The 57671-nt window shown below is 72.2% G+C and carries 49 protein-coding genes (1 of these 49 cut by a window edge); 33 read left to right on the plus strand and 16 right to left on the minus strand.

Translation table 11 applies throughout. The features are described 5' to 3' along the window. Positions 1-43: 43 nt before the first annotated feature. Positions 44-796: an eCIS core domain-containing protein gene (locus BLW76_RS25180; RefSeq protein WP_091311548.1), complete on the plus strand. Its 753-nt coding sequence runs from the start codon at positions 44-46 to the stop codon at positions 794-796. Positions 797-888: 92 nt separating this feature from the next. On the opposite strand, the gene BLW76_RS25185 is transcribed toward BLW76_RS25180, so the two are convergent. Beyond that, the gene (locus tag BLW76_RS25185; protein WP_244170297.1) at positions 889-4332 is read right to left on the minus strand and encodes a phage tail protein; all 3444 of its coding nucleotides are present in this window, start codon (positions 4330-4332) and stop codon (positions 889-891) included. 191 nt (positions 4333-4523) lie between these two features. Here BLW76_RS25185 and BLW76_RS25190 point away from each other — a divergent pair, with 191 nt between their 5' ends. The 15 genes from BLW76_RS25190 to BLW76_RS25260 all read left to right on the plus strand — a co-directional run bounded on the left by BLW76_RS25190 (position 4524) and on the right by BLW76_RS25260 (position 22893). Further along, positions 4524-6077, plus strand: coding sequence for a phage tail sheath family protein (locus BLW76_RS25190; protein WP_091311553.1), 1554 nt, complete (start codon positions 4524-4526; stop codon positions 6075-6077). Positions 6078-6092: 15 nt separating this feature from the next. Continuing rightward, a complete protein-coding gene (locus BLW76_RS25195) occupies positions 6093-6536 on the plus strand; it encodes a phage tail protein (protein ID WP_091311556.1) in 444 nt (147 codons plus the stop codon). 4 nt (positions 6537-6540) lie between these two features. Next, positions 6541-6981 (plus strand): hypothetical protein, encoded by a 441-nt coding sequence (locus tag BLW76_RS25200; protein WP_091311558.1) that lies wholly within the window; start codon positions 6541-6543, stop codon positions 6979-6981. Next, positions 6978-7136: a DUF6760 family protein gene (locus BLW76_RS25205; RefSeq protein ID WP_003098516.1), complete on the plus strand. Its 159-nt coding sequence runs from the start codon at positions 6978-6980 to the stop codon at positions 7134-7136. Before BLW76_RS25200 ends, BLW76_RS25205 begins: the two co-directional genes overlap by 4 nt. Positions 7137-7221: 85 nt before the next feature. Beyond that, complete coding sequence (locus BLW76_RS25210; protein ID WP_244170298.1) at positions 7222-10077, plus strand: hypothetical protein; 2856 nt, start codon at positions 7222-7224, stop codon at positions 10075-10077. A gap of 14 nt (positions 10078-10091) precedes the next feature. Continuing rightward, the gene (locus BLW76_RS25215) at positions 10092-10538 is read left to right on the plus strand and encodes a phage tail protein (protein ID WP_091311562.1); all 447 of its coding nucleotides are present in this window, start codon (positions 10092-10094) and stop codon (positions 10536-10538) included. Between the two features lie 2 nt (positions 10539-10540). Further along, positions 10541-11308 carry a CIS tube protein gene (locus BLW76_RS25220; RefSeq protein ID WP_091311564.1) on the plus strand — a complete coding sequence of 256 codons (768 nt, stop codon included), beginning with the start codon at positions 10541-10543 and terminating at the stop codon, positions 11306-11308. Then, on the plus strand, positions 11301-13124 hold the full coding sequence (locus BLW76_RS25225) for a VgrG-related protein (protein WP_091311567.1): 1824 nt from the start codon (positions 11301-11303) through the stop codon (positions 13122-13124). Before BLW76_RS25220 ends, BLW76_RS25225 begins: the two co-directional genes overlap by 8 nt. Before the next feature lie 13 nt (positions 13125-13137). Next, positions 13138-13419, plus strand: a complete 282-nt coding sequence (locus BLW76_RS25230) for a PAAR domain-containing protein (protein ID WP_091311569.1) — start codon at positions 13138-13140, stop codon at positions 13417-13419. Between the two features lies 1 nt (position 13420). Then, entirely contained in the window at positions 13421-13831 is a 411-nt protein-coding gene (locus BLW76_RS25235; RefSeq protein ID WP_091311571.1) for a GPW/gp25 family protein, read from the plus strand. Then, positions 13831-15792, plus strand: coding sequence for a putative baseplate assembly protein (locus BLW76_RS25240; protein ID WP_091311573.1), 1962 nt, complete (start codon positions 13831-13833; stop codon positions 15790-15792). The genes BLW76_RS25235 and BLW76_RS25240 overlap by 1 nt, the downstream gene beginning before the upstream one ends. Before the next feature lie 106 nt (positions 15793-15898). After that, positions 15899-16438, plus strand: a complete 540-nt coding sequence (locus BLW76_RS25245; RefSeq protein ID WP_091311575.1) for a phage tail protein — start codon at positions 15899-15901, stop codon at positions 16436-16438. A gap of 3 nt (positions 16439-16441) precedes the next feature. Continuing rightward, the gene (locus BLW76_RS25250; RefSeq protein WP_091311577.1) at positions 16442-17422 is read left to right on the plus strand and encodes a zinc ribbon domain-containing protein; all 981 of its coding nucleotides are present in this window, start codon (positions 16442-16444) and stop codon (positions 17420-17422) included. Between the two features lie 28 nt (positions 17423-17450). Further along, a complete protein-coding gene (locus tag BLW76_RS25255) occupies positions 17451-21464 on the plus strand; it encodes a VWA domain-containing protein (RefSeq protein ID WP_091311579.1) in 4014 nt (1337 codons plus the stop codon). 100 nt (positions 21465-21564) lie between these two features. Next, positions 21565-22893: a COG1470 family protein gene (locus BLW76_RS25260; RefSeq protein WP_091311581.1), complete on the plus strand. Its 1329-nt coding sequence runs from the start codon at positions 21565-21567 to the stop codon at positions 22891-22893. 7 nt (positions 22894-22900) lie between these two features. Here the strand turns inward: BLW76_RS25260 and BLW76_RS25265 are convergent, their stop codons facing one another. The 4 genes from BLW76_RS25265 to BLW76_RS25280 all read right to left on the minus strand — a co-directional run bounded on the left by BLW76_RS25265 (position 22901) and on the right by BLW76_RS25280 (position 26095). After that, entirely contained in the window at positions 22901-23527 is a 627-nt protein-coding gene (locus BLW76_RS25265) for a response regulator transcription factor (protein WP_091311583.1), read from the minus strand. Positions 23528-23632: 105 nt separating this feature from the next. Further along, complete coding sequence (locus tag BLW76_RS25270) at positions 23633-24283, minus strand: response regulator (RefSeq protein WP_091311585.1); 651 nt, start codon at positions 24281-24283, stop codon at positions 23633-23635. Positions 24284-24287: 4 nt separating this feature from the next. Further along, positions 24288-24965: a sensor histidine kinase gene (locus tag BLW76_RS25275; RefSeq protein WP_091311587.1), complete on the minus strand. Its 678-nt coding sequence runs from the start codon at positions 24963-24965 to the stop codon at positions 24288-24290. A 386-nt stretch (positions 24966-25351) separates the two neighbouring features. After that, a complete protein-coding gene (locus BLW76_RS25280; protein ID WP_091311589.1) occupies positions 25352-26095 on the minus strand; it encodes an alpha/beta fold hydrolase in 744 nt (247 codons plus the stop codon). A gap of 75 nt (positions 26096-26170) precedes the next feature. Between BLW76_RS25280 and BLW76_RS25285 the strand changes: the two genes are divergently transcribed. Further along, positions 26171-26593 carry a MarR family winged helix-turn-helix transcriptional regulator gene (locus BLW76_RS25285; protein WP_091311591.1) on the plus strand — a complete coding sequence of 141 codons (423 nt, stop codon included), beginning with the start codon at positions 26171-26173 and terminating at the stop codon, positions 26591-26593. 39 nt (positions 26594-26632) lie between these two features. Further along, positions 26633-27418 (plus strand): hypothetical protein, encoded by a 786-nt coding sequence (locus tag BLW76_RS25290; protein WP_091311593.1) that lies wholly within the window; start codon positions 26633-26635, stop codon positions 27416-27418. Positions 27419-27530: 112 nt separating this feature from the next. Here BLW76_RS25290 and BLW76_RS25295 read toward each other — a convergent pair whose 3' ends face one another. Beyond that, on the minus strand, positions 27531-28358 hold the full coding sequence (locus BLW76_RS25295) for an SAM-dependent methyltransferase (protein WP_091311595.1): 828 nt from the start codon (positions 28356-28358) through the stop codon (positions 27531-27533). Between the two features lie 160 nt (positions 28359-28518). On the opposite strand from BLW76_RS25295, the gene BLW76_RS25300 reads away from it, so the two are divergent. From BLW76_RS25300 to BLW76_RS25315, 4 genes are all read left to right on the plus strand, one after another. Continuing rightward, positions 28519-29850, plus strand: coding sequence for a cytochrome P450 (locus BLW76_RS25300; protein ID WP_091311598.1), 1332 nt, complete (start codon positions 28519-28521; stop codon positions 29848-29850). Between the two features lie 74 nt (positions 29851-29924). Further along, positions 29925-30956 carry an alpha/beta hydrolase gene (locus BLW76_RS25305; protein ID WP_208613373.1) on the plus strand — a complete coding sequence of 344 codons (1032 nt, stop codon included), beginning with the start codon at positions 29925-29927 and terminating at the stop codon, positions 30954-30956. A gap of 78 nt (positions 30957-31034) precedes the next feature. Continuing rightward, the gene (locus BLW76_RS50495; protein ID WP_167384726.1) at positions 31035-35126 is read left to right on the plus strand and encodes an nSTAND1 domain-containing NTPase; all 4092 of its coding nucleotides are present in this window, start codon (positions 31035-31037) and stop codon (positions 35124-35126) included. 89 nt (positions 35127-35215) lie between these two features. Then, positions 35216-37474 carry a glycoside hydrolase family 3 N-terminal domain-containing protein gene (locus BLW76_RS25315; RefSeq protein ID WP_244170299.1) on the plus strand — a complete coding sequence of 753 codons (2259 nt, stop codon included), beginning with the start codon at positions 35216-35218 and terminating at the stop codon, positions 37472-37474. Here the strand turns inward: BLW76_RS25315 and BLW76_RS25320 are convergent. Continuing rightward, positions 37467-38444 (minus strand): AraC-like ligand-binding domain-containing protein, encoded by a 978-nt coding sequence (locus BLW76_RS25320; protein WP_167384727.1) that lies wholly within the window; start codon positions 38442-38444, stop codon positions 37467-37469. The two genes, BLW76_RS25315 and BLW76_RS25320, sit on opposite strands and share 8 nt — an antisense overlap. Before the next feature lie 126 nt (positions 38445-38570). On the opposite strand from BLW76_RS25320, the gene BLW76_RS25325 reads away from it, so the two are divergent. Then, positions 38571-39524, plus strand: a complete 954-nt coding sequence (locus BLW76_RS25325) for a VOC family protein (RefSeq protein WP_091311606.1) — start codon at positions 38571-38573, stop codon at positions 39522-39524. Between the two features lie 4 nt (positions 39525-39528). Next, positions 39529-40140, plus strand: coding sequence for an alpha/beta hydrolase (locus BLW76_RS25330; protein ID WP_091311609.1), 612 nt, complete (start codon positions 39529-39531; stop codon positions 40138-40140). Positions 40141-40235: 95 nt separating this feature from the next. On the opposite strand, the gene fabG is transcribed toward BLW76_RS25330, so the two are convergent. The 4 genes from fabG to BLW76_RS25350 are packed head-to-tail and all read right to left on the minus strand — an operon-like array spanning position 40236 to position 43446. Then, positions 40236-40940 carry a 3-oxoacyl-ACP reductase FabG gene (gene fabG / locus BLW76_RS25335; RefSeq protein WP_091311611.1) on the minus strand — a complete coding sequence of 235 codons (705 nt, stop codon included), beginning with the start codon at positions 40938-40940 and terminating at the stop codon, positions 40236-40238. Between the two features lie 13 nt (positions 40941-40953). Then, a complete protein-coding gene (locus tag BLW76_RS25340; RefSeq protein ID WP_208613374.1) occupies positions 40954-42177 on the minus strand; it encodes a beta-ketoacyl-[acyl-carrier-protein] synthase family protein in 1224 nt (407 codons plus the stop codon). Next, positions 42174-42416 (minus strand): phosphopantetheine-binding protein, encoded by a 243-nt coding sequence (locus BLW76_RS25345; protein WP_091311613.1) that lies wholly within the window; start codon positions 42414-42416, stop codon positions 42174-42176. The genes BLW76_RS25340 and BLW76_RS25345 overlap by 4 nt, the downstream gene beginning before the upstream one ends. Before the next feature lie 28 nt (positions 42417-42444). Further along, positions 42445-43446: a beta-ketoacyl-ACP synthase III gene (locus tag BLW76_RS25350; protein ID WP_091311615.1), complete on the minus strand. Its 1002-nt coding sequence runs from the start codon at positions 43444-43446 to the stop codon at positions 42445-42447. 221 nt (positions 43447-43667) lie between these two features. Between BLW76_RS25350 and BLW76_RS25355 the strand changes: the two genes are divergently transcribed. The 6 genes from BLW76_RS25355 to BLW76_RS25380 all read left to right on the plus strand — a co-directional run bounded on the left by BLW76_RS25355 (position 43668) and on the right by BLW76_RS25380 (position 48622). Next, positions 43668-44684 carry a ScbA/BarX family gamma-butyrolactone biosynthesis protein gene (locus tag BLW76_RS25355; RefSeq protein ID WP_208613375.1) on the plus strand — a complete coding sequence of 339 codons (1017 nt, stop codon included), beginning with the start codon at positions 43668-43670 and terminating at the stop codon, positions 44682-44684. Beyond that, on the plus strand, positions 44681-45388 hold the full coding sequence (locus tag BLW76_RS25360; protein ID WP_091311617.1) for an HAD family hydrolase: 708 nt from the start codon (positions 44681-44683) through the stop codon (positions 45386-45388). Before BLW76_RS25355 ends, BLW76_RS25360 begins: the two co-directional genes overlap by 4 nt. Before the next feature lie 19 nt (positions 45389-45407). Further along, on the plus strand, positions 45408-46133 hold the full coding sequence (locus BLW76_RS25365) for a thiamine pyrophosphate-dependent enzyme (RefSeq protein WP_091311620.1): 726 nt from the start codon (positions 45408-45410) through the stop codon (positions 46131-46133). Between the two features lie 14 nt (positions 46134-46147). Further along, the gene (locus BLW76_RS25370) at positions 46148-47062 is read left to right on the plus strand and encodes a transketolase family protein (RefSeq protein WP_244170300.1); all 915 of its coding nucleotides are present in this window, start codon (positions 46148-46150) and stop codon (positions 47060-47062) included. Between the two features lie 22 nt (positions 47063-47084). Next, complete coding sequence (locus BLW76_RS25375; protein ID WP_167384728.1) at positions 47085-47537, plus strand: nuclear transport factor 2 family protein; 453 nt, start codon at positions 47085-47087, stop codon at positions 47535-47537. Positions 47538-47743: 206 nt separating this feature from the next. Beyond that, positions 47744-48622 carry a bile acid:sodium symporter family protein gene (locus BLW76_RS25380; RefSeq protein ID WP_091311624.1) on the plus strand — a complete coding sequence of 293 codons (879 nt, stop codon included), beginning with the start codon at positions 47744-47746 and terminating at the stop codon, positions 48620-48622. A 52-nt stretch (positions 48623-48674) separates the two neighbouring features. Here the strand turns inward: BLW76_RS25380 and BLW76_RS25385 are convergent, their stop codons facing one another. Together BLW76_RS25385 and BLW76_RS25390 are read right to left on the minus strand one after the other, a co-directional pair. After that, entirely contained in the window at positions 48675-49898 is a 1224-nt protein-coding gene (locus BLW76_RS25385; RefSeq protein WP_143060680.1) for an MFS transporter, read from the minus strand. 38 nt (positions 49899-49936) lie between these two features. Continuing rightward, positions 49937-50827, minus strand: coding sequence for an AfsR/SARP family transcriptional regulator (locus tag BLW76_RS25390; protein WP_091311629.1), 891 nt, complete (start codon positions 50825-50827; stop codon positions 49937-49939). A 406-nt stretch (positions 50828-51233) separates the two neighbouring features. On the opposite strand from BLW76_RS25390, the gene BLW76_RS25395 reads away from it, so the two are divergent. From BLW76_RS25395 to BLW76_RS25405, 3 genes are all read left to right on the plus strand, one after another. Further along, positions 51234-54845: a type I polyketide synthase gene (locus tag BLW76_RS25395; protein ID WP_167384729.1), complete on the plus strand. Its 3612-nt coding sequence runs from the start codon at positions 51234-51236 to the stop codon at positions 54843-54845. A 104-nt stretch (positions 54846-54949) separates the two neighbouring features. Further along, positions 54950-55579 carry a TetR/AcrR family transcriptional regulator gene (locus BLW76_RS25400; protein WP_208613376.1) on the plus strand — a complete coding sequence of 210 codons (630 nt, stop codon included), beginning with the start codon at positions 54950-54952 and terminating at the stop codon, positions 55577-55579. A gap of 60 nt (positions 55580-55639) precedes the next feature. Then, the gene (locus BLW76_RS25405; protein ID WP_091311635.1) at positions 55640-56596 is read left to right on the plus strand and encodes a LuxR C-terminal-related transcriptional regulator; all 957 of its coding nucleotides are present in this window, start codon (positions 55640-55642) and stop codon (positions 56594-56596) included. A gap of 2 nt (positions 56597-56598) precedes the next feature. On the opposite strand, the gene BLW76_RS48710 is transcribed toward BLW76_RS25405, so the two are convergent. From BLW76_RS48710 to BLW76_RS25410, 3 genes are all read right to left on the minus strand, one after another. Further along, positions 56599-56757, minus strand: coding sequence for a hypothetical protein (locus BLW76_RS48710; RefSeq protein ID WP_167384731.1), 159 nt, complete (start codon positions 56755-56757; stop codon positions 56599-56601). 95 nt (positions 56758-56852) lie between these two features. After that, positions 56853-57002: a hypothetical protein gene (locus BLW76_RS48715; RefSeq protein WP_167384732.1), complete on the minus strand. Its 150-nt coding sequence runs from the start codon at positions 57000-57002 to the stop codon at positions 56853-56855. A gap of 4 nt (positions 57003-57006) precedes the next feature. Beyond that, positions 57007-57671: the 3' portion of a tachylectin-related carbohydrate-binding protein gene (locus BLW76_RS25410; RefSeq protein WP_208613377.1), read on the minus strand. 658 nt of this gene lie beyond the right edge of the window; only the last 665 of its 1323 coding nucleotides appear in the window; the start codon falls outside the window, past its right edge; it ends in the stop codon at positions 57007-57009.

Genomic DNA, 57671 nt, shown 5'->3' on the forward strand with positions numbered 1-57671 from the left:
CGCGACGGCGGGGCAAGCTGGGACGTCGGCGGAGGGAGCGGACATGCGCGGGCAGACTCACGACAACGACCTCGACCCGAACCTGCGCCCGAAGGGCGACCGGATCGAGCGCGACGACCACGACCTGCTGGGCCGCGCGGCGGCGGCCGGCCGCACCGACGTCCTGGGGCCGGCGGGCCTGCTGGGCCTGCAGCGCGCGGTGGGCAACGCGGGGACGTCGTCACTGGTCGAGGAGGAGCGTTCCCCGGTCCACGACGTGGTCGGATCGGGCGGCGGCGCACCCCTGGACACCGCGACACGGGAGGACATGGAGGGCCGCTTCGGCGCGGACTTCTCCGACGTCCGGGTCCACACCGACAGCGCGGCGCACGACTCGGCGAAGTCGGTGAACGCCCAGGCGTACACGGTGGGGTCGAACATCGTGTTCCAGCGCGACAAGTACGACCCGGGTTCGGATTCCGGCAAGCACATGCTGGCGCACGAGCTGACGCACGTGGTGCAGCAGCGCAGCGGCCCGGTGGACGGGACGGACACCGGCGGCGGGGTGAAGGTGTCGGATCCGTCGGACCGGTTCGAGCGCGAAGCCGTGGCGAACGCGGACCGGCTGATGTCGACGCCGGCGCCCGCTGCCGCCGGGCCCGCGGTGCAGCGGTGCGAGGACGGCGGGCACGAGGAGCCCGTGCAGCGGATGACCGTCCAGCGCGAGGAAGAAGCTCCGGCCGCCGAAGAGGGCGAAGAGGAGAAGATGGCGCAGACGTACGTGCAGCGCGAGGAAGAGACCGAAGAAGAGGCCTGATCAGGCGCGCGCGGCCTGCGGGTTGACGGCTCAGCCGTCACCTGCAGGCCGCTTCGCCACGCTTCGGCTGCGGTGTTTCGCGGCCGTCCGGCTCACTCTTTCCCGTCGGGGCCGGTGAAGCCCGGGATCTCCACGTCCTTGCGGTACCGCTCGGCCGCGCCCGTGTCGGCGTCCTTGGAGCCCTTCTTGCTGTTGCAGGACGCGCACAGGACCTCGAGATTGCCCGGATCCGCGTAGAACTGCGAGCGGTCGCTCTGGCCCTTCGCCCGGCCCTGGGCGTTCCAGTGCCCGGCGACCGACTTCCGGTGGTCCAGCGCGTAGTTGTCGGCGTTGTTCGGCTTGACGCGGGCGGCGACGTGCGGGGCGATGCCGAGGAACGGGACACCCGGGCAGGTGAACGTCACCCCGTCCGGCCGCATCACCGCGGCGATCTTGGCCGCGTCGTGGCCGCTGTACTTGTGGGAACCGCCGTAGAAGACCGCGCGGACGTCGTGGTACTCGGGCCGCAGCGTCTTGCCGTCGATCGTGTACTGCGTCTGGTCGGCGCCGCCTTCGGCCGGGGCGAGTTCGGGGCCGCCGTTCGGGGTGTTGGCCAGGAACTTCAGCACCGGGAAGGTCGGGCGCCCCTCGGAGCTCTTGCTGCGGCCGCCGGCGGTGCGCTCCAGCTCGTACTGGAGGGTCACCCAGCCGTCCGCGCGGACGTCGGTGACCTTGGCGACCCGGTTGGTGGACTTCACGACGAACCGCTTGCCGAGGTAGACCTTCGCTTCGTCGACCGGCGCCATCGGGCCGAGGGGGAGTTCGCCGGTGTCGTCGGTCGGGTTGATCTCCAGGTGGGTCTTGAACTTGCCGTTGCTCGTCGGCACCAGGGCGATGGTCGTGAGCTGGTAGGTGTCCTTGATCTTCGGCAGGGCCGCCTCGACGGTGTGCTGGGTGGCGTTCGGCTTGCGCATCTCCGCGTCGGCCGCCTGCTTGGCCTGGGCCAGGGCCTGCTGCTTCTGACCGGCACTGCGCGGGTCCGGGACGCCACCGGGCCCACCGCCCTTCTTGCCCTTCAGCTTCGACCAGACCTTCTTGCCCGCCTTGACGATCGTCCCCACGACCGAGTCGATCACCTTGCCCACCGGGGCCTGGACCTTCTCCAGGATCGACTTGATCTTCTCCGAGATCCCGCCGAGGCCGAGCAGGCTGGCCAGGAACCCGAGCACCATCGGCAACGCCTTCGCCAGCGTCCGCTCGATCAGCCCGGCGACCGCGCCCGCGCCGCCGCGGGCGATGGACTCCACCGAGTCCAGCACCGAGTCGACGAACTCCTTGATCTGCGCCGCCTTGTCCACGAAGAACATCACGATGTCGTAGATCGCCTTGCAGGCCTTGATGAACGCCGCCGCCGGGTTGAGCATCGAGATGATCCAGGTGATGCCCGCCTTGACGATCTTCTCGATCACGAAGTCCTTGACCTGGCCGAGGACCAGCTCCTTCAGGTCGCCCAGTTTCTGGACCACCCAGCGCCACAGGCCCGGCACGCCCTCGGTGATGAGGATCTTGACGACGTCCAGGGTCTGTTCCAGCTTCGCGAGCACCGGTTCGGGGATGAACCGCAGGATCCGCGCGCGGACGCTCGCCCAGGTCAGGCCCAGGATCGAGAGCACCATCTTCAGGATGCCCTTGGCGTCCAGCGACTCCGGGATCTCGATGCCCGCGCTCGCCAGGTTGCCCAGCAGCCAGCCCTTCAGGCCGCTCTTGAGGTGCTCGACGATGTTCGCGCCGAAGTTCATCACGCCGGTCTTCACGGCGTTGACCAGGTTGCCGAGGAACTCGATCGGCTTCGCGATGATCAGCCCGACCGCGTTCGCCGCCCGCGACAGCACGCCGAGCAGCATGTCCTTCAGCTTGAGGATCGTCTCGATCGCGCCGCCGACGGCCTCCTTCGCCTTGCTCCACAGGCCCTTGTTCTCCGCCTGCAGCGTCTTGATCTCCTCGTCGACGGCGTTGCGGGCCTCGCTGTACTTCTGCGCCAGGTCCTCGACCAGCGCGTCCTGCTTCTCGTCGACGGACTTCTCGAGGTCGTCGAACTGCCCGCCGAACTCCTTCGCCGCCTCGCCCGCGATCTTGCGCAGGGCCGGCGACTGGGACGCGACCTTCTGCTGCACGCGCGTGCGGCCGTCGGCGATCAGCTGCTTCGCCTCGCCCAGCTTCTGCCCGACGAAGTCCGCGATGTCGCCGATGACGGCCTGCATCTTGACCTCGTAGACCTTCTTGGCCTCGAGGAAGAGGTTGTTCGCTTCGGCGGGCAGATCGGCGAACAGGTCGTACGCCCAGCGCGCCGCACCGGTGATCCCGTCGTAGCGCTCGTCCTTGTAGCGCTTCATGCGGGCCTGGTGGTCGGCGGTGAACGCGGCCTTGGCCTGCGCCTCGCCGGCCTCGAACTTCTTCGCGACCTGGTCGTCGAGGGCGCCCAGCACGCCTTCGACCTTCGTCTTGGTCTCGTCGAAGATCGCCTTGATCTCGCCGGTGATCCGGGCGCGGTCCTGTTCGTCCTTCGACTTCGTGGCCGACTTCGCGGCCTGGCCCTTCTGCCCGGCCGACGACCGCGCGCCCGTCATGCCCGCCATCGCGGCCTGCCCGGACGCCTGGGCCGCGCCGGTCACGGCGGCCAGCTGCCCGGCTTCGGACTCGCGCACCGCCGCCGGCGCCGAGGCCGTGTGCTGCTCGCCTTCGCGCTTCGCGGCCAGCGCGCCGGTGAACTCCGGTTCGTTGGACTCGGCCAGCTGCTGGTCGGTGACGCCCGCCGCGGCCATCGCGCCCTGGGTTTCGCACTGGTCGGCGCGCAGGTCGGTCTGCTCGGGCGGCGCCTTGTCCGGGGTCGCCTTGCGCGCGTCCGGCGGGGCCGGTGCGGGCGGGGCCGGCGCTTCCGGCAGCGGCGTCACCGGCTTTTCCACGGCCCGGCTGGGATCCGGCGGCTCCTTCGTCCGGTCGGTGACGTCCTTGGCCGAGGCGTCCTTGCCGCTGGTGACCTTGCCCAGCACTTCCGTCTTGACCTGGTCGGCCTTGCCGGAGGAGGCGAACTTGTCGGCCTCGTCGAGGTTCTTCGGCGCCTGCTTGGCGATCGCGGCGTTCACCGCGGCGATGAAGGCCGCCTTGTCGAACCCGGCCGGCTTCGCCGCCGCCATCTTGTCCGCCTGGGCGGCCTTGGCCTGGGCGTCCTTGTCGTCGGCGGGCGCCACCGCGGCGTCCTGGGCCTTCTTGACCTCCGCGCCGGCCGGGGGATGGGCCTTCGCCGTCTTGGCCTGGTCGCCGACGTCCTTCTTCAGCGAGCGGAACTTCGGGTCGGTGTCCGGGGTGACGCCGGGCGGCGCGACCGGGGGTGCGGGACAGCCCTGCCGCTGGAGCGCGACCAGTCCCGACACCGCCGCGTTGCCCGCCGTGGCCTGCAGGCGCAACAACGCGGGCGGAGCCGCCCGGCGGGCAGGTCCTGGCGGCCGCGCGGGCTGCCCGGACGGCTCCCGTGGCGCCTTGTCCCGCCCCGTTGGCATGGGTTCAACTGTCGGCCGTGCCGGACCGCTTGCCAACGGCCGGACGGGCGGGCACGGGTGCCCGAACGGGCAGTTGCCTTTAAGGGCAGAGATCGGTTCCCGCGCACCTAGCCGCACGGTCGTTCCGCGGAGAACGCGGTGGCAGCAGCATCGCCGAAGACAAGACTTGTGCGTCGACAAGGGAGGCACGCATGCCCACCTATCTCACGCCGGGGGTGTACGTCGAGGAGATCGAAGCCGGCGCACGGCCGATCGAGGGCGTGGGCACCGCAGTGGCCGCCTTCGTCGGCTTCGCGGCGGACGGTCCCTTCAACACCCCGACGCTGGTGTCCAACTGGGGCCAGTTCACGCAGACCTTCGGCGACTTCATGGAGGGCTGCTACCTGGCCCAGTCGGTCTACGGCTACTTCCTCAACGGCGGCACCAACTGCTACATCGTCCGCATCGGCGGTTCGCGCGCCCAGGACAACGGCGCCGGGCCGAAGCAGATCGAGGCCCGCCAGGCCGTGCTGGGCGGCTACCGCTTCGTCGCGAAGGAGCTGCCGGAGGGCAAGCCGGCCGGCGAGATCACCGTCGAGGTGGCCGACCCGACGGGCGACAACCCGGCCGAAGACCGGTTCACCGTGCTGGTCAAGCAGGACGGCAAGGTCGTCGAGACCCACAACGTGACGACCAAGCGCACCAAGGAGAACGTTGTCACCGCGGTGCGCGAGAAGTCCAGCCTCATCACCATCGAAGAGGTCGCCACCGGCGGCGCGGTCACGAAGCCCGACAAGGGCACCGCGGTGCTCTCGGCGCCGCCGAAGGAGCCGTCCGCCCCACCGGTCCCGCGCCGGGTCGCGGCCGACGACTACGTCGGCGACGTCGCCGACCGGACCGGCTTCGGCGGCCTGGAGGCGATCGACGAGATCACCATGGTCGCCGCGCCGGACCTGATGGCCGCCTACCAGCGCGACCTGATCGACCTCGACACGGTCAAGGCCGTGCAGCTGGCGATGATCGCGCACTGCGAGCTGATGGGCGACCGGATGGCGATCATCGACCCGCCGCCCGCGCTCAACCCCCAGGAAGTCCGCAGCTGGCGGATGGACGCGGCCGGCTACGACTCGAAGTACGCCGCGCTGTACTACCCGTGGGTGCAGGTCCTCGACCCGGCTTCGGGGACCAACACGTACATCCCGCCGAGCGGCCACATGGCCGGCGTGTGGGCGCGCACCGACGCCACCCGCGGCGTCCACAAGGCCCCGGCCAACGAGGTCGTCCGCGGCGCGCTCGCGCTCGAGACGCACCTGACCAAGGCGGAGCAGGAACTGCTCAACCCGATCGGCGTCAACTGCGTGCGGTCGTTCTCCGGCAAGGGCATCCGGGTCTGGGGCGCGCGGACGCTCTCGAGCGACCCGGCGTGGCGCTACCTGAACGTCCGGCGGCTGTTCAACTACCTCGAGGAGTCCATCCTCAACGGCACGCAGTGGGTCGTGTTCGAGCCGAACGACGACGCGCTGTGGGCGCGGATCCGGCGCACGATCAGCGCGTTCCTGGTCATGGAGTGGCGCAAGGGCGCGTTGTTCGGGCTCACCCCGGACGAGGCCTTTTTCGTCAAGTGCGACCGCGAGACCAACCCGGCCGAAGGCATCGACCTCGGCCAGGTGATCTGCGAAGTCGGCATCGCCCCGGTGAAACCGGCGGAGTTCGTGATCTTCCGGCTGGCCCAGATGTCCGGCGGCACCAGCCTCGTCAACGAATAGTGAAGGGGTTCTGACATGGCACTTCCCGATCTCGACAAGGCGGTCGGCCACTCCTTCGGGCTGGAAATCGACGGCGTCCAGATCAAGCAGATCTCCGAGGTCTCCGGCCTCAAGATGGAGCAGGACGTCATCGAGCTGAAGCAGAACACCGTCGACGGCAAGTACGTCATCAAGAAGCTGCCCGGACGGCCCAAGGCGGGCGAGGTCACGCTGACCCGCGGCCTGACCGAGGACAACAGCTTCGAGAAGTGGGTCAAGGACGCCCACTTCGGCAAGATGGCGACGGCCCGCAAGGGCGGCGCGATCATCGTCTACGACTACGAGGGCACCGCGCTCAAGCGCTACAAGCTCACCAACGCGTGGCCGAAGAGCCTGGAGATCGGCTCGCTGAAGGCCGGCGACACGAGCGTGCTCACCGAGAAGCTCGTCATCACCTACGAGCAGATGGAAGTCGAGTGAGCCGATGCGCAGGGTGATGGCTTCGGCGCCCGACGCTCCCGTGGCGTCGGACGAGCCGCGCACCGAGCGGCCGAAGCTGCGGACGGAGTTCGCGTTCGAGCTCCCGCGCGGGTACGTCGACGACGAGGGCAAGGTGCACCACTCCGGGGTGATGCGCCTGGCCACCGCCCGCGACGAGCTGATCCCGCTGCGGGACGACCGGGTGCGCGAGAACTCGGCGTTCCTGACGGTGGTGCTGCTGGCCAGGGTCGTCACCCGGATCGGCGACATCACCGACGTCCACGCGGGGATCATCGAGAACCTGTTCGCCTCCGACCTGGCGTTCCTGCAGGACATGTACCGCCGGGTCAACAGTGAGGGCCACACCAGGGCGGGCGTGGCGTGCCCCGAGTGCGGCCACGGCTTCGTCGTCGACGTCGCCGGTGGCCGCCTGGGGGAATCGTGACGTACGCGGCCGACCGGCTGCACGAGGAAGTCGCGTACGTCGCCTACCACCTGCACTGGTCCCTCGACGACATCCTCGACCTCGAACACCCCGACCGGTTGACCTACGTCGCCGAGATCGCCCGGATCAACACCCGGATGAGCCAGGGACGGTGACGCAGGAATGTGGTTCCGCAGGAAGGCTCCTGTGCCCGCCGCTGCTCCGGTCGCGTTGCCGGTGACGCGGGGGGAGTGGCGGAGCGTGGCGCCGATCCAGCGGGTGCTGGCCGAGCACCCGCTGGTCAACCCGGTGCAGCGGTTCAGTGCCGGGTTGACGTCCTGGCAGAGCCCGGCCTACCTGGAACCGCTGGGGCATCGGATCGGCCCCGCGGAGCCGGCCGGCGTCATCGCGGACCTGGCGCGGCCGGCGCCGCAGCCTTCGTTGCCGTCGCCGTCTCCGTCGCCTGCGATGCCTTTGGTCGAGCCGGGCCCTTCCCGGCCGCGGGGTGCCGCGGTGCAGCGTGTTCCGTCTCCCGAGGAACCGCCGCCGCCACTGGTGTTACCGGTCGTGCCGCCCGGCGAACCGGTGCGACCGCTGACCTCCGCGGCGGCGGTCGACGGGCCCCCGGTGCGGACGGTACAGGCGATCGCAGAACCGTCCCCTGTGGACGTTCCGGTCGCAGAGCCGGAGCCGGTGGTCCCGCTGCAGGTACCGTCGGCGGTCATCGAGACCGAGCCCGCTCCGGTTGCGGCGCCGCCGGAGCTGCCGGTCGTCCAGCAGGCGACGCCCAGGCGCTTGGGGCTGGGCGCGCCGATCCTGCCACCGTCCGGCTCGCCGCCGTCGGTGCAGCGCGCGGACGAGGCTTCGCCGGTCAACACATTCCGTCCGCTCGAGACCACGGAGCCGCCCGGACCCCCGGGCGGCTCGACGAGTGTTTCCGCCGAGACGCGGGAGCTGGTCGAAGGTGGGGCAGAGGCGGTGGCGCGCGGGCCGGAATCCACGCCGTTGCCCCTGGCTCACGACGGTTCGGCCACGCCGTTGCCGCCGGCCCGCGACGCTTCGGCCACGGCGTTGCCGCCGGCCCGCGACGGTTCGGCCACGGCGGAGCCGGTGACCCGTGGGCTCGATCCCACGCCGTTGCCGGTGGCGCGGGTGCTCGATGGGGCGGCAGAGCCGGTGGTGAGGCGGGGGCCCGAAGTTCCGCCGCCTGCTGTTGACGCCGGTCGTGCGGCTGAGCCGCTGCCGGTGGCCCGTGCGGTTGACCAGCCGGTGAGCCGGGAGTCCGAACTTCCGCCGCGGCCGGTGGTCGAGGATGCCGCGCCGTCGGTGGAGGATGCGCCGCTGCCCGTGGCTCGCGTCACCGAAGACGCGGCGCTCCCGGTGACGCGAGCCCTCGAATCCACGCCGCTGGTGGCACGCGCGGTGGACGGTGGGGCGAGTTCGGCTGGGCCGTTGCCGGTGGCTCGGGCTGTCGATGGTGGGGCGGGCTCGTTGGCGGGCTCGGCTGAGTCATTGCCGGTAGCTCGCGCCGCCGAAGGCGCGAAGGCCTCGAAGGCTGGCTCGGCTGCGCCGCTGCCGGTGGCTCGGGCTGTGGATAGTGGGGCGGGCTCGGCTGCGCCGCTGCCGGTGGCTCGGGCTGTGGAGGGTGAGGCAGCCTCCTTGGCCGGTACGGCTGCGCCGTTGCCGGTTGGCCGGGTTGCCGATGGTGGGGCGGGCTCGGCTGCGCCGCTGCCGGTGGCTCGGGCTGTGGATAGTGGGGCAGCCTCCTTGGCCGGTACGGCTGCGCCGTTGCCGGTTGGCCGGGCTGTCGATGGTGGGGCGGGTTCGGCGGGGCCGCTGCCGGTATCCCGGGCTGTCGATGGTGGGGCGGGTTCGGCGGGGCCGCTGCCGGTATTCCGGGCTGTCGATGGTGGGGCGGGCTCGGCTGCGCCGTTGCCGGTTGGCGGGGTTGCCGATGGTGCGACAGGCACCGCTGCGCCCCTCCCGGTGGCTCGGGCTGTCGAGGATGCCGTGGCTACCACCGCGGGCACGGCTGCGCCGTTGCCGGTGGCTCGGGCTGTCGATGGCACGGCAGGTACAGCTGCGCCGTTGCCCGCGGCCGGCGCCGCGGAAGGTGGGGCGGGCTCCGCTGCGCCGTTGCCGGTTGCTCGCGCGGTCGATGGTCGGGCGGGCTCCTTGGCAGGCTCGGTTGCGTTGTCGCCCGTGACCGGCGCCGCAGCACCGTTGCCGGTGGCTCGGGCTGTCGAGGATGCGGTGGTTTCCACCGCGGGCACAGCTCCGTCGTTGCCGAGAGGCCGGACTGTCGATGGCGCGGCTGAGCCGTTGCCCGTGATCGGCGCCGCGGAAGGTGGGGCGGGCGCCGCAGCATCGTTGCCGGTGGCTCGCGTTGTCGCGGGAACAGGCTCCTCGGCCGGTGCGGGTGCGCCGTTGCCGGTGGCTCGGGCTGTCGACGGTGCGGTCGCCTCCACCACCGGCGGAGCTGCGCCGCTGGTGGTACCTCGCGATGCCGATGGCGTGGCGGGGGCGGCTGCATCGTTGCCGGTGGCTCGCGTTGTCGCGGGAGCAGGCTCCTCGGTCGGCACAGCAGCGCTGCCGGCGGCCCCCGCTGCAGCGCCGCTGCCGTTGTCCCAGGCGGTCGACGGTGCCGTGGCCTCCACGGCGGGCACGGCTCCGCCGCTCCCAGTGGCTCGAATCATCGAGAGTGCAGTGGGCCCGAAGGAAAGCACGCCGCGGGCGGCCGACACAGCCCTGCCGGTGGCCCAGACCGTCGACAGCACGCCTTCACTTCCAGTCGCCCGCACGGTCGACGGCTCGGCCACCCCCGCCATGCCGCTGCGGGCGGAACGAGCCGACCGCGGGCCCGAAACGCTGCCCGTCGCGAGGATCGCCGAACCCGAGCGGCCTCCCGTCATCGAGTCACCCGTCAGCCAGACCGTTCCCCCGGTCGTCGTCGCACGGCAAACCGAGGCACCGGTACAAGCACCCGCGGCACAACCTGCTGTCCCGGAAACCGACGAGCTCGTCAGGAAGCTCTTCGACCCCCTGCTACGCCGCCTCAAGACCGAACTTCGTCTCGACCGTGAGCGCCGGGGTGCGCTCACCGATCGCCCGCACTGAAGGAGGAACCGCCGATGCCGGATACCGATGAGGCCGTTGCCGTGTGCTATGTCGTCAAGCTGGACGACAAGAACCTCGGCAACCTCGGCGCCTTCTCCAGCTGCGACGGCCTCGGCTGCGAATTCGTCATGGAACAGCGGGAAGAGGGCGGCAACAACGGCATGGTCTGGCAGCTGCCGACCCGGATCAAGTACTCGAACATCAAGCTCTCGCGGCCCGTCACCGAGGCCAGCGCCCAAATCACGAAATGGTTCGCCAGCCTTGCGAGCGGGATCGAACGCAAGACCGCCACCATCGAAGCCCGCACCCTCGAAGGCACCGTCATCGCCAGCTGGGCGCTCGAAGGCGTCGTCCCGGTGCGGTGGAGCGGGCCGCAGCTCTCGCCCGACTCGCCCAAGGTCGCCACCGAGACCCTCGAACTCGCCCACCACGGCTTCCTCAGCCCGGCGAAGAAGGCCTAGCCATGTCCTCACCCGTCACCTTCACCTCGGCCGGCTCGCAGCCGCCCGCCGCCTATGGTTCCGGGGAACCCGCGCCGAACAACCTGCAGCGCGCCTTGCTGGAAGTGCGGAAGCCGCCGCAGTCCGGGGGGACCGGGCAGCCGCCCGGCGAAAAGATGTTCGACATCAAGTTCCAGTTCAACCCCAAGGAACTGTCGCTGAGCAAGAACGCCAAGTGGGGCCGCGACGCGCAACCGAACGCCAAGAAGAGCGCGCCGCCGCAGTTCAAGGGGTCGGACCCGGCCAAGCTCGCCCTCGAAATGTTCCTCGACGCCACCGACAAGATGGACGACGCCGTCGTCAAGAAGGTCGAGCAGCTGTTCACCTGCTGCGTCGCCACCGAGGACAGCCGCCAGCACAACAAGCCGTCGCCGCCGTGGGTGATCTTCAAGTGGGGTGGCATGACCGGCTTCCCCGCCTACGTCGCCAGCGTCACGGTGAAGTACACGCTCTTCACGCCGTCGGGGACGCCGGTACGCGCCGTCTGCACGGTGAACCTGGAGGAGATCTCCGGCGAGCTGGGCGGCCAGAACCCGACGTCGGGGGCGCTCGCCGCGCGGGACACGCACGTGCTCGTCGCCGGGGATTCGCTGCCCTCGGTGGCGTTCCGGGCCTACGGGGACGCCGGGCGGTGGCGCGAGATCGCCGACGCCAACGACATCGACGACCCGATGCGGCTGCGGCCCGGCACCCGGCTGCTGGTGCCCGCGCTGGAGGAGCTCGATGGCTAACGAGACCTTCACGAACACCCTCGTCGTCGAGGTGGAGAGCACGCCGCTGCCCGACGACGTCAAGGTCATGCTCAGCTACGCCTACGTCGACGACAGCCGCAACCTGCCCGACACGTTCGTGCTGCGCTTCCGCGACCCCGGCGGCGTCGTGCTGGAGAAGGGCAAGTTCAAGGTCGGGGCGAAGGTCAAGCTCAAGGTCCAGACGTCGGACCCGGAGAAGCCGCAGGACCTGCTCTTCGGCGAGGTCACGGCGGTCGCCATCGACCTGGACCCGCACGGCACGTTCACCGAGGTCCGCGGGTACGACCACGCGCACCGGCTGTTCCGCGGCCGCCGCGTCGCCGCCTACCCGAACATGACGATCGCGGACGTCGTGCGCAAGGTGACCCAGCGCGCGAACATCCCGGCCGGGAAGATCGACAACGTCAAGGGCTTCGGCGGCCGGCCGAACACCCAGCTGTCCCAGGACAACGTCAGCGACTGGGAGTTCCTGTCCCGGCTGGCCGAAGCGGTCGGGGCGCAGATCGCCGTCCGGGACGGGAAGCTGAACTTCGAACTGCCGGAGAAGCCCTCCGGCGCGCCCTCGACCACCACCAAGGCCACCGCCGACCCGCTCGTCCTCGAGGCCCACCGGACGCTGATCGGCCTGCGCGCCAGCGTCACCGCGGCCGAGCAGGTCCCCGAGGTGCGGGTCAACGGCTGGGACTACGAGAACAAGCAGCAGGTCTCGGCCACCGCGACCCCGAAGAACGCCGGCACCGAGGTGGCGGACGTGGACCCGGTGGCGCTGGCCGGCAAGTTCGCGAGCCCGCCCTTCCTCGACGCCGCCGCGCCCCGGCGCACCCAAGGCGAAGCCGACGCGACCGCGAAGGCACTGGCCGACCGGCTCGGCAGCGCCTGCACCGAGCTCGACGGCGTCGCCAAGGGCAACCCGAAGCTGCGCGCGGGCACCGCCGTCACGCTCACCGGCGTCGGCAAGCCCTTCTCGGGCAAGTACACGCTGACCAGCACCCGGCACCTGTTCAACGCCGACGTCGGCTACACGACCGAGTTCACCGTGTCCGGGCGCCAGGAACGCTCGCTCTACGGCCTGGTCGCGGGCGGCGCGAAGAACGCGTCGTGGCCGGGGGTCGTGCCCGCGGTGGTGAGCGACCTCAAGGACCCGGCGAAGCTCGGCCGCGTCAAGCTCACGTTCCCGTGGCTGGACAAGGACTTCGCCAGCACCTGGGCGCGCACGGTCCAGCCCGGCGCGGGCAAGGACCGGGGCGCGGTGGTGCTGCCCGAGGTCGGCGACGAGGTCCTGGTCGGCTTCGAACACGGCGACTTCGAAGCGCCCTACGTGCTCGGCGGCCTGTACAACAACAAAGACGCCGCGCCGTCGAAGTTCACCAAGCCCGTCGTCGACGCCAACAGCGGCGAGGTCGCCGTCCGCGGGTTCGTCTCGCGGAAGGGCCACAAGCTCGAGTTCGCCGAGGACGACGGGATCATCCTGTCCTCCGGCGACGCCAAGTTCGTGGTCAAGATCGACCAGAAGAACCAGGTCATCGAGGTGACCAGCGGCAAGAGCGTCACGGTGAAGGCGCAGAACGGCGTGAGCATCGACGCCGGCACCGGGCCGCTGGAGCTCAAGGGCCAGAAGGTGTCGGTGAAGTCCCAGACCGACGCCAGCATCGAGGCATCCGCCCAGCTGAAACTGAGCGGCACGGCCGGCGCGAAGCTCGAGGGCGCCACCGTGTCGGTCGCGGGCCAGGGCCAGACGGAGCTGACCGCCAGCGGTGTCGTCACCGTGCGCGGCAGCGTGGTCAAGATCAACTGACGGGGGAATGCGCATGCCACCAGCCGCGAGGGTCGGCGACCCGACCGGGCACCCGGGCGTCATCGCCGGCCCGGGCGTGCCGACCGTGCTGATCGGCGGGATGCCCGCCGCGAACGTCGGGACGCTGCACACGTGCTCGTTCCCGCCGCCCGCGGTGCACCCGCCGACGCCGATCGCGCCGCCGGGCTGCCCGACGGTGCTCATCGGCGGCATGCCGGCGGCGCGGATGGGTGACATGGCCGCCTGCGGCGCCCCGATCGTCATGGGCTGTCCCACCGTCATGATCGGAGGCTGACGTGGATTTCCTCGGCCGGGGACTGGCGTTCCCGCTGCACACCGACGCGACCGGCTCGATCGCGCTGGTCGGCGGCGAGCGCGAGGTCGTCGAAAGCATCCGGCTGATCCTGGCTACCTCGCCGGGCGAACGCCCGATGCGCCCCGAGTTCGGCTGCGCGGTGCACGACCTCGTGTTCGCGCCGGCCGACGCGGCGACCGCCGGGCAGATCGCCTACGAGGTCCGGATCGCGCTGGAGCGCTGGGAGCCGCGGGTCACCCTCGACGACGTCGTCGTCAGCTTCGACGAGGCCGACCGGGGCACCCTGCTGATCGACATCCGCTACCGGCTGCGCGGCACCAACGACCCGCGCAACCTCGTCTTCCCGTTCTACGTCATCCCGCCGCACGACTCGGGCGAGGACGGTGCCTGATGTCCATGCCGATGCCCAACCTCGACGACCGCCGGTTCCAGGACCTGGTCGACGAAGCCAAGTACCTGGTGCAGCGTAACTGTCCGGAGTGGACGGACCACAACGTCTCCGACCCCGGCGTCACGCTGATCGAGACGTTCGCGCAGATGGTCGACCAGCTGCTCTACCGGGTCAACCGGGTGCCCGAGCTGCACTACCTGCGGTTCCTCGACCTGATCGGCGTCCGGCTGTTCCCGCCCGCCGCGGCGCGGACCGACGTGACGTTCTGGCTCTCGGCCGCCCGCGACGTCCCGGTGGTCGTCGCGGCGGGCAAGCAGGTCGCGAGCGTGCGCAACGAAGTCGAAGACCCGGTGGTCTTCACCGTGGAGCACACGCTGAACATCGTGCCGTGCTCGCTCGCGCACCTGGCGACCAGCACGGCCGACACCGGCCTGCCGCCGGTCGACCGCACCGACGAACTGCTCGTCGGCGGCGGCCCGGCGGTCTTCTCCGAGACGCCGGCCCCGGGCGACGCCGTCCTCTTCGGACTGTCGGACGCGGTGCCCGGCTGCGCGGTGCTGCTGCGGCTGAACTGTGAGGTCGAGGGCCAGGGCGTCGACCCGCGTGACCCGCCGTGGCTGTGGGAGGCCTGGGACGGCACCGGCTGGGCGGCGTGCGAGGTCGACCGGGACAGCACCGGCGCGTTCAACCGGGCCGGCGACATCGTGGTGCACGTCCCGCACGGGCACACGATGTCGGTGCTCGCGCGGCAGCGGGCGGGCTGGCTGCGGTGCCGGCTGGTCGAAGCCAAGCAGAACCAGCCGTTCTACCAGCGTTCGCCGCGGCTGCACGCGGTCGAGGCCTCGACCATCGGCGGCACGGTCGGTGCGGTGCACGCCGAGATCATCCGCAACGAGATCGCCGGGACCTCCGACGGCACCCCGGGGCAGCGGTTCCCGCTCGGCCGTCCCCCGGTGGTCGTCGACGAGGGCGAGCTGGTCGTCGAGGTCTCCGGCCCGGACGGCTGGCAGCAGTGGACGGAGGTCCGCTCGTTCGCCGACTCCGGCCCGGACGACCGGCACGTGATGCTCGACCGCGTCGGCGGCGAGGTCGCGTTCGGGCCCGCGGTGCGCCAGCCCGAAGGCGGCCTGCGGTACTACGGGGCCGTCCCGCCCAAGTCCGCCGCGATCCGCGTGCCCGAATACCGGTCCGGCGGCGGGCGGCGCGGCAACGTCGCCCGCGAGGTCCTGGAGGTGCAGCGGGACCCGATCCCGTTCGTGAGCAGCGTGGTGAACCGGCGTCCGGCGATCGGCGGGGTGGACGGCGAGTCGGTGCGGGACGCGGCGCTGCGCGGGCCGCTGCTGCTGCGCACCCGCGACCGCGCGGTGACGGCCGAGGACTACGAGCAGCTCGCCCGCGAAGCGGCCCCGGAAGCGGCCCGCGTGCGGTGCATCCCGGCGCACGGCCCCGACGGCCGCGAGACCGGCGCGATCCGGGTCCTGGTCGTGCCGGCGGTGCCCGACAGCGGCGAGCTCGCGTTCGCGACCCTGATGCTGGACCCCGGCATGCGCGCCCGGATCGAGCGCTACCTCGGCGAGCGGCGGTGCGTGGGCGCGCTGGTGTCCGTGGAACCGCCGTTCTACCAGGGGGTGACGGTGGTTGCCCGGCTGCGCGCCCGGCGCCGCACGACGGCGGGCGCACTGGGCGCCCGGGCGAGCCAGGCCCTGTACGACTACTTCAACCCGATCAGCGGCGGCCCGGACGGCGACGGCTGGCCCTTCGGCCGCCCGGTGCAGTCGGGCGAGGTGTTCGCGGTCCTGCAGCGGCTGCCGGGGGTGGAGCTGGTGGAGGACGTGCGGCTGTTCGCGGCGAACCCGATCACGCGGGAGCGGGGCGAACAGGTCGATCGGCTGGACCTGCCGCCGAACGCGCTGGCGTTTTCGTTCGGGCACCAGGTGCGGGTGCGGGAGGCGGGCGCATGAGGACGGGCATTGCGGGGCTGCGGGGTTCGGGCCGGGTGGGTGTGTGGCGGACCGCGGGCCCGAGCACCGGCGACCAGGTCGGTGCGCGGCTCGTGGTGGTGGGCGCATGAGGACCGGCATCCCCGGCCTGCCGAGCCCCCACCCGATCGGCGAGCAACTCCCCGCCGTGTACGCCGAGGATCGGTTCGTGCAGGGGTTCACCGGTGCGCTCGACGAGGTCATCGCGCCGGTCATCTCCACTTTGGACAACTTCGCGGGTTACCTCGATCCGGGGGTGGCGCCCGCGGACTTCGTCGGCTGGCTGGCGCACTGGGTTGCGCTGCGGGTCGACGAAAGCTGGAGCCCGGAACAGCTGCGGCAGCTGGTCACGCGGTCGGTCGAACTGCACCGGTGGCGCGGGACGCGGCGCGGGCTCGCCGAGCACGTCGGGCTGCTGACCGGCGGTGTGGTCGAAGTGACCGACAGCGGCGGGGTCGTCGCCGACCCGCAGCCGGGGGCGCCGCTGCCGGATCCGGGGCCGCCCTGGGTGCGGGTGCTGGTGCGGGTGCCCGAGCCGGCGCGGGTCGACGTGCGGCGGCTGACGGCGACGGTCGTGGATGCGGTGCCCGCCCACGTGCGGGTCACGGTGGAAGTGCTGGAGGGCTGAGGATTGGTCATCTACGCGGAGTGCGGGCACCAGGGGCCCGCCGACGTCGAGTTCTGCGGCGAATGCGGCCGCTACCTGAAGTGGGACGACGACGGCCCGGTCGCGGTCAAGGCACCGCCGGTGGTGCAGCAGCAGCAGGTCGTGCAGCCCGCCGAGCCGATCGCCCCGGTCCGGCAGCCGGTGCAGCAGACCGTCGAAGAGCAGGTCCTCAACCCCGGCGACCTGATCTGCGGGAAGTGCGGCAAGGGCAACGCGCCCACCCGCAACTTCTGCAGCCGGTGCGGCGCGCCGCTGGCCGAGGCCGAGGTCGTCAAGACGTCGTGGTGGCGACGGCTGTTCGGCCGCAAGCCGAAGGCGCACAAGGCGGGGGCGCGGCCGGGCAAGGACGGCGTCCGCCGCCGGACCGGGCGGGCCGGGGCCGCGCGCCGGACCGTCGGCAAGGTGATCCGGCGGGCCGTCGCGGTGGCGCTGATCTTCTCGGCGCTGATCTACGCCCTGTACCAGCCGTTCCGCAGCGCGATCAACACCGCGGCGGTGGGGCTCTGGAGCCAGGTGACCGGGATCTTCGAGGCCAAGCTGAACCCGATCCACCCGATCAAGGTGAGCGCGACCGCACAGGCGAACGGACACGCGGCTCCGCTGGTCACCGACAACGCCAAGAACACGTTCTGGGCGGCCCCGGCCGACCGGGAACAGGTGCTGGTGTTCACCTTCGACCACCCGGCGGACCTGCGGAAGGCGATCGTGTACTCCGGTGACGCGGCGAACTTCCCGGCCGCGCACCGGCCGCAGAAGCTGCACCTGGTGTTCTCGACCGGCAAGACCTACGACATGGTGCTGGCCGACACGCCGGACTCCCAGGAAGTCCCGATCGAGAACAGCGAAGGCGCCACGAGCGTCGAGCTGCACGTGACCGGGCTGTACCGCTCGCTCAACGGCACGGACGTCGCGATCTCCGAGATCGAACTGTTCGAAGCCGGCTGACACCGAAGTTTCTTGGGGAGGACCGACCATGCGCGCGAAGCGAGCGGTGGCGGGCAGCGCGGTCGTCGCGGTGCTCGGCGGCTGGGCGATCAGCGGAGCGCTCACGCCGACCGAAGCGCAGGCACCGGCACCGGTGGCCGCGCCGTACCGCGTCGGGTACGTCAGCGCGGCCACCACCGGCCTCTACCAGGCGACCGGCGAAGGCGCGGTGCCGGCGTTGCCGCGCGGTGTCGGCAGCGTCGACTCCGACGCGTCCGCGGGCACCGGCGGTCTCGTGTGGGTGAGCCACCGCGCCGCGACCGCCGGTGGAGCCGAGCGGGACGGCGAGCTGTTCTACCTCCCCGACGGCGGCCAGGTGGCGCGGCCGCTGACGAACGACGACGCCGTCGACAGCCACCCGGCGCTGTCGCCGGACGGCCGCACGGTCGCCTTCGCCTCCGAACGCGCCGGCAGCCGGAAGCTCTTCGTCGTCGGCGTGGACGGCCGCGGCCTGCGCCAGGTGACGACCGGGCCGGCCACCGACGACTCGCCGAGCTGGTCGCCCGACGGCACCCGCCTCGCGTTCAGCAGCACGCGCGACGATCCGGCGGGGGACGTCTACACCGTGCCGGCCGGCGGCGGGACGCCGACGCGCCTGACCGCCGACCCGGCCGCCGACACCCAGCCCGCGTGGGGCCCGTCCCGGATCGCGTTCACCACCACCCGCTTCCACCCGGCCGGCGACGTCGCGCTGGTCGCCGAGACCGGCGGCGCGGTCACCCGCGCGGTCCCCGACCCCGGGGACTCCGCCGAGCCCGCGTGGTCGCCCGACGGCACCCGGCTGGCCTTCACGACCCGGGCGCAGGACCCGCTCGGCGACGTCAAGCAGATCTCCGGCGGCCGGGTGTCGGTCATCTCGGCCCTGGCGTCGATCGGCGAGACCGAGCCGGCGTTCCGCAGCACCGGCCAACCGCTGTTCACCGAGCTGCGTTCGGGCACCACCACGGACATCTGGAGCGCGGACGCCACCGGCGGCGACCGCCGCGACCTCACCCACCGCCCGGGTGCCGACGAGTTCGACCCGGCGTTCTCCGCCGACGGCGCGCAGCTGGCCTACACCCAGGCCGGCCCCGGCGAGGCGTCGGGGGAAACCGAAGTCGTCGTGGCCAACGCCGACGGCAGCGCGCCCCGGTCCCTCACCGGCCCGCGGGACGGCGCCAAGCACGAGCAGCACCCGGCCTGGTCGCCGGACGCTTCGATGATCGCGTTCGCGAACACCGCGTTCCGGGGCGAGGACCAGCAGGACACCGTCCGGATCGCCCGCGTCGCGGACGGCCGGATCCTGGGCGAGATCCCGATCCCGCCGTACCTGCGCGGCGACGACACCCAGCCGGTGTGGTCGGCCGACGGCACGAAGGTCACGCTGACGCGCGCGGCCTCGCGGGTCGCGCCGCCGCCCCCGGGGCGCGTGCAGCCGACGGTCGTGGACATCCCGGTCGGGCAGGGCTCGTCGGCGGCGATCGCCAAGACCGTGCCGACCGACAAGGTGCCCGCCCGGCCGGACATCGTGCTGCTGATGGACCAGACCAGCTCGATGGGCACCGCGCTGGGGAACATGCAGACCGGCCTGACCCAGGTCATGGGCACCCTCAGCACGGCGCAGCCGGAGGCCCAGTACGCCGCCGTCGCGTTCGGCGACCGCGACGACGTCGTCGACGCGAACAACCCCAACGGCCGCCTGTTCCAGGTGCAGCAGGACCTGACGAAGAACCAGGACGCCGTGAAGGCCGCCTTCACGAAGATCACGCCGTTCGGCGGCGGGGACGTCCCGGAGGACTGGATCCACGCCCTCGACCGGATCGCCTCGGGTGCCGTCTCGTTCCGGCCGGACAGCAGCAAGATCATCGTGCTGGCCGGCGACGCGCCCAGCCACGACCCGAGCGGCGTGCCCCACCAGCCGACCCAGGGCGTGACGCTCGCCCAGGCGATCGAGCACCTGAAGGCCCAGGGCATCCGGGTGGTCGCGGTGTCGGCCGGGAACGGCGGCGGTGGCCTGGATGCGACCGGCCAGGCGACCCAGCTGGTGAACGCGACCGACGGCGTCATAGCGAGCACCGATCCGGGCAACCTCAGCACCGTCATCACCGAGAAGATCGGCGACCTGCTGGTGCGGGTGCAGCCGGTGCCGTTCTGCGACCCCGGGCTGACGCTGACGTTCACCCCGGAAGGGACCCAGCAGGTGCCGGGCGGCACGAACGCGACCTTCACCGAGTTCGCGGCTGTCGCGCCCACCGCGCCCGTCGGCGCCTTCCTGCACTGCCGGGTGGAGTTCCGGATCGACGGGGAGAACTTCGTCCGGCCCGGCTACACCGAGGACGTCACCGTGCGGGTCAAGGACCCGCGGCTGCCGCTGATCACCGTGCACGACAAGACCGTGACCGGGACCGCCCCGACGGTGATCGAGTACTCCGCGACCGCGGTCGACGCCGACCGTGAAACGCAGCTGACCCCGTTCTGCACGCCGTCGTCGGGCAGCCTGTTCGCCGTCGGTGCCACCACCGTCACGTGCACGGCGACCGGCGCGGGCGGCACCGCGACCGAGACCGCCGTGATGTCCGTCGACCCCGGCGGGGACCGGCAGGAGCTGTGGCAGGTCGCGCTCGAAAGCGGGCCGGACAGCGTCGTCGCGGGGATCCAGCGGGATCTCTCGCCGTCCTTCGGGACGGCGTGTGCCGGACGGCACGGCTCGGCGGACGTCTCGCCCGACGGCGTCGCGCTGGTGTTCCAGAGCGACCGCCGCCGGCTCTGCGTGGCGCCCGCCGACGGCGGGGCCGCGCGGGTGCTGGTGCCGGACACCGGCTCCGTCGACGATCCCGCCTGGTCGCCGGACGGCGCGCTGATCGCCTTCCACAGCGTGGCCGGGGAAGCCCGGCCGGTCATCCAGGTCGTGCCCTCGGCCGGCGGCACCCCGGCGGTGCTGATCGCCGGCCCTGGCGGCGCCGCGCAGCCGGCGTTCCAGCGGATCGCCGACGTCGGCGTGACCGCCACCGCCGTCCCGGCCACCATCCCGTTCTCCGGGCTGACGACGTTCGAGTTCGTCGTCACCAACCACGGTGTCGCCGCGTCGCCCGCCGTCGGGCTGTTCGTCCGGCTGACCGCCGGGCTGCGGCCGCAGGCGCCGATCACCAGCGTGGGCACCTGCACGCCGGACCTCGTCTGCACCTTCGGCACGCTCGCGCCCGGTGCGCAGGCGCGGGTGCGGTTCAGCGCCACCGGCGCCGAACCCGGGACGCAGGCCGCGACCGGCACGGTCACCACGGCCGGCCAGGACGCCGACGCGCGGGACAACTCCGCCACGGCCGTGGTCACCGTCGGCGCGAAGCCGGTGCCCCCGGTGACGCCGGGCTCTCTGTCGGTGGGGCTGGCCGTGTCGGCGGTCCCGCTCTTCGCCGGCGGCGACGACGTCGTGCTGACCTACCTGGTGCACAACGGGTCCGGCGCGCCGATGCCGAACGTCCGGCTGGTCACCCAGCTGCCGCCGCAGCTGCCCGCGACCTCGGCGTCACCGGGGTGCGCGCCGGGTGGCGGCAGCTGTGCCCTCGGGACATTGGCGCCCGGCCAGACCGTCGAGATCCGGATTTCGCTGGCGGCCAAGGCGGCGGCGGATTCGCCGGTGTCCGGCACGGTCAGCACGACCGGACCGGACAACAACGCCGGGGACAACACGGCCGGCGCGCGGGTGGTGATCCGGCAGCCGGTGGTGACCGTCGACCCGGGCGTCGCCCCGCTCGGCTCGGTCCCGCGGGTGACGGGGACGGACTTCCCGCCGGGCGCGACGGTCCGGCTCGCCTGGTCGGCCGGGATCTCCGCGACACCCGGCCTCGCCACGGTGGGCGTCGACGGACGGTTCGAGACGCAGTTCCTGGTCTTCCACCACGACCTGATCGGGCCGCGCACGGTGACGGTCGCCCCGGTGAGCGGACCGAAGTTCGGCACGGTGCAGTCGGCCCCGGTCCTCGTGGTCCTGCGGACGGAACAACCCCCGTTCATCAGCCGCGGCTGAGCCGCACCCGAACCCACTGCCCATAGGGGCAACCACCGGCGCACGGCCGCACACCCGTCCGCTGGTGCCGGACCCGCGACACGAAAGGGAGACTTCGCGCATGGGAGCAACGGCGACGCTGTCCGAGGCCGGCCTGGTCGCGGAACCCGGCCAGGAGACGAGCTGCACGGTGACCATCCGGAACGCCGGGCAGGTCGTCGACCAGTTCACGGTCGACGTCGTCGGCGACGCGAGTGGCTGGGCCACCGCGGAACCGGCGACGGTCAACCTCATGCCGGGGGAGACCGGGACCGTCACCGTGCGGTTCGCGCCGCCGCGGTCCTCCGACGTCCCGGCCGGCACGATCCCGTTCGGTGTCCGGGTGTTCTCGAGCGAGGACCCCGCCGGCTCGGTCGTCGAGGAGGGCGCCGTCGAGCTCGGCGCCTTCACCGACGTGACCGCCGAGATCGTGCCGGGCAAGGTCGAGGGCAGCTCGAAGGCCGACTTCGAGGTCGCCGTCGACAACCGCGGCAACCGGCCGGTGGTCGTCGAGCTGAGCACGCTGGACCCGGAGGACGAGCTGGACTTCCGGCTCGAACGCGACCGGGCCGAGCTGGCGCCGGGCACCGCCGCGTTCGTCCGGCTGCGCACCAAGCCGCGGAAACGCTTCCTGCGCGGGCAGTCCGTCCGGCACCGCTTCCAGGTGTTCGTCGTCGCCGACGGCGCCGAGCCGCTCAAGACCGAAGGCACCATGGTGCAGCGGCAGCTGCTGCCGAAGTGGCTGCTGCCCGCGCTCGCCGCGCTGCTCGTCCTGCTGCTGGCCCTGCTGACGCTGTGGTTCACCGTGCTGCGGCCGGCGGTGAAGTCGGCCGCGCGGGAGGCAGCCGAGGAGCAGAACCAGGAGATCGTGAAGGCGGCTCAGGACGCCGGCGCCGGGGCCGACCAGGCGAAGAAGAACGCCGACCAGGCCAAGCAGAACTCCGAGCAGGCGATGAAGGCCGTCGGCCTGACCCCGCCGGGCGACAACCCCGCGCCCCCGGGCTCGGGTCCGGGTGGCACGCCCCCGACCCGCGTCTCGAACGCCGCCGCCGACGGCACGCCGACGGACTTCCGGGTGGCCGCCGACGCGCGGATCGACTCGAACGTCAACCGCTTCGCCGAGTTCCCCTACACCCTGCCGGACGCGACCAAGACGCTGGTGATCACCGACCTGATCCTGCAGAACCCGCGTGGTGACACCGGAACCCTGCGGCTGCTGCGGGATTCCGGCGGCACCAAGACCGTGCTGCTGGAGGTCGGGCTCTCGAACTTCCGCGACCTCGACCACCACTGGCTGCAGGCCTGGCGGTTCCAGCCGGGGGAGAAGATCGTGCTCGCGGTCAGCTGCCAGAACGCGCCCGACCGCGGCCGCTGCACCCCGTCGGTGTCCTTCTCCGGCCGGGTCGAGTGAACCCGTGCTAGATCAGGCCTTCGCGCATGGCGAACGCCACCGCGTGGGCGCGGTTGCGGAGCTGGAAGCGGTTGGTGATGTCGTGCAGGATCGACTTCACCGTCCGCTCCGAGTAGCTCAGCTGGTCGGCGATCTCCTTGGTCTCGAAGCCGTCGGCGACCAGCCGCAGCACCCGGGTCTCGCGCTGGGACATCCCGGCCAGGTCCCACCCGTTCGGGCGCAGCACGTCCCGCTGCAGCCGGGACACCCGCGACAGCAGGCGGCCCAGCAGGTCGGGCGGCAGCGCGCCTTCGCCGACGGCCGCGGCCTTGACCAGCCGCACCAGGGTGTCCGGCGTGGCGTCGGCCCGGCGGATGATCGCCGACACGCCGTTGCCGACGACGTCGAGCAGCTCCGAGTCCTCCACCTCCCCGGCCACCAGGACGACGCCCGCGTGGCCGGCGCACTGCAGGCTGCGCAGCAGCTGCCGGGCCTCGGCGTTCAGCCGCTCCACGATGACCAGCACGACGGCCGGCTCGCCGGAGTCCTCGTCGGCGAAGCGGATTTCGGGACGTGACCGCAGCGCGGCCGTGACGCCCGCGTGCGTGATGGTGTCCGTGGCGTGCAGCAGCACCGGAACCTGGTCGGTGATCATCGGTGAAGTCCTCCCTCGAAAGACGCCGGCTCGCGCCACCCCCAAGGATCGTGGTGCGGGCGTCTCACCAACAGGGACATGGAGTCCCGATATGTCCCGCTTTCCTTACTCCGATCGGGCAATGCCGGCCTCTCGCGCCTTGGCGATGGCCTGGGTCCGGTCGGTGACGCGGAGCTTGCGGAAGATGTGGGACACGTGGTTGCGCACGGTCTTCTGGCTCAGCACCAGCTCTTCGGCGATCGACGCGTTGCCCATACCCTGCGCGACGAGCCGCAGGATCTCCTGCTCTCGCAGGGTGAGCCGCGGGAACGACTCGTCACGCGGGGTCGCCGTGCCCAGCAGGGACAGCACCCGGGTGGCGATCGCCGGGCTGAAGATGGCTTCGCCGTCACCGATCACCCGGACCGCGCGGATGATCTGCTCGTTGCGCGCCCCCTTGAGCAGGTAGCCGCGGGCGCCCGCGCGCATGGCCGCGAACACCGCGGCCTCGTTTTCGAACATGGTCAGCATGAGCACGCCGGTGTGCGGGCTCGCGCTCACGATCCGCCGGGTCGCCTCGACGCCGTCGAGGTCGGGCATGTTGAGGTCCATCAGGACGACATCGGGTTCCAGCCGGCTCGCGTCGGCGACCGCGGTCAGGCCGTCGGCCGCCTCGCCGGCGACCTCCATGCCGTCGGTGGCGTCGAGCATCGCGCACAGCGCCGCCCGGAAGACGGGGTGGTCGTCGACCACGAGGACGCGCAGGGAACCGAACACCGCCTCACTTCCCCGCGGCGAGGGGCAGCCAGGCGGCGATCCGCGTGCCACCGGAGGAAACCGGCTCGACGCGGCAGCCGCCGCCGAGGTCGCCGGCGCGTTCCCGCATCGACCGCAGCCCGCTCCCGCCGACGGTGGGCAGTGCCTCGCCGTCGGTGCCCACGCCGTCGTCGACGATCTCCACGTGCAGGTCGCCGTCCCGCGGCCAGAGGTGCACGGTGCACTCCCGGGCGCCGGAGTGGCGGGCGACGTTCACCAGTGCCTCGCGGATGATCCGGTACGCGGTGACCTCGACCTCCGCCGACAGCGGCGGGAGTTCGCCGCGCACTTCGACGTCGACGCGCAGCGGGCCGTGTTCGGCGGGCACCCGCCCGGTGAGCGTGGCGGCGTACCGCCGCACGGCCAGGACGAGCCCGGCCTCGTCGAGCGCGGGCGGCCGCGCGTCCGCCACGATCCGGCGCAGGTCGGTGATCGCGCCGTAGAGCTCGTCTTCGAGCCGGGCCAGCAGGTGTTCGGTGGCGGCCCGGTCCCGGGCGACCAGGTCCCGGGCGGCGCGCAGCCCGAGCACCGCGGCGGTGAGCGTCGGACCGAGCCCGTCGTGCAGGTCGTGGAGCACCCGTTTCAGCCGGTCTTCGTACCCCGCGGGACGAATGCAGTCGGCGACGACGAATGTCCGGCGCATCTTCTCCCCGTCCGCCAGAAATGGTCCGGATCCCCGACGCGAATCGGGGAACCAGCTCTCGTGCGGGTAGCCCAGCCGGCTGCTCCGTTTCGCGTAGCGGGATGGTCACCCGCTGTACTAATCGCCCGATCTCGCCCCGGCGTTTCACCGTGGGGCACCGCCGTAGGTCACGGAATGGTCCCGATGCGGAAACGCTCGTAACGACGCAGGCAGGCGCAATGATCCGAGTGGACCAGCGGGTCCGGGGTGCCAAAAACGATTCATGAAGTGCCGGGCGACCAGGTGGAAATTCGACAATGCCGCGACGTCGCTCTTTCCGGAAGTCGCACGGCGGATGGAGCAGGACGCCGCCGACAATTGGCCGAACGGCAACAGTGTCGGTCTTTTCAATGGCCGGCGTCGAGCAGCGCGTCCAGCAGTTCCTCGGGTGTCTCGACCTGAGGCAGGTGTCCGGTGCGGGGGAGCAGGGTGAACGTCGAGCCCGGGATCGCGGCGGCGTAGGCCTTCCCGTACTCCGGGCCGGCGATGCCGTCGCTTTCGCCCCACAGCACGTGCACGGGGACGTCGATGCCGCCGAGCCGGCCGGCGAGCGCCGGGTCCGTCATCGCCGGGCCGGTGTAGCCGATCAGGGCGCGCACGTCCGGGCTCGGTCCGCTGCGGCCGCCGGCCGGGGCGGGCGCCCGGCCGGGGTCGTGGAAGGAGAGCGCCCGGATCTCCGTGAGCGACATGCCGCTGATGTCGGTGAGCGGGTGGCCGTCGACCTCGATGCCGATCCCGTCGATGATCACCACGCGGCTGACGCGCGGGCTCTTCAGCAGGGCGATTTCGGCGGCCAGCCAGCCGCCGAAGGAGTTGCCGGCGACGGTGACGCAGGTGAGGTCGAGCCGGTCCAGCAGGTCGACGTACAACCGGGCCAGTGCGGCCACGCCGGTGAGGCTTTCGGCTTTCGGGGTGCCGGCGAAGCCCGGGTGGGTGGGCAGCAGGACCCGGGAGCGGGTGCGCTCGGCGAGCAGGTCGGCGAAGGCGGCCATGGTCGCGACCCCGCCGCCGCCGTGCAGGAGCAGGAAAGTCGAGGTGTGATTGCGGTCCTGGACGGTCACTTCGGCGGTGCCGAGGGTGTGCGTTGTCATGGGTTCCTCCCGGTCTGTATCTAAGGAACCTTAGATAAGGTTCCTTAGATAAGCAACCTGCGTTAGGCTCCCCGCATGAAGTACCGCCCCGGCGACGTCTCCCTGGCCGTCAAGCGCCTGCAGCACCGCCACCACCGGGCTCTGAGCAAGGCCCTCGCGCCGCTGGGCTTGTCGCTGGTGCAGTGGGACACCCTGCGCCACCTGCACCGGCGGCCCGAGGCCTCGCTGCACGAGCTGGCGGTGCTGACCTTCCAGACCGACCAGTCCTTCGGCTCGCTGGCGACCCGGATGGCGGAACGCGGGCTCATCGAACGCGTCCCCGGCCCCGGCCGCGCCGTGCGCCACCGCCTGACCGAGGAGGGCGCCCGGCTGCGCGCCGAGGGACAGCGGCTGGCGGACGCCGTCGTCGAGACGTCGTTCCGAGACCTGTCGCAGGCCCAGCTCGACCAGCTGGGGGAGCTGCTGGACCGCGCACTCGGTCCCGATCCGACCGGTTGAGACGCGTAGGCTTTCCCCGGTCACACCACGGGAGGCCGGATGACGGCGCTGGCGGTAGTGCTCCTGGCGCTCGGCGCCGCGTCGACCGTCCTGATGCCGGTGTGGGCCTTGCTGACCTGGGGCGCCCGCCGCGAGCGCCGGCGGATCGCGCGGTTGCCGGTCTCGCGGTGCGCCGAGGTGACCGGCGCGGGGGAGCGGCTGTGTGCCGTGGAGGGCCGCAGCGGGCCCGGTCCACAAGGGACGTTGACCGCACCGCTGTCCGGTGCGCCGTGCGCCTGGTACTTCAGCCAGGTGGAGGAGCGGGTCAGTGGTGACGGCCCGTCGACACGGCTGGTCTGGGAAACCGGCGGCACCATGGCGTTCGAAGTCCGGGACGCGAGCGGCTCGGTCCTCGTCGACGGGCGGCTCGTGCACCCGGAACACCGGTCGAGCCGGACCGGCCACAGCCCGCCGGTGCGGCGCGCCGTGCAGGAGGAGGTCGGGTCGGCGCAGGACAGTGCCCACCTCCGGGGCCTGATCGCCCGGGGCATCCTGAACGAGAAGTCGTTCCGGCGCGGGTGGTTGTCCGACTCGCTGGGCTGGAGCGTGCAGGAGTACGTCCTGCCGATCGGGGAGCCGCTGCACGTCCAGGGCCGCCCCGGGGTCCGGGAGGGTCGCCCGCTGCTCGGCCCGGCCAGGCGCAAGCACCTCGTCGCCGGCCGCACCCACGCGCAGCTGAGCGCGGACATCGAGCAGGACGTGCGCACCGGGTGGGGTTGCCTGCTGATCGGCAGCGTCGCGGGTCCGCTGCTGCTCGTCGCCGGCTACCTGCTCCTGCGTGTCTGAGGGTCGTTGACTTGACACAGAAGAATGTATAACGCCCTATACGGCAGTGGTCATCTCGACAAAATTTCGACGAAGACCCACAACAAAAGCAGCAGCGACGCCGCCGGCAGCGTCAGCCGGCCTTCCGGGCCACGCCGCCGTAGAGCTGGGTGTTGGTGTGGGGGTCGTCCGAGATGTCGGCCGGGCCGGCCGGGCGCCACAGGGCGCAGCCGACCAGGCCCGGTTCGATCAGGTCGAAGTCGCCGAACATCGTCTCGACTTCCTTGTAGGTGCGGGTGGTTGCCTGGTCGTGGCCGCGGGCGCGGTTGAACGTGCCCACCGCGCTGTTGATGCGGTCGCTGTCCTGGTCGCTGACCAGGTGGGAGATCGCCAGGTAGCTGCCGGGGGCGACGTGGTCGCGGTAGCGGGCCAGCAGCGCGTGCGGGTCTTCGGAGTCGGGGATCCAGTGCAGCATCGCCACCGTGAGCAGGCCGACCGGGGCGTCGAAGTCCAGCAGGCGGCGCACTTCGGGGTGGCTGAAGATGCCGTCGGGGTCGGTGAAGTCGGCGTGGGCGATCGTGGCGTGCTCGCTGGCGCTCAGGAGCATCTTGCTGTGGGCGACGGCGATGGGGTCGCGGTCGACGTAGACCACCCGGCAGCCGGGGTCGATCTCGCCGGCGATCTGGTGGACGTTGCCGACGGTGGGGATGCCGGAGCCGATGTCGAGGAACTGGCGGATGCCCAGGTCCATCAGGGTGCGCACGACCCGGCCGAGGAACGCGCGGTTGAGCCGGGCGACGTCGCGGATGCCGGGCATGATTTTTTCGGCCTGTTCCGCGGCGTCGCGGTCGGCCTGGAAATTGTGGGCGCCGCCCAGCAGATAGTCGTAGGTGCGGGAACTGCTGGGTTTCGTCGTGTCGATACCCGGAGGTACCCATTCCTCTTCCTGGTGTTGCGTCATCACCGTCCACCTCACTCGCCTTCGCAGGAAGAACATACTCACTCCGGTGGCGCCCATGATTACGCCATCGGTGTGACGGCAGTTCAGCCGATGGGTGCTGTCGCGTGCCGCCGGATGGGCCTAAGGTGGCAGACCTCTTCCAGACTGCCAAGGAGAGGAAATGATCGTCCCGGTCGCACCAGGCCGTCGGATCCTGCTGGGACACACCCCGTCGCTGTTGCGGCAGCGGGTCGCGTTCACCTCTTCCCTGCGTGTGCACGGCGATATCGTGCGGCTCTTCCTCGGTCCGCTGGAGACGTATTTCCTGACGAGCCCGGAGTTGGTCAATCTTGTCCTCGTTGGTGAGGGGAGCAGCTTCTCGAAGGGGATCATCTTCGATCGTTTCCGGCCGTTCATGGGAAACGGGCTCGTGATGTCGGAGGGTGCGTTCCACCGGCGGCAGCGCCGGTTGATGCAGCCGGCGTTCCACGGGGCCCGGCTCGCCACGTACGCGGACACGATGGTGCGGGTGACCCGGGAGCTGACCGGGACCTGGCAGGCGGGTGAGGTCCGCAGGCTGGACGCGGACATGCAGCGGCTGGCGATCACGGTCGTCGGGGAGACGCTCTTCGCCACCGAACTGGGGCGCCGGGCGGTCGCGGAGGCACGCCGGTCGATCCCGGTCGTGCTGAAGGCGGGCATGGTCCGGGCGTTGTCGCCGCGCTTCCTCGAACACGTTCCGGTGGTGCCGGCCAACCGGCGGTTCGACCGGGCCGTCGAGCGGCTGCGGGTGGTCGTGGGGGAGGTGATCGCCGGGTGGCGTGTCACCGGTGAGGACCACGGCGATCTGCTGTCCATGCTGATGCTGGCGCGGGATCCCGGCACCGGCGAGGGCATGACCGACGACCAGGTCCACGACGAGGTGGTCACGCTGCTGACGGCCGGGAGCGAGACCACCGCGGTCGCGTTGACCTGGCTCTTCCACGAGCTGGCGCGGCATCCGGACGTGCTGCGGCGGGTGCGGGCGGAGGTGGACGCGGTGGTGGGGGGCCGTGCGGCGACCTTCGCCGACGTCGCGAAGCTGGCGTACCTGCGCCGTGTGGTGAGCGAGGTCCTGCGGATGTACCCGATCTGGATCCTCATGCGGCGGGCGCTGCGGGAGGTGGAGCTCGGCGGGGTGCGGTTGGCGGCCGGTACGGAGGTCATGTTCAGCCCGTTTTCGCTGCACTTCGATCCGCGGTTCCACGAGGACCCGGCGGAGTTCGACCCCGATCGCTGGCTGCCCGAACGTGCCGCGCGTGTTCCGAAGGGTGCGTACGTCCCGTTCGGGGCGGGCAGCAGGCAGTGCATCGGGCAGGCTTTCGCGCACACCGAGATCACTTTGGTCGCGGCGACCGTTCTGGCCGGGTGGGAGCTGGTGCCGGTGCCGGGTGTGCCGGTGCGGCTGACGGTCACTTCGGCCGCGTATCCCGACCGGATGCCGATGACCGTGGTTCCCCGCCGGGCGGTCTGATAATTCGATCAATCCCGTTTTTCGAAATCTGATCTTTTCGGAGGTAGTTTTCCGTGTTCGAGTTCCGTGGTGGGATGAAGCGCGCCGCCGTGCGTCGACGGCGGGCCGCGCTGCTCGTGGTGGTGGCACTCGGTTTCCTGCTGGTTCCGGTTTCCGCGAGAGCGGAAGGCGCGAGTTGCCGGGAGGTGTATTTCCCGGTGACGCTGGTGGCGCTCCCGCAGACGATGCACGGCACCTTGTGCGTGCCGGACGGTGGGGCGAACACGGTGCAGGTGCTCATTCCCGGCGGCACGTACAACAGTTCCTACTGGGACATCGGGTACCAGCCGGAAATCCGGTCGTACCGGCTGGCGATGAACAACGCGGGGTATGCCACGCTGGCGCTGGACCGGCTCGGTACCGGGCGCAGCAGCACGCCGCCGAGCGCGGTGCTGACGACGATCACCGAGGCCGCGGTGGTGCACCAGGTGATCCAGGCGGTGCGGTCGGGGGCGCAGGGCCCGCAGTTCGGCAAGGTGATCCTGGCCGGGCATTCGTTCGGTTCGGGCACGGCCAGCATCGAGGCGGCGACCTTCCACGACGTCGACGCCGTGCTCGTCACGGGGCTGGCGCACCGGTTGAACCTGGCCGGGACGACGGCGGTGTTCGCGGCCACGTACCCGGCGATGCTCGATCCCCGCTTCGCCACGGGCGGCTACGACGTCGGGTACTTGACCACGGTGCCGGACAGCCGCTATTCGATCTTCCACGCGCCGGGTCCGAAGGTGGCCGGGGCGATCGCGTTCGACGAGGCGACGAAGGACACGTCGGCGTACGAGCAGGCGGCCGATCTCTTCCCGATCGGCATCATCGCGCCGTACTCGCTGTTGATCGACAAGCCGGTGATGGTGGTGCTGGGGCAGGACACGGTGTTCTGCGGGTTGCTGGCCACGAACTGTGCGTCGGCGAGCGGGATCCGGAGCTCGGAGCTGCCGTACTACGCGGCGGGGGTGGATCTGACGACGTACGCGCTGCAGGGGTACGGGCACGCGATCAACTACGCGCCCAACGCGCCGGAGTACTTCCGTGCCGTGATCGCCTGGGCCGATCGGGCGGTCGGCCGGTAGCTCGCCCGTGCCGGACGGCCGTCGCCGGGTGTCGTGGCCGCTAGCATCGGATCGGTCGACGGGGCCGGGGGGTGCGACGTGGAGACAGCCGATGCGGCGGTCGTCCGGGTGCGGGAAGTGTCCGGCAGGCTGCTGGGTTCGGGGTTTCTGGTCGCGCCCGGGTTCGTCCTCACGTGTGCCCACGTCGTCGCGGGCAGGGCCGTCCGGCTGGAGTTCCCGCTGCTCGAACGTCCGGACGGCGATCCGGTTCCGGTGGTGGACGCGGAGGTGCTCGCCCTGGGCCCGCAGCGTCCCGACCGCTCCGGTGACACCGCGTTGGTGGCCGTGCGGAGCCCGCTGCCGCCGGGGGCGCGTCCGGTGCCGCTCGTGACCGGCGCCGGGTGGGACGACGGCGTCCGGGCGTGCGGGTTCACCGAGCACCGCGCGGACGGGGTGTGGGTGGCCGCCCGGCTGCGTGGCCGGCAGGGCACGGGCTGGCTGCAGATGGTCACCGAGCCGGGCCACCCGGCCGTCGAGCGTGGCTTCAGCGGCTCGCCGGCGTGGGTGGACCGGCTCGGCGGCGTGGCCGGCATGATCGTCGCCACCGCCCGCGGCGAGGGCACCGACGCCTACCTGGTGCCCACCGAGACGCTCCTCGACGTGCACCCCGAGCTGCGCCCGACCCGGCGGCCGTGTCCGTATCGGGGGCTGGAACCCTTCCGCGAGGAGGACGCCGGCCTGTTCCACGGCCGGGCCGATGCGGTGCGGCGCCTGACGTCCGCGGTGGCGAAACAGCCGCTCGTGGTCGTGGCCGGGCCTTCCGGCAGCGGGAAGTCGTCGCTGGTGCTGGCCGGTCTGCTGCCCCGGACCCGGGCGAGGGTCGTGCGGTTCCGTCCCGACCCGGACCTGCCGCCCGCGCTGCTGCTGGCCACTGTGCTGGTGCCGGTGCTCGAACCGGATCTCGGCGAAGTCGACCGGCTGGTCGCGGCCGGCAAGCTCGCCGAACTGCTGGCCGATTCCGCCGGGCGCGCTCCGGCGCTGCTGGCGGACCGGCTCGCCGGCCGGTGTGGCGAAGCGGGGCTGCTGGTGTTCGCCGACCAGTTCGAGGAGCTCGCCGCGGGCGATCCGGAGCGCGCTCGCACCCTGCTTGGCCTGATCGTTGCGCTGGTGACGGCCGGGCCGGGCGGGTTGCGGGCGGTGCTGACCCTGCGGTCGGCGTCGCTCGACGAGTTGCTCACCGGCGGCACCGCCGAGGCGCTGTACCACGGGATCATGCTGCTGGGCCCGATGAGCCGGGGCGAGCTGCGCGAGGCCATTACCGGGCCCGTTCCGGAGGGCGTGTTCGAAGCGGGCCTGGTGGAACGGGTGCTGGACGACGCCGGGGCCGCGCCCGGCCGGCTGCCGCTGGTCGAGTTCACCCTCACCCGGCTGTGGGAGGGCGCCGGCGGCGGGCAGCTGACCCACGCGGAGTACGAGCGGCTCGGCGGCGTCTCCGGGGCACTGGCCGGCTACGCCGAAGCCGTCTACCGCGAAGAGCTCGACGCCGGGACGCGGGTCGCGGTCCGCAAGCTGCTGACCCGGCTGGCCCGCCCGGAGGAGGACGGCGGGTTCAGCCGGCGCCCGGTGCGGGTCGCGGAGCTGCCCTCGCCGCTGCACCCGGCGCTGGCCGAGCTCGCGGCCCGGCGGCTCGTCGTGCTCGGGCAGGCGGTGGACGGCGGCGAGATCGCCGACCTGGCGCACCAGGCCCTGATCGACCAGTGGGCGCGGCTGCGCGGCTGGCTGGCCGAGGACCGCGAGTTCCAGGCCTGGCTGGAAGACCTGCGGCCGGCGGTGACGCGCTGGGAAGCCGGGCGGGACCCGGGCACCCTGCTGCGCGGTGGTGCGCTGGCCACGGCCCAGGACTGGGTGGCCGGCCGGGGCGACGACGTCCCGGCGGCGCAGCGGCGGTTCGTCCAGGCCGGTGTCACGCGCCGGCGTCGCGAAGTCCGCACGTGGCAGCTGATCACGGCGCTGATCGCGGTGCTCGCGCTGGTCGTCGGCGGCCTCGGCGTGCGGGCCTGGTCGGACAACCGGGACAAGCAGCGGCAGCTGCGCAGCCAGGCGGCCCAGCTCATCGGGCGGGAGGCGCAACGCCAGGCCGGCGCCGACCCGGTGACCGCGCTGCAGCTCGCGCTGGGTGCGTGGCACAACGACAGCGGGACCGCCGAAGCCTACGGCGCGCTCCTGCAGCAGCGGCTGTCGATGGGTTCGGTGACGGCCGTCCACGCCGGGCTGTGGTCCGGCACCCTCATCGGTTGGGCGTCCACTTCGGACGGTTCGGTGCAGGGGGCACTGGTGAGGAAGCCGGACGGTTCCTCGGAAGTGACCGTGTGGACGGGGTTTCCCGCCGGACGGCCACAGGCGTGGCACGCCCCGGCCACGGCGGAGGCGTCCGCCGTGGCCCTGAGCGAGGACGGCGCGGAACTCGCCGTGGCCGGCCGCGACGGCGTGATCCGCGTCTGGGACCTCACCACGAAAGCCGAGCCGACGGTCCTGCGGCCGGCGGGAACGCCCGTGCCCGAGGGGGCCGACCGGCTCGTGTTCTCGCTCGACGGGGCGAAGCTGCTGCTCGACCACCAAGGGCGGGCCGCCGACGGCAGGTACCAGCCCTCGGCCGTGCTCTGGGACCTCGCCGGCCGGTCGTCCCGTTCGCTGCCGCCACCCCGGACCGAAAGCGGTGGCGTGGCGGCGTACTCCCTCGGCCCGGACTCCGGCACCTTCGTCGTCCCGGGCACCGGCGCCCTGACCGACGCGCTCACCGGTCGCAAACTCCGTGACCTGCCCGTCGGCGGCCTCGTCATCGGGCACGGCGCCGCCGTCGCCGCCTGCACGGACGACGGCAGGCGAGTCCGGATCGTCGACACCGCCACCGGGACGGACCGGCTCTCCGGACCGCTGACGTTCTGCGAGCCCGGCGGTCCGGCGTCGTTCGGCGTGGACACGACCGGCCGGTACGTGGTCGAGGAGACCTCCGAACTGCCGTCGGACGGCGATTACGGGATCGTCCTGCTGGTCGACTCGGTGACCGGCAAGCGGTACCAGTTCCGCTCCCCGCGACTCGCCCTTGCGGGCACCTCCGAACGGCTCATGGCGGTGCCGCGGCCGGACGGGACGGTCACGGTGTTCGCCGCCACCGGCACGTCGGTCCTGGCGATGCGCGCGACCGAAACGCCGGCCGGGTACCGGTCGGCACGCGGTGTGGTGAGCCCGGATGGCCGGTACGACGCGTTCGTCGTGGGCACCAGCCTGGTGCTCACCGACACCGCCGCCCACGCCGTCCTCGCCGAGCAGCCGGTGCCGGACCCGGCCACCCCGCGCACCGGCGGCGCCGTGGCCTTCACCGCCGACAGCCGGCACCTGGCCGTCGCCGACCCCGGAGCGGTCACCGTCCACGCTGTCCCCGGGCTCGCCGTGGAACGCAGCTTCCGGCTCGACCCCCGCTGCGATCCCCGAGCGGGAACCCTCGGGGTGACCCCGGGACCCGGTACCGAACTGGTGGTGCAGTGTGGCGAAGTGCTCAGCCGGTGGGACGCGGCCACGGGCGCGAGACTCGGCGCTTCGGTCACGGTCGGCGACGACTTCGCGAACGTCCAGCCGAGGCCAGGGCACCCCGGCGAGGTCTTCGTGAGCACCGCCGACCGGGGAGCCGTGGAGCTGTGGGACGTCCGCGGGCGCGCGCGCCTGGCATCCCTCGAGACCGGCCTCCTCGATTCGTCGCGCGCGAGTTCGGTGCAGGCGGACGAGTCCGGTGCCCGGCTGGCGGTGCACACCGCCGACGGCGCGATCACGGTGTGGGACGTCGACGCCCGCCGTCGGATCCACGGCCCCATCGCGGCGTCACCCGACACGGGCGACCTGGTCGGGTTCGGGCCGGACGAGACGTTGCTGGTCGACCAGGACAGGAGCAGCACGCTGCAGATCTGGCACCTGCCGTCCCGCCGTCTGCTGGGCGCCGCGGCCATCCCCACCGGGACGGTGCGCGTGCGCGGGGACACGCTGACCTTGCCCACCCGCACCGCGGACTGGATATTCCGCCTGGACCCCGCCACGTGGTTCACCGACCTCTGTCGCGCCGCGGCCCGCGACTACACCGAAGCCGAGCGCGCACTCCTCCCGGCGGGCGCGGCCACCGAACCGCCCTGCGTGTCCTGACCGCGAACCGGCGAGGGCTTTCAGACCGCGGCCGCGGGGTGTTCGTGGTTACCCTGTTTGGTCTCGTTCTCTCGCGAAAGGGTCTCGCCATGGAACAGCCCGGGAGCCACGACGCCACGGCCACCGCCGAGGGGGTGAACCGGCGGAGCCTGCTCGCCGGGGTCGGTGGCCTGCTCGCCGCCGGGGGAGCGGGCGCGCTGGTCTCTCCGGCCGCCGCCGAAGCCGTCCGGCCGGAGCGTGATCCCCGGGTCGAGGCGCTGCTGGCGAAGATGACCGTCGAGGAGAAGCTCGGCCAGCTCCAGCTCGTCGGCACCGAAGACGCCGCCCGGGCCGCGCTGGCGACCGGGCGGCTCGGCGGCGTCTTTTCCGTTGTGGGCGCGGCGAAGCTCAACGCCTTGCAGCGCGTCGCCGTGGAGGGGACCCGGCTGCGAATCCCGCTGATCTTCGGCCTGGACGTCATCCACGGGTACACCACGAACTTCCCGATCCCGCTGGCCCAGGGCGCGAGCTTCGACCCCGCCGTGGCCGGCGCCGATGCCACGGTCTCCGCGCGGGAGGCGCGGCGCGGCGGGATCCACTGGACCTACGCCCCGATGATGGACGTCACGCACGAGCCGCGGTGGGGGCGGATCGCCGAGGGCTCCGGTGAAGACCCCTTCCTGGCCGCTCGCATGGCCGTCGCCAAGGTGCGCGGCTACCAGGGTGACGACATCGCTTCGCCGGATCGGCTTGCCGCGTGCGCCAAGCACTTCGTCGCCTACGGCGGCGCGGAAGGCGGCCGGGACTACAACACCGTCGACGTCTCGCTGCAGCGGCTGCACAACCTCTACCTGCCGCCGTTCAAGGCGAGCGTCGAGGCCGGCGTGGCGACCGTGATGGCGAGCTTCAACACCATCAGCGGCGTGCCCGCCCACGGCAACGGCTACGTCCTGCACGACGTCCTCAAGGGCGCCTACGGCTTCCGCGGGTTCGTCGTCAGCGACTACACCGGTGTCGAAGAGCTGATCCTGCACGGCTTGGCCGGTGACGGCGCGGACGCCGCGGCCGCGGCGCTGCCCGCGGGCGTCGACATGGAAATGGTCAGCACGAACTACGTCCGGTACGGGGCGCGGCTGCTGGCCGAGCGGCGGATCACCCGCGAGCAGATCGACGACGCGGTCCGCCGGATCCTGCTGGTGAAGGTCAAGCTGGGGTTGTTCGAACGCCCGTATGTCGACGAAGCGGGCGAAGTGAAAGCGCCTTCTCCCGCCGCGCTCGCCGCGTCGCGGCAGGCCGCCGGGCGGTGCATGGTGCTGCTCAAGAACGACGGACCGGTGCTGCCGCTGGCGAAATCGGTCGGTTCGGTGGCCGTCGTCGGATCGCTCGGCACGGCGACCTACGACCTCAACGGCACCTGGGCGGGCCTGGGCACCGGCGCCGGGACGACTCCGCCGGTCACCGTGGTCGACGGCATCAAGGCCGCGGCACCCGGCGCGACGGTGACCTACACCGCCGGCTGCACCGTCGACGGCACGGACACCAGCGGGTTCGCCGCCGCGCAGCAGGCGGCCCGCGCGGCCGAGGTCACCGTCGTCGTGGTCGGCGAAACCGCCGCGATGAGCGGGGAAGCGGCCGCGCGCAGCACCATCGACCTGCCCGGCGTGCAGGAGCAGCTGGTGGCGGCGATCGAGGAGACCGGGAAGCCGTTCGTGGTCGTGCTGGTCAACGGCCGTCCGCTGACGATCCCGGCCCTGCACGACACCGCGCCCGCCATCCTCGAGGCGTGGGCGCCGGGCGTGCAGGGCGGTCACGCGATCGCCGACGTCCTGTTCGGCGCGGTCAACCCCGGCGGCAAGCTGCCGGTCAGCTTCCCGCGCGCGGTCGGCCAGGTCCCGATCTACTACAACCACGAGAACACCGGCCGCCCGGCCGACCCGGCCAACAAGTACACGTCGAAGTACCTCGACCTGGCGTCCGGTCCGCTCTACGAGTTCGGTCACGGGCTGTCGTACACGACGTTCCGCATCGACGGCCTGCGCCTGTCGGCCACCCGGATGCCGGCCCGCGGCGGCCGCATCGAGGTGAGTGCCCGGGTGACCAACACCGGCGCCCGTGCCGGCGACGAGGTCGTCCAGCTCTACCTGCGGGACCCGGTGGCGAGCATCGTGCAGCCGGTCCGGCGGCTGCGCGGGTTCGAGCGGGTGACGCTGGCCGCGGGCGCGGCGAAGACGGTGTCGTTCACCCTCACCCCCGAGGACGTCGGTTTCTACGACAACGCCGCGAAGTTCCGCGTCGAGCCGGGCGAAATCCAGGTCTACGTCGGCAACAGCTCCGCCGCGACGCTGACCGCGAGCTTCACCGTCACCTGAGCGCCCGGCGGCGGAACTCCGCCGGGGTGAGCCCGGCGGCGGCCTTGAAGACCTGCCCGAAGTGGGACGGGTCGGCGAACCCCCAGCGGGCCCCGATCGCCGCCACCGGGACGGCGTGCGCGGCCGGGTCGGCGAGGTCGCGCTTGCAGGCCGCCACCCGGCGGTGCCGGATCCACCCGGCCACCGTGTGGCCGCTGCCGCGGAACAGCGCGTGGAGGTGGCGCACGGAGACGAAGCACGCCGCCGCGATGGTGTCGACGCGCAGGTCCGGGTCGGCCAGCCGCTCGTCGATGTAGGCCTGCACGGCCTGTCGTCGCCGGAGCCGGTCGTCGCCCCCGGCCGGCCCGGCGATCCCGGCGTGGGCACGCAGCATCGTCGCCGTCATGTCGAGCACGTTGCCCGCCACCAGGAGCCCGGCGGACTGGCCGTCCGGGGCCAGCGAGCCGAGGCCGAGGACGGCCGACCAGACGACGGGCGCGATGCCGTGGTCGGCGGAGAACTTCCGGGCCACCAGGTGGGTGAAGGCCGCCGCGTCGGGGGCGCCGAGCGCCGCCTTGCGGAAGCGCACGTTCACCGAGCGGTAGTCGTCGCCGACGTCGAGGGTCAGCGGCCGTTCGGAGTCGTAGAGCGCGAACTCGCCCGCCCGCAGGGTCGTGGCCCGGCCGTCCTGGGTGAGCTGCTTGGAGCCGGCGAGCTGCAGGGTCAGCAGGAAAGAGGCGTCGGCGGCGCGCGTGAGGTCGTCGGGACGGCGGTGGACGGTGTGGCGCAGGCAGGCGACGCCGAACAGGCCGAGCTCACCGACGGCCCGGTGGGCGATGGACCCGGCGAACGCCTTCGGGTTGTCGAATTCGAAGCTGAAGTGCAGCGACACCCCCGTGTTGACCTGCTGTTCCCAGACGCCGGGGCCGACCTTGGCCGCCGTGCGGGGCACGGCCTGCGCGGCGGGGATCAGGCTCAACGCACCGGCCATGGTCGCTCCTGGGGGCACTCGGGCAACGCGGCCAGGGTACGCCGGGAGCCGGGCCGTGCACATCGGCGACATCGGCGTGCACGTTTCGCCGATGCCCGCGGCGCCCGGCCGCTCGTAGCGTGGGGCATGGCCTACATCGAAGGTTCCCACCACATCACGCTGTCGGTCGGCCGGGCGCAGGAGGACGTCGACTTCCACGTCAAGGTGCTGGGCATGCGGTTCATCAAGCGGACCGTGCTCTTCGACGGCTCGCTGCCGATCTACCACCTGTACTACGCGAACGCGAACGGCGATCCGTCGAGCGTGGTCACGACGTTCCCGTGGGCGCAGGCCGGGCTGTCCGGCAAGCGCGGCACCAACCAGAGCCGCGAGGTGCTGCTGTCGGTGCCCGAGGGCAGCCTCGACCACTGGCACCGGCGGCTGACCGAGCACGACGTCGAGGTCCGTGACGTGGAGGTGTTCGGACGGCGGCGGCTGGCGTTCGAGCACCCGTGTGGCATCGAGTACATGTTCGTCGCGAACGAGGGCGACGACCGGGTCGGCCACGCGGGCCACGGCGTCCCGCCGGAGTACGCCATCCACGGCCTGCACGGGCTCGGGGTGCACGTGACGACGCCGGACCGCACGGTCGAGTTCGCCAACGACACCTTCTACGCCCAGGACGGCCTGGTGGAGGACGGCGACCGGATCGCGGTGCAGCTCGGCAAGCAGGCCCACGGCAACCACCTCGAGATCACCGTCAACCGCACGGACGACCAGGGGACCTGGCACTACGGGGCCGGCACCCACCACCACTTCGCCTGGAACGCCGACACTTTGGCGAACCAGGACGAGCTGAAGTTCGAGGTCGAGGGCCGCGGCTACACCGACATCTCGGAGCTGAAGGACCGCAAGTACTTCAAGAGCGTCTACGTCCGGTCCCCGGCGGGTGCCCTGTTCGAGCTGGCGGTCACCCACGCCGACGGCGGCTGGGACTGCGACGAGTCGCCGCACGAGCTGGGGCAGCGGTTCCAGCTGCCCGAGCAGTTCGAGCACCGCCGCGACGAGCTGCTCGCCGCGCTCGAGCCGATCGACGGCTGAGCGGGTGAACCCCCACCTCGACGAGCGGGTCCTGACCTGGGGCCCGCCCGAGGCGGCGGTCACGGTGCTCGCCGTGCACGGCCGCGGGCAGGAACCGGAGTTCATGCGCGAGCTCGCCACCCGGTTCGGCCCGCTGCCGGCCCGGTTCGTCGCCCCGGCCGCGGCGGGCGGCAGCTGGTACCCGCTGCCGTTCCTGCAGCCCCTGTCCGGCAACCAGCCCCACCTCGACGAGTCACTCGCGGCGATCGAGGCCCGCGTCGATGCGCTGTCCGACGTCGTGCTGTTCGGGTTCTCGCAGGGGGCCTGCCTGCTGGCGCACCTGTTGCTGACCCGGCCCCGGCGTGTGGCTGCGGCGGTTTTGTTCACCGGCGGGTTCATCGGCCCCGACCCGATCAAGCCACCGACCGGCGCGGAACTCGACGGCGTGCCGGTGGTGCTGCGGAGCATCGAGGACGACCCGTGGGTGCCGGCCCACCGCGTCGTGGAGACGGGCCGGCTGTTCGAAGCGGCCGGTGCCCGGCTCGACCTGAAGATCGAGCCGGGCACCGAGCACATCGTGACCGACGAAGCCTGCGCTGCCGCGGCGGATCTCATCCGGCGGCTGGCTCAGTTGTAGCCGAGCACGATCACGGGATCTTTCTCGTCCACGGGCGGGATGGGTTCTTCGGGTTCCATCGGACCTCCTCGTCGAAGTCGAAGTCGAAGCCAGGGTCAGATGCCCATGCCGAGGCCGCCGCCGACCGGGAGGACCGCGCCGGTGATGTAGCTCGCCGCAGGCGAGGCCAGGAACCTGATCGCCGCCGCCACCTCCTCCGGGGTGCCCGTGCGGCCGAGCGGGGTCATCCGCATCAGGTCGTCCATGCGCGGGCCGGACAGCGGCTTCGTCATGTCCGTGTCGATGATGCCGGGGGCGACCACGTTGACCGTGATGCCGCGGGCGCCGACCTCCCACGCCAGCGACCGGGCCAGGCCGGCCAGGCCCGCCTTGCTCGCCGCGTAGTTCGTCTGGCCGGGCGAGCCGAGGAACGCCAGTGCCGACGACAGCAGCACCACCCGGCCCGTGCGGGCGAGGAGCATGCCGCGGATCGCCGCGCGGACCGTCCGGTACGCGCCGGTCAGGTTGGTCGCCACGACCTGCTCGAACCGCTCCGGCGGCATGCCCGGCAGCAGGGTGTCGGCCGTGATGCCGGCGTTGGCGACGAGGACCTCGACCGGGCCGTGCTCGGCTTCGGCCTTCTCCACCGCCCGCTCCAGGTCGCCCTCGGCCGTGACGTCGGCGTGGATGCCCAGCACGCCGGGCGGTGCGTCGCCGGATCGGTGGGTGATGGCGACCTGCTCGCCGTCGTCGGCGAAGGCGCGGGCGGTGGCCAGGCCGATGCCGCGGTTGCCGCCGGTGATCAGGACGGACCGGCTCATGAACTGCTCCTCTCTACGCCGGGGTGAGCACCAGGGCGGCGTTGTGGCCGCCGAACCCCATCGACGTGCTCACCGCGACGTCGACCGCGCCCGCGCGGGCGGTGCCGTGGACGACGTCGACGTCGATCTCCGGGTCCTGGTGCTCGAGGTTGGCCGTCGGCGGGATCTCGCCGTGCTGGATCGCCAGTGCCGTGTACGCGGCTTCGATCGCGCCGGCCGCCGCGAGGGTGTGCCCGGTGACGCCCTTGGTCGAGGTCACCGCGGGCCGCTCGCCCAGCACCCGCCGCAGCATCCGCGCTTCGACGACGTCGTTCATCGGCGTCGCCGTGCCGTGGGCGTTGACGTGGTCCACCGCCGACGGCTCGACACCCGCGTCCGCCAGTGCTTCGCGCAGCGCACGCTCGATCCCGGCGCCCTCGGGGTCGGGAGCGGTCGCGTGGTGGGCGTCGCACGTGGTGCCGTAGCCCCGGACCAGGGCGCGGGCCCGGTCCCCGGCGTCGTCGGCCCGCTCCATGACGAGGATCCCGGCGCCTTCCGCGGCGACGAACCCGTCACGGCCGGCGTCGAACGGGCGGCTGGCCGTTTCCGGGGCGTCGCACCGCTTCGACAGCGCCCCCATCTTGTGCAGCCCCGCCACGACGGTCGGGGTGAGCGCGGCTTCCCCGGCCCCGGCCAGCACGACGTCGCACCGGCCCGAGCGCAGCAGGTCGCGGGCCATCCCGATGGCCATCGCGCCGGACGCGCACGCCGACGCGACGACCAGGTTCGCGCCGCGGGCGCCGCAGTCGATCGCCACCTGCCCGGACACCATGTTCGGCAGGTACTTCGGCACGGCCAGCGGCGACACCAGCGCCGGGCCGTCGTCACGCAGGGCCCGGTGCTGCTCCTCGAACGTCTCGGCCCCGCCGAGCGAGTTCCCGAGCACCACGCCGACCCGCGGCGCGTCCCAGGTCCGCGGGTCCCACCCGGCGTCGGCGATCGCCTCGCGGGCGGCCACGACGGCGAGCTGGACGAACCGGTCCAGCTGCCAGCCCGCGAACCCGCCCAGCAGCTCGTCCGGGTCGAACCCCGGGACACGGCAGGAGAAGTCCGTCGGCATCCCCTTCAGCACCGGGTCCGGCGCCGCGCACGGCGTACCCGCCCGGATCCGGTTCCAGTTCGCCTCGACACCGATCCCGGCCGGGGTGACCAGCCCCAGACCGGTGATCGCGACGTCGGCGGTCGACACGTGCGTCATCGGACCGCGGCCTCCTTGCCATCGACCAGCTCGGCGACCCCGGCGATGCTGTGCTCGCCGGTCAGCTCGCCCTCGGCCAGCCGGATGCCGAACCGCTTCTCCAGCAACAGGCTCAGCTCGATCAGCACGAGCGAGTCGAAGGACAGCTCTTCGAGCGTGACGTCGGCGCCGAGCGCGTCCGGCTTCACCCGCAGCTTCTCGATCAGCAGCGTGCGGACCTGCTCTTCGGTGGTGGACATGGGTGTTCCTCCTTCGGTGGGTGAGTGATCAGGCCGGGGTGAGCTCGGGCCAGACCAGGCCGGCCGAACCCCAGGTGAGGCCGCCGCCGAAACCGGCCAGCACGACCTGCTGCCCGGGGCGGAGCTCGCCGTCGGCGACGCCGTCGCCCAGCGCCAGCGGCACCGAGGCGGCGACGGTGTTGCCGACGCGGTCGATGTTCGCCACGAACCGCTCGGCGGGGATGCCCAGCCGGGCGGCGACCGCGGCCAGGATCCGGGCGTTGGCCTGGTGCAGCACGACGCGGTCGACGTCCTCGACGCGCCAGCCCAGCCGGGCCGCGGTGGCCTCGACCGACTCGCTCATCCGGCGCACCGCCTCGGCGAAGACCGGGCGGCCCTGCATCGCGAAGTACTCCTCGCCCGGCGCGGCGGGCCGGCCCGTCGACCGCTGCCGCGAACCGCCGGCCGGGACCTCGATGAGCTCGCTGCGGCTGCCGTCGCTGCCCAGGGCCAGGCCGCCGATCGCGCCCGCTTCGCCGGGCTCGCCGGCCCGCAGCACCACCGCGCCGGCGCCGTCGCCGAAGATGGCGCGGGTGGTGCGGTCGGCCGGGTCGAGGATCGTCGAGAACGTGTCGGCGCCGATCACCAGCACCGAGCCGGCCGCCCCGGTGGCGATCAGCCCGGCCGCCGTGGCCAGCGCGTAGACGAAACCGGTGCACACGGCCGCGACGTCGAACGCGGCGACGTCCGGCAGGCCCAGCCGGCTCGCGACCTCCGGTGCGGTGGCCGGGCACGGCCGGTCCGGGGTGCTGGTCGCGACGACCACGGCGTCGGCGTGCTCGGTCCCGGCGGACTTCAGCGCGCGGCGGCCCGCCTCGACGGCCAGATCGCCGGTGGCTTCGCCGGGGGAGACGACGTAGCGGGTGCGGATGCCGGTGCGGGTGCGGATCCAGTCGTCGGTGGTGTCGAGCTGCGCGGCGAGGTCGGCGTTGGTGACCTCGCCGTCCGGCAGCCACGACCCCAGACCGCAGAGCACCGCGGCCGCCGTCACCGGCCCGCCTCGCGGTGTTCGCAGGCTGTCATGGCAACTCCTTTTCGCGGGAAGTTCGTTCACTGTCACCGGAACCCATCGTCGGCGGGCCCGCTCTGCCAGCCCTAACGCCGGACTCGGCCGCGGGGGAGCAATGGCGGGTGACTGCCGCGTGACCGGCACCGGACCGGCCGCCACCAGAGTGGGTTCCGTTCACGCACAACCATCGTGAGGAGAGACCGGTGACCGAACTCGCCGAACGGACAGAAGTCCGTACGGCGGTGGCCGATCCCGCCACCGCCATCTCCCGCCTCGCCTTCGACCGCACGGTCGCGCGGGGGGAGGTCCATCGGGAAGCCCTGTCCGAGGTGTTCCTGACCGACAGCGTCCGGGTCGACGAGTCGCGGTTCGTCGCCGCGGCCCGGCTGCCCGCGTCGCACGCCTACTACGGCGACCACACCGGCGGCACCCCGATCGACCCGCTGCTGCTGCTCGAGTGCTGCCGCCAGGCCGAAACCCACGCGGTGCACGCGCACTTCGGCGCCCCGCGCGACACCAAGTTCGTGCTGCAGTCCTGGTCGCTGACCATGCACCCGCTGCCCGCGAACGTCCACATCGGACCGGCCGAGGTCGTCATCTCGGCGCACACCGACGAGGCCGTGTGGCGGGCCGGCGAGCTGCGCGCGATGCGCTACCGCATGCAGGTCTACGTCGCCGGACGGCACGCCGCCGACGTCGTGATGCGCGTCCAGTACTGCCCCGACGAGCTGTACCGGCTGATGCGCGGGCGCTGCCACGACGGCCGGGTGCCGTCTTCGGACGATTTCCGGTTCACCACAACGGAGGTGGCCCCCGGGCTCGTCGGGCGTGACCGGCCGGAGAACGTCGTGCTGACCGACGCCCGCGTCGGCGCGGACCGCGTCTCGGCCCGGCTGCGGATCGACGGCGGCCACCCCAGCCTGTTCGACCACGCCCAGGACCACGTGCCAGGAATGGTGCTGATGGAAGCCGGGCGGCAGCTCGCCGTCCTGGCCGCGAGCACCGCGCACGGCACCCCGGCCGACGCGGTCGAGGTCACCGGCCTCAACGCCGCCTTCGGCGCCTACGCCGAGCTCGACACCCCCATCACCGTCTCGACCGACGGCGCGGCCGTGGGCTCGGACCTGCTCGTCTGCTTCGAGCAGGAGGGCCGCGTCCTCGTCGAAGCCGGCTTCACCTGCCTGCCCCGCAACCCGAACACCGACCAAGGAGCGAAATGACCGAGTTCGGCAAGATCAAGCTCATCGCCCTCGACACCGACGGCGTGCTGTTCAACGACACCTACAGCCCGGTGATCGAGCGGTTCGTCCGCCGCCACGGCGCCGAGTACACCCCCGAGCTGGAGCGCCACGTCTGGGGCTCGCCGCAGCTGGCGGCCGGGCAGTACATGGCGCTCAAGTGCAAGCTGCCGTACTCGGCCAACGACGTCATGAAGGACTTCTTCGCCGAGCGCGACCGCTACCTCGCCGAGCACCCGGTGCGCGTCGCCCCCGGCGCCGAGGACCTGCTCAAGACCCTCGCGGCCACCGGGGTGCGCGTCACCAGCTACGGCGGCCGCGGCAAGGAGTACTCCTTCGACCGCTTCCTCGGCCACCTCGAGCCCTACTTCGACACGAAGACCCCGTACGTCGACGTCAACCCGTTCCGCCCGGGTGTCAAGGAGATCGTCACCGACATCTTCGGCTACGACTACGACGAGGTCGTGTTCGTCGACGACATCAACCGTGTCGCCGAGACCACCAAGGCGCTCGGCGCGGGCTTCATCGGGATCCCGGCGAGCATGCCGCACAACTTCCAGCGCGCGCAGATGACCGAAACCGGGGTGCGGTACCAGCTCGACAAGATCGACGCGGTCGACCTGCCGCTGCTGCGCGAGGTGGACCGCCGGCTGGCCGACGGCACCCTGTGGGACCTGTCCGCCTGATCACCACCACGGAGGCACCATGACGATCGAGACACTGTCCCGGCCCACCGAAACCGAGTTCGAGCGCCTCGACGCGCTGATGGGCCTGATGACCGGCGACGAGAAGCACGCGCCCTCCTCGACGTCCACTTTGGACGTCCTGTGGGTGCTGCACGACCGCGTGCTGCGCGTCAGCCCCGACCGCGTCGACGACGAGGAACGCGACCGCTTCTTCCTCTCCAAGGGGCACGGCCCGATGGCCTACTACGCGGTGCTCGCGGCCAAGGGCTTCCTCGAGCCCGAGACCCTGGCCGGCTACGGCGACTGGGACTGCCCGCTCGGCTACCACCCCGACCGCACCCTCGTGCCGGGCGTCGAGATGGCCAGCGGCTCCCTCGGCCACGGCCTGCCCCTGGCCGTCGGCACCGCGCTGGGCCTGCGCGCCCGCGGCCTCGACCAGCCCCAGATCTGGGTCCTGGCCGGCGACGCGGAGCTCGACGAAGGCCCCAACCACGAGGCCATCGCCTTCGCCGGCCGCGCCGGGCTCGACCGGCTCAACGTCGTCGTCATCGACAACGACTCGGCGACCATCGACTGGCCCGGCGGCGTCGAGACCCGCTTCGCCGTCGAAGGCTGGTCGACGCGGCGGGTCGACGGCCGCGACCACGTCGCGCTCGAGGCGGCGTTCACCGAACCCCACTTCGGACGGCCGCACGTCGTGGTCGCCGAAGTCGAACGCAAGGACGGCCGGCCCCGGCGCCGGTGAGGAGGCGTTTTTCGATGGTAATGACCTGGGAACAGCGGTTCGCCGACATCAACGCCATGCGCGCGCGGTTCGCCGCGGTGGTCGACGACCTGGTGACCGAAGACGAGCGGGTGGCCGCGGTGTTCGCCGACATCACGTGGGACAAGCTGCCGGAGTCCGCGCGCAGCCACCCCCGGTTCGTCAACGTCGGCATCCGCGAGCAGCTGATGATCGACGTCGCCGGCGGCCTGGCGATGGCCGGGCTGCGGCCGATCGCGCACACCTTCGCGAGCTTCCTCGTGGAGCGGCCGTTCGAGCAGATCAAGATCGGGCTCAACCACCAGGACGTCGGCGCCGTGCTGGTCAGCGCGGGCGCGTCCTACGACCTGGCGGTGGACGGGCGCACCCACGAGTCACCCGCCGACGTGGCGCTGCTGAGCACCCTGCCGGACTGGACGATCAGCGTCCCCGGCCACGCCGACGAGGCCGAGGCCATGCTGCGCGCCGCGGCCGGCCGTTCGGACCTGGAGTACATCCGGCTGTCCACCGACACGAACGCGAAGGCGTACTGGAACGGCGAAGACGGGTTCACGGTGCTGCGCCGCGGCCGCGAAGGCACGGTCGTGGCGGTGGGGCCGCTGGCCGACCCGGTCCTGGCAGCGACGGCGGGGATGGACCTCACGGTGCTGTACGCCCCGCGCGTCCGCCCGTTCGACCGCGAAACCCTGCGGCGGACGCTGTCCAGCCCCGACGTGGCCCTCGTGGAGCCGTACCTGACCGGCACCTCGGCGGCGGAGGTCGACGCGGCACTGGAGGACATCCCGCACCGGCTGCTGAGCATCGGCGTGCCCGCGAAGGAGCTGCGCCGCTACGGGACGCCGCAGGAGCACGCGGCCGCGTACGGGCTCGACGTCCGTGGCCTGCGCTCGCGGCTGGCCCGGTTCTTCTGACCGTCCGTCCGGAGGAGATTTCGTGCGACACACCGATGTCGCCCGCGCGGAGATCGCCGAGCTGCTCGGCGATCTCTTCGCGGGCTTCGAAAGCCGCGACTGGGCCCGGATGGCGGACCTGGTCGCCGAGAAGGTGCACCTCGACCACACGTCACTGGGCGCCCCGGCGCCGGAGGACCTCACGGGCGAGGAGATCGTCGCCCGGTGGCGGCGGGGGCTGCACGCGCGCAAGAAGAACTTCCACCTGCTGAGCCTGCCGCGGATCCGGGTGTCCGGCGACCGGGCCGAGGTGGCGGTGAACTGCTACGCGTGCAACGTCCTGGACGACGGTCTCGGTGGCGGCGTGTGGGAGTGCTGGGGCCGGCATGACATTTCCTGGCAGCACACCGGGAACGGTTGGCAGGTCACGGCGTTCGTGTTCACCGTGGCCTACACGCGGGGGGACGAGCGGGTCCACACCCACACACTGGACTGAGTGGCGCAGGGGGCCGCCACCCATGCCATGAAAGGGTCGTTCATGACGTCTGGCGTCATGAACGACCCTTTCATGACGTTCGAGCCGCTGCCGCGCCTGGCCGCGAAGGTTACAAATCGGGCATTCAAGGCTCGAAAGGAGAAAGATCGCGCCCGCGCGGGGGCAGGATGGCAGCCGGTTCTCGCACGGAACTCGCGGAGGTTCGGATGGGCGCGCAGATCGTCTCGATATTCCTGCCGGCGGCGCTCGCGCTGGTCATGTTCGGCCTCGGCCTGTCACTGACCCCGGCCGACTTCGCCAGGGTGGTGAAGTACCCGAAGGCCGCCGTCATCGCGCTGACGTGCCAGATCGTCGTGCTCCCCGCCATCTGCTACGGGCTGGTCGTGCTGTTCGGGCTCAACGGCGTGCTGGCCGTCGGGATGATGCTGCTCGTCGCCTCGCCCGGCGGGACGTCGGCGAACCTGTTCAGCCACCTCGCCGGCGGTGACGTCGCGCTCAACGTCACCCTGACCGCGGTCAACTCCGTGCTCGCGATGTTCACGCTGCCCGTGGTGGTCGCCTGGTCGCTGGCGCAGTTCATGGCCGGCGACGCCTCGATCGGGCTGCAGCCCGCGAAACTGCTGCAGATGTTCGCGGTCGTGCTGGTCCCGGTGGCGATCGGCATGGCGGTCCGCCACCGCTCCCTCGCCTGGACCGAGAAGATGCAGAAGCCGGTCAAGATCGCGTCGGTCGTCGTGCTGGTGCTGGCGGTCACGTTCTCCATCGTCGGCAACTTCCGCCTGCTGCTGGACAACGCCGACACGCTCGGCCCGGTGGCGCTGCTGCTGTCGGTGCTGAGCCTGGCGGTCGGCTACGGCGTCCCGCGCCTGCTGCGCGTGGAGCGGCGGCAGGCGATCGCGTCGGCCATGGAGATCGGCATCCACAACGCCGCACTGGCCATCACGCTCGCGATGTCGGTGCTGGGCAGCGAGCCGATGGCGGTGCCGGCCGGGATCTACGGCTCGGTGATGTTCGTGCCCGCCGCGATCGCCGCGTATGCGTTGAGCCGCAAGGGTTCCCGGGTCGTGAGCGTGACGGGAGCCTGAGACGCGGAAGGCCGCCTCCGGAACATCCGGAGGCGGCCTTCGTCGCCGTGATTCACCGGGTCGCGGACTCGAGCCGCGCCTCGGCGAGCGATCGCTGGGCGGCCCGCTCGCCGCCGCTGCCGAACAGCCACACCAGCAGCCCCAGCACCGCGAAGCCCGCACCCGCCCAGCAGGCGCCGTACCAGCCCGTGGCCTCGAACGCCTGGGCCGACACGTACGAACCCGCCACGCCACCGATCGCGAACGACGTCATGTAGCCGCTCGCGATCCGCGCGCGGGCCTGCTGGTCGACCTCGTACACCACGCTCTGGTTGGTCACGTGCACCGCCTGGATCGCCGCGTCCATCACCAGCGCACCCAGCACCAGCAGCACGATGCTCGACCGGCCCAGCGCCAGGATGCCGAACGACACCGCCAGCACCCCGAGCGCGACGCCGCTGGACTGCCAGCGCCAGTGGCGGTAGCGGTCGATCAACCGGCCGCCGCCCGAGGCCATCAGGGCGCCCGCCACGCCGGACAGGGCGAACAGGCCGATGCCGATCTGGGAGTACTCGAACGGCGGGCCCGCCAGCAGGAACGTCACGCTCGTCCAGAACGCCGTGAACGCGGCCATCACGCACGCCCCGATGGCGCAGCGCGACCGCATGATCGACGACCGGCGGAACTGGGCCAGCACCGAACCGACCTGGGCGAGGTAGCGCTTCTGCAGAGCGGGCTGGTCGCCGTGGATGGTCGTGCGGACCACCACCGTCGCGGCCGCCATCAGGACCGCCGCCACGACGTACACCGTGCGCCAGCCGCCGGCCGCCGCGATCAGGCTCGCCACCGTCCGGGACATCAGGATGCCGAACAGGACGCCGCCCATGATCACGCCGAGCACGCGGCCGCGGGAGGCGTCGTCGGCCAGGGTTGCCGCGTACGCGCTGATCACCGGGATCGCCACCGCGCCGATGCCGACGAACACCGCGAGCACGGCCAGCGTCGGCGCGTTCGGGGCGGCCGCGCTGCCGGCCAGGGCGAGGGTGTTCGTCACGAACAACGCCGTGAGCAGGTTCTGCCGCCGCACGATGTCGGCCGCGGGCACGATGAACAGCAGCCCGAGCGCGGTGCCGACCTGCCCGGTCGTGACCAGGAGCGAGACACCCGCCGTCGACGCGTGCAGGTCCTCGGCGATGCGGTCGAGCAGGGGCTGGGCGTAGTAGGCGTTGGCCGTGGTGACCCCGCAGATCACGGAGAACAGCAGGGCCAGCCGTGTCGGCACGGCCTGGCTGGACATGGTTCGCACCGTCCTTTCCGGACTGGAGTCGGTTCGGGTCACGCGGCACCCGCCTTCGCCGGCGTCGCGCACGCGTGCCAGGGGAGGTCCTCGATCCGGACCGGGTCGGCGGAGGAGTCGAGCATGACCTTGCGGTGCAGCTCCTGCAGCGGCCGCGACGGCTCCAGGCCGAGGTTGTCGTTGAGGCTCTGCCGCAGGCTGCGGAACACCGACAGCGCCGCGTTGCGCCGCCCGGTCATGTGCAGCGCGTACATCAGGCTGGCGTGCAGCGACTCGTCGTACTCGTCCATCGGGATCAGCGCGCGCAGCTCGCCGACGAGGCTCGCGTACCGGTGCAGCCTCAGGTCGAGCATGATGCGGCGCATCAGGATGGACTTGTTCTCCTCCAGCAGGCGCACGATCTGGGCGTAGAGCACCGGCCCCGGGATCAGGTCCCCGAGCGGGGAGCCCTGCCACAGGTCGAGCGCCTCCTGCAGTTTCGCCGACGCGCCCGCCAGGTCGCCGCGGGCTTCGAGGTCGTCCGCTTCGGCGACGAGCTCGCGCTCCCGGCGCAGGTCCGAGCGGTCGAGCGCGACGGCCAGCCGGTAGCCGGCCGGTTCGGTGCACAGCAGCTGCTTGGCGGCCGCGCCGCACCCGCGCTCGCCGAGCGCGGCGGCCAGCTTCTTGCGGATCTGCAGCACGCCGTTCTGGATCGCGTTGGCGGCGTTGCGCGGCGGGTCCTCCCACAGCTCGCGTTCGATGGTGCCCGACTGGACCACGCGGCCCTCGTTGAGCAGCAGCAGCGCGAGCAGCTGCTTGGCCTTCATCGCGGGCGGCACGATCGAAACGCCGTCGATCTCGACTTCGAGGGAACCGAGCACGGTGGCCCGTGACGGTTCCGGGGTGAGCCGGCCGGTCGGCCGGCTCGGTACGGCGGTGGCCGTGGTCATGGGTGCGTTCCCTCCCTGCCAGTCGTCCGGGCGCTGGGCGCGTCCGCTCCGGCCGGTGTTCGGCTAGTACCCCGTCGCGGTTTCGGGCACGCGACGTTCACCTGGCCGGAGGTTCGGGGCCGCACGACGGCGGTCCCCCAGTGCGCGGTCCTCCGGTGACCGCACCCCGAAGCTACCAGTGATCAATCTTGTACTCAAGTCCAACTTTGGCATGAGGCATCTCACAACGGCTCCGGCTGCCCCGGCCGGGTCACGGATTTCCCCCGGTCAGGCCCTGGCGGGCACCGCGAAACGGGGGAATCGCGCCGGAAACCGCCGGAGGACACCTGAACCAGTGCGAATGCGGCTGTTAGCGTGGATCGGGGCTGCAAGGCCCCGGAAATCGGACACTCGACTTGGGGGAGCAATGTCCAATCCCGAATTCACGGCCGCGCCGATCGGTGTCGTGGGGATGTCGTGCCGCCTTCCCGGCGCGGATTCCACCGCGGAGTTCTGGCGGCTGATCAGCGAAAACATCGACGCCGTCACCGAAGTGCCCGCCGACCGCTTCGACGTCTCGGCCCATTGTGCGCAGCCGCCGGTGCCGGGCAAGACCAATTCCCGCTACGGCGGCTTCCTGCGCGACATCCGTGGTTTCGACGCCGGATTCTTTCGAATATCGCCGCGCGAGGCGAATCTGATGGACCCGCAGCAGCGATTGTTGCTCCAGGTGGTCTGGGAGGCACTGGAGGACGCCGGGATCCCGCCGGCCACGCTGGCCGGCTCGAACACCGGCGTGTTCGTCGGCCAGGCCACGGCCGACTACGCCGCGGTGACCGGCGCCGACGCCGGGTCCGACGTCCTGGGCATGAGCGGCAGCGTGCTGCGTGCCGTCACCGCCGGGCGCGTCTCGCACGCCTTCGACTTCCGCGGGCCCAGCCTGGTCGTCGACACGGCGTGCTCGTCGTCGCTGGTCGCGGTGCACCAGGCCCGGCTGAGCCTCGTCACGGGCGAGAGCGACGTCGCGATCGTCGCCGGGACCAACGTCGTGCTCAGCCCCGCGGACGCGATCAGCTACGCCCAGGGCGGGATGCTGTCGCCCGACGGCCGCTGCAAGTTCGGCGCCGCGGAGGCCGACGGGTTCGTGCGCAGCGAGGGGATCGTGGCGATGGTCCTCAAGCGCACCGGCGACGCCCGCCGCGACGGCGACCGCGTCCGCGCCGCCCTGCTCGGCAGCGCGGTCACCAACGACGGCGACGGCGACGGGCTCATGCTCAAGCCCGCCAAAGCCGGTCAGTCCGCGGCGCTGCGGGCGGCCTGCCGCACGGCCGGGGTGACACCGGCGGACCTCGACTACGTCGAAGCGCACGGCACCGGCACCGTGGCGGGCGACGGCGTCGAACTGGCCGCTCTCGCCGAAGCCCGGGCCGGCGCCCCAAACGGCGCTTCAGTCCCGCTGCGGATCGGCTCGGTCAAGACCAACGTCGGCCACACCGAAGCCGCGGCGGGAATCACGGGCCTGGCCAAGGCCGTGCTCGTCGCCGAGCACGGGCTGATCCCCGCTTCGCTGCACGCCGACCCCGCCACCGTCCGGGACCGGCAGCCCGCGCTGGAGCTCGTCACCGAGAACCAGCCCCTGAACCCCCGCGGCGAACACGCTCTCGCCGGCGTCAGCTCCTTCGGCATCTCCGGCACGAACGCGCACGTCGTGGTCGCCGGGGTGCCTGCCGAGGAGCCGCCGGCGGTCGGGACGACCGGACCGCAGCTGCTGGTGCTGTCCGCGAAGTCGGAGAATTCCCTGCGCGCCTTGGCATCCGCCTACGCCGATTTCCTCGGCGACACGGGAAAGCGCTATCCGCTGGCGCACATCTGCCACGCCGCCGCGACCGGCCGGGACGCGCTCGACCACCGGCTCTGGGCGGTCGGGGAGACCCACGACGAGCTCGCGGCGCACCTGCGGGCGTGCGCGCGCGACGAACCCACACCCGGGGCCGGACGGCAGCGGGCCGGCCGGTCGCCGCGGGTCGGGTTCGTGTTCCCCGGCCAGGGCGGCCAGTGGGCGGGCATGGCCCGACGGCTGCTCGAAACCGCGCCCGGGTTCCGCGCGGCGATGCGCCGGTGCGACGACGCCGTGCGCGCCGAGCTGGGCTGGTCGGTGCTGGAGCGGCTGCGCGACCCCCGCCCCGGCGACCTCACCCGCGTCGAAGTGGCCCAGCCGCTGCTGTGGGCGTACGAAGCCGCGCTGGCCGACCTGCTGCGGGCCCGCGGGATCGAGCCGGACCTCTGCCTCGGCCACAGCATGGGCGAAGCCGCCGCGGCGTACACCGCCGGCGCGCTGTCGCTCGCCGGGTCCGCGGCGGTGATCTGCCGCCGCAGCCGCCTGATGACCCGGGTGTCGGGGGCCGGCCGGATGCTGGCCGTGGAGCTGCCCGCCGACACCGCCGCGGAGCTGACGGCCGACGAACACGAGGTCTGCGTCGCCGCCGAGAACGCGCCACGGGCCACGGTGCTCTCCGGCGCGGCCGCCGCGATCGAGCGGGTGGCCGCCCGGTTCGACGACCGGGGCGTGTTCGCGCGTCCGGTGAAGGTCGACGTCGCGTCGCACTCGCCGCTGATGGACGAGCTGCTGCCGGACCTGCGCGGTCAGCTCGACGACGTCGAGCCGGCCCCGGCCGGGGAAACGACGCTGCTGTCGACCGTGCGCGCCCGCCCGGTCGACAGCGCCGAGCTGACCGCGGGGTACTGGGCCGACAACCTCCGCGCGCCGGTCCGGCTGGCGTCCGCGGTCACCCGGCTCGCCGCGGACGAGCCCTGGGTGCTCGTCGAGCTGAGCCCGCACCCGGTGCTGCTGGGTGCGCTGCGCGACTGCCTCGGCGAGCACCCGGATTCGACCGCCGTCGCGACCCTCTCGCGCCGCGAACCGGAGGACCGGGCGCTGCTGAAGGCCGTGGGCGCGGTCTTCGCCGCCGGCGGCGCGGTGGACTGGACACGGTTCCACCGCGGGCCGCGCCCGCACGTGCCGCTCCCGCACTACCCGTGGGACACCACCGAGCACTGGGCCGCCGCGCCCGCCCGGCAGCGATCGGCCGGGCACCGCACGGTGACCCTCGGCGAGCTGGGCCTGCTCGACGCCTGCCGGGCGACCGAAGTGGACGGTGCCAGGCCGGTGCCCGCGGTCGCGTACCTGGCGGCGGCGTGGCACGTCACCGGGGCTTCGGCCTTGCGCGGATTGCGTTTCGCCGGGGACATGCTGTCCTGTGTGGACGGAGACGTCACGGTCGCGGCCCAGCTCGCTGCGCCGGGGTTCACGCTGACGGCGACCGGGCCGGACGGGGCCGCCTGCCGGGTGACCGGCTCGGTCGCCGGGGGAGCGGGCCTGCCCGCGGACGGCGGGCTCGACGCCGCCCTCGACGCCTGCCCGGACTTCCTCTCCGGCGGCGGGTTCGTGGAGCTCGCCGTCCGCCGGGGCCACCGGTTCGCGGCGGGCTCCGGGGTGCGGCGGCTGTGGCGCGGCGACGGCGTCGTCGTCGCCCAGCACGAGGCTGGAGCGGATGGCCGCTTCGGCGTCTTCGAAGCGGCGCTGCGGACGATGCTCGCGATCTGGCCCGACACGTCGTACGCGATGACTGCCGTCGAGGAGGTCACCGCGGGCGAGCTGCCGGAGGGGGAGTTCTGGACCGTCGCGCGCTTCGGCGACCGGTCGGAGCTGCTGGTCGTGCACCCGGACGGCCGGGTCGCCGGAGCCATGCACGGCGTCGAGTTCGTGCCGGTGACGAAGATCGCCGCACCGGCGGGCGACGTCCGCGAGGTGTTCGCCCGGGCGGTCGCGCAGGTGCTCGGCACCACGCCGGGCGCGGTGGACCTGCGGCGTTCCCTGCGCGACCTCGGCCTCGACTCGATCATGGCCACCCAGCTGCGGCGGGCGCTGGCTGCGGTGACAGGCGCCCCGGTCAGCGCGGCGGACCTCCTGGCACCGGTGCGCGCCGACGAGCTCCTGGCCCGGCTCACCGCGGCACCGGAGCACCGCAGCGCCGCCTGACATCGATGTCCGGTTCGAGAACTTCGCCCGCATTGCGCAACTGCAAGTCAAACTTGTACCCTGGTACAAACAGGAGGCGACGCACAGCGAGGAGACCGAACGTGATGACGACCGAGGCGGCCGGGCAGGCCCCGCTCGGCCGCCGGGAGCGGCACAAGCGCGCGGCGAAGCTGCGGCTGTACACGAGCGCGCTGGAGCTGTTCACCGAACGCGGGTACGAGAACACCACGGTCGAGGACATCACCGAACGCGCCGACGTCGGCCGCGGCACGTTCTTCAACCACTTCCGCCGCAAGGAAGACCTGGTGTCCCTGTGGGGCGAGCAGCGGCGCGACCACCTCAACGAGCACCTGGGCCGCAGCCGCGCCGACGCGGAGCCGGCCGGCGTGGTCGACGAGCTCGCGTACTGCATGCGCGCCCTCGCGGCGATGAACGAGAGCGAGTGGGCCCGCACCCGCACGATGCTGCTGGCCTGGGTCAAGGCGGGCCGCCCCGTCCTCGAGGAACCCCACGCGGCGGACATCTTCGCGGACATCGTGGCGGCCGGCATCGCCCGCGGCGAGATCGCGCCGGACGCCGACGCCCGCCGCATCGGCAACCTGCTGCGGGACGCCTACCTCGGCACGCTGTACCGGTGGGCCCAGTTCGAGGAACCGCCGGGCCCGCTGGCCGACGAGCTGGTCGCGATCCTGGACATCATCCTGCACGGCATCCTCCGCCCCAGCGCGAAGTAGCGCTCGGCTGTCCGGCCGGATGGACTAATCTGGGCTGGGACGAACGCCGGAGGGGGCGGGATGCTGGAAGGGCTGCTGTCGGCCGACGCGGGGGCGCTCTACGACGCGATGGTGCGCACCGGGCCGGTGCCGCTGGACGATCCGCGAGCCGGCAGCCCTGAGATGCAGGAGCTGATCGAACGCGGTTTCGTCCGGCGTGACTACCGGGAAGACCCGGTGCTCGCGCCGATGGAACCGATCCGGGCCGTCGACCACGCGATCCTCGGCGCGCAGCAGCGGCTGGTCGAGCAGCAGCGGCAGATCGTCGCGGCGCGTCAGCAGCTGGACCTGCTCCAGACGGTCTACCGGGCGACCCACGGCGGCGGCACCGACGCGGCCGTCGAGGTGCTGACCGAACCGCAGCGGATCGGGGCGCTGTCGCTCGAACTGTGCCTGTCCGCGAAGGAGGAGTTCCTCACCTTCACCACGCGGCACTTCAAGCGCAAGCCGGACGCGAACACCGTGATGGCCCTGCCCGACGCGGTCACCGAACGCGGCGTGCGGCTGCGCAACGTCTACGAGCGCGCCGCCCTGGAGTTCGAAGGTGCGAAGGGCGTCGTCGAGGCCAGCATCGCCGCCGGGTGGACCATGCGGGTGGCGCCCGAACTGCCGATGAAAATGGTGATCGCCGACCAGCACTCGGCGCTGATGCCGCTCGATCCCAGCGGGATGGAGGGCGCGGTCTTCGTGCGCAGCCCGACCATCGTGGCCGCCCTGCGGATGCTGTTCGAGCTGGTCTGGACCCAGGCCGTCCCGATCGGGGACGGCGGTGGGCAGCAGCGCCACGGGCTGACGCCGGCCCAGGCCAAGGTGCTCGACCTGCTGGCCACCGGGATGACCGACGGAGCCATCGCCCGCCACCTCGACGTCAGCGAACGCACGGTGCGCCGCCACGTCCAGGGCCTGCTCGACGCCCTGCAAGCCGACAACCGGGTGGCCGCGGTGCACGCGGCCACCCGGTTGGGCTGGCTCGACTAGGTCTACTCCAGCTTCTTGCAGACACCCCCGCCCTGGGTCCAGATCCAGACGCACTTGGTGGTGGGATCCTGGATGGCCGCCGCCTCCGGGGCAGCCAGCGCCCCGAACGCGATCGTCGCCGCGATTCCCGCGGCCAGCCCGGCCAGCACTCGCTTGATCATGTCGTCCTCCCCGCGAAAGCGATCTTTGACATGTGACAAGTTAGGCCCCGATGTCTTACGCGGGGAGAGCAAGTCCGGCCACTGTCCGGATCCGGTCACGCGGAGCCGTCGGGGCGGTCGTCCTGGCCCGCCGGCTCCGGGCTCCGCACCCAGTGCAGGCTGTCCGGCTCCGGCCACCACCCCGGCGGGTCCGGGCGGGGACCGCCGCCCGGTTCGCCCCACCAGCGGGCGGCCTCGTCTCCCATGTCGCTAGGCGCCGAAGGGCTGGGCCGAGAGCAGCGTCTGCGTCCAGCCGCTGGTGTCGACCGGGTCGGTGCCGAACCCCTGGATGTCCGAGCCGTCGAAGTCGAACGGGTTGTGGTCGTGGTAGCGGTACAGCGCGCCGTCGCGGGTCTGGGCGTAGTACAGGCCGTAGCCGGGTGACACGATCTGGTCGAAGGTGCTCCAGCGGTCCGCCAGCGTCTTGCCGGTCCAGGTGTAGTCGGCCGCGATGTGGTACGAGCGCAGGACACCGGTGGTGCTGATGCCGACGAGCCAGTCGTCGCCGGTGGCGGCGATGGTGCGCATGGTGAACCCGGTGCCGATCACGGCTCGCTGGCCGATCTGGTTGCTCGCCGGCTTGGGCCGGGAGACGACGTAGGACATCAGGGTGCTGCCGGCGATGCCGTAGAGGTGGCCGTGGCCGTCGTAGGTCAGCATGTCGTGGGTCCAGCCGCCGCCGAGCGCGACGGGCGTGCCGAGCTGCAGCGAGTTGTTGTTCGTGATGACGTCGACGCGGTAGAGCACGCCGGCGGGCGAGGTCACGAGCACGGTGTTGAAGTTCAGCGTCGCCAGCGCCTTGGGCGCGAACCCGAGGTTGTCGGACGAGACGAGGGTCTTGGTGCGGTTGCCGGTCTGCGAGTTGATCGTGCTGT

The organism is Amycolatopsis tolypomycina (assembly GCF_900105945.1).
In the GTDB taxonomy this organism is placed as follows: Bacteria; Actinomycetota; Actinomycetes; order Mycobacteriales; family Pseudonocardiaceae; genus Amycolatopsis; species Amycolatopsis tolypomycina.

Excerpts from the sequence above, each read along its gene's own strand:
- BLW76_RS25195 (WP_091311556.1), top strand. The coding sequence starts at position 6,093 with ATGGCACTTCCCGATCTCGACAAGGCGGTCGGCCACTCCTTCGGGCTG.
- BLW76_RS25345 (WP_091311613.1), bottom strand. The coding sequence starts at position 42,416 with ATGTCCACCACCGAAGAGCAGGTCCGCACGCTGCTGATCGAGAAGCTG.
- fabG (WP_091311611.1), bottom strand. The coding sequence starts at position 40,940 with ATGAGCCGGTCCGTCCTGATCACCGGCGGCAACCGCGGCATCGGCCTG.
- BLW76_RS25390 (WP_091311629.1), bottom strand. The coding sequence starts at position 50,827 with ATGACCACGGCCACCGCCGTACCGAGCCGGCCGACCGGCCGGCTCACC.
- BLW76_RS25280 (WP_091311589.1), bottom strand. The coding sequence starts at position 26,095 with ATGACAACGCACACCCTCGGCACCGCCGAAGTGACCGTCCAGGACCGC.
- BLW76_RS25395 (WP_167384729.1), top strand. The coding sequence starts at position 51,234 with ATGTCCAATCCCGAATTCACGGCCGCGCCGATCGGTGTCGTGGGGATG.
- BLW76_RS25305 (WP_208613373.1), top strand. The coding sequence starts at position 29,925 with ATGAAGCGCGCCGCCGTGCGTCGACGGCGGGCCGCGCTGCTCGTGGTG.
- BLW76_RS25240 (WP_091311573.1), top strand. The coding sequence starts at position 13,831 with ATGTCCATGCCGATGCCCAACCTCGACGACCGCCGGTTCCAGGACCTG.
- BLW76_RS25220 (WP_091311564.1), top strand. The coding sequence starts at position 10,541 with ATGTCCTCACCCGTCACCTTCACCTCGGCCGGCTCGCAGCCGCCCGCC.
- BLW76_RS25180 (WP_091311548.1), top strand. The coding sequence starts at position 44 with ATGCGCGGGCAGACTCACGACAACGACCTCGACCCGAACCTGCGCCCG.
- BLW76_RS25360 (WP_091311617.1), top strand. The coding sequence starts at position 44,681 with ATGACCGAGTTCGGCAAGATCAAGCTCATCGCCCTCGACACCGACGGC.
- BLW76_RS25325 (WP_091311606.1), top strand. The coding sequence starts at position 38,571 with ATGGCCTACATCGAAGGTTCCCACCACATCACGCTGTCGGTCGGCCGG.
- BLW76_RS25200 (WP_091311558.1), top strand. The coding sequence starts at position 6,541 with ATGCGCAGGGTGATGGCTTCGGCGCCCGACGCTCCCGTGGCGTCGGAC.
- BLW76_RS25255 (WP_091311579.1), top strand. The coding sequence starts at position 17,451 with ATGCGCGCGAAGCGAGCGGTGGCGGGCAGCGCGGTCGTCGCGGTGCTC.
- BLW76_RS25295 (WP_091311595.1), bottom strand. The coding sequence starts at position 28,358 with ATGACGCAACACCAGGAAGAGGAATGGGTACCTCCGGGTATCGACACG.
- BLW76_RS25215 (WP_091311562.1), top strand. The coding sequence starts at position 10,092 with ATGCCGGATACCGATGAGGCCGTTGCCGTGTGCTATGTCGTCAAGCTG.
- BLW76_RS25265 (WP_091311583.1), bottom strand. The coding sequence starts at position 23,527 with ATGATCACCGACCAGGTTCCGGTGCTGCTGCACGCCACGGACACCATC.
- BLW76_RS25380 (WP_091311624.1), top strand. The coding sequence starts at position 47,744 with ATGGGCGCGCAGATCGTCTCGATATTCCTGCCGGCGGCGCTCGCGCTG.
- BLW76_RS25230 (WP_091311569.1), top strand. The coding sequence starts at position 13,138 with ATGCCACCAGCCGCGAGGGTCGGCGACCCGACCGGGCACCCGGGCGTC.
- BLW76_RS25370 (WP_244170300.1), top strand. The coding sequence starts at position 46,148 with ATGGTAATGACCTGGGAACAGCGGTTCGCCGACATCAACGCCATGCGC.
- BLW76_RS25190 (WP_091311553.1), top strand. The coding sequence starts at position 4,524 with ATGCCCACCTATCTCACGCCGGGGGTGTACGTCGAGGAGATCGAAGCC.
- BLW76_RS25365 (WP_091311620.1), top strand. The coding sequence starts at position 45,408 with ATGACGATCGAGACACTGTCCCGGCCCACCGAAACCGAGTTCGAGCGC.
- BLW76_RS25225 (WP_091311567.1), top strand. The coding sequence starts at position 11,301 with ATGGCTAACGAGACCTTCACGAACACCCTCGTCGTCGAGGTGGAGAGC.
- BLW76_RS25405 (WP_091311635.1), top strand. The coding sequence starts at position 55,640 with ATGCTGGAAGGGCTGCTGTCGGCCGACGCGGGGGCGCTCTACGACGCG.
- BLW76_RS25185 (WP_244170297.1), bottom strand. The coding sequence starts at position 4,332 with ATGCCAACGGGGCGGGACAAGGCGCCACGGGAGCCGTCCGGGCAGCCC.
- BLW76_RS25290 (WP_091311593.1), top strand. The coding sequence starts at position 26,633 with ATGACGGCGCTGGCGGTAGTGCTCCTGGCGCTCGGCGCCGCGTCGACC.
- BLW76_RS25340 (WP_208613374.1), bottom strand. The coding sequence starts at position 42,177 with ATGACGCACGTGTCGACCGCCGACGTCGCGATCACCGGTCTGGGGCTG.
- BLW76_RS25400 (WP_208613376.1), top strand. The coding sequence starts at position 54,950 with ATGACGACCGAGGCGGCCGGGCAGGCCCCGCTCGGCCGCCGGGAGCGG.
- BLW76_RS25320 (WP_167384727.1), bottom strand. The coding sequence starts at position 38,444 with ATGGCCGGTGCGTTGAGCCTGATCCCCGCCGCGCAGGCCGTGCCCCGC.
- BLW76_RS48715 (WP_167384732.1), bottom strand. The coding sequence starts at position 57,002 with ATGGGAGACGAGGCCGCCCGCTGGTGGGGCGAACCGGGCGGCGGTCCC.
- BLW76_RS25260 (WP_091311581.1), top strand. The coding sequence starts at position 21,565 with ATGGGAGCAACGGCGACGCTGTCCGAGGCCGGCCTGGTCGCGGAACCC.
- BLW76_RS48710 (WP_167384731.1), bottom strand. The coding sequence starts at position 56,757 with ATGATCAAGCGAGTGCTGGCCGGGCTGGCCGCGGGAATCGCGGCGACG.
- BLW76_RS25300 (WP_091311598.1), top strand. The coding sequence starts at position 28,519 with ATGATCGTCCCGGTCGCACCAGGCCGTCGGATCCTGCTGGGACACACC.
- BLW76_RS25315 (WP_244170299.1), top strand. The coding sequence starts at position 35,216 with ATGGAACAGCCCGGGAGCCACGACGCCACGGCCACCGCCGAGGGGGTG.
- BLW76_RS25245 (WP_091311575.1), top strand. The coding sequence starts at position 15,899 with ATGAGGACCGGCATCCCCGGCCTGCCGAGCCCCCACCCGATCGGCGAG.
- BLW76_RS25285 (WP_091311591.1), top strand. The coding sequence starts at position 26,171 with ATGAAGTACCGCCCCGGCGACGTCTCCCTGGCCGTCAAGCGCCTGCAG.
- BLW76_RS25385 (WP_143060680.1), bottom strand. The coding sequence starts at position 49,898 with ATGTCCAGCCAGGCCGTGCCGACACGGCTGGCCCTGCTGTTCTCCGTG.
- BLW76_RS25275 (WP_091311587.1), bottom strand. The coding sequence starts at position 24,965 with ATGCGCCGGACATTCGTCGTCGCCGACTGCATTCGTCCCGCGGGGTAC.